Here is a 54,891-nt window from a genome sequence, read left to right as displayed (position 1 = left end):
CCAATCTCACATCCTCCAATAGCTTGGCAGCTTGGCGGCCAGCCACTTGGCCAACGCCGCGTTCACGGTGACGGGCTGCTCCTGCGCCATCCAGTGGCCGGAGTTCACCACGACCTCGGTGAGATCCGCGCAATCGCGGCGCATCGGTTCGGCGAGCTTCGAGGTCATGGTCTCGCAGGTCGTATCGTAGGCGCCGTGCAGGAAGAGGACCGGCATCGCGAGCCTGCCGCCATTGACCGCGCGCTTGGCGTAGGCGCCGTTAGCCTTGTGGTTCATGTACCAGGAGTCGGGGCCGAAGAAGCCGTTCTTCGTCAGCGCCGCGGCGTAGGCTTCCATGTCCTGCTCGGTCAGCACGTCGGGATCGCGCGGCACGTCGGGACAGGCGTTGCCACCGAACCAGCCGCCGACCTTGCGCACCATCGAGGTCGGTGCCGGCTTGCCCACCCTTGACGGGTCACCCTTGCGGAACAGTGCCTTCACGAGATTGCGCGGATTGGCGTCGAAGCTCGCGCAGGCCTTGTCGAAGCTCTCCTCGTAGAAGAACTGGTAGTCCCACTGGCCGGCCGGGAACTGCGCCTCGGGATAGAGCGCGCGGTCGACCAGCGGCACGACCGTGTCGAGCGTGAAGCCGCTCGAGAGATAGGGCACGCACAGGCTCGCCACGCCCACCGTCTTCTCGGGGTGATGCGCCGCCATGTTCCACACGACCGGGCTGCCCCAGTCGTGGCCGATCCACACAGCCTTGTCGCGACCGAGTGCCGCGAGCAGCTCGACCATGTCGGCCACGATCTCTTCCTGCGCGAAATCCTCGTGCCGCGCATAGGTGCTGGAGCGGCCGTAGCCGCGCATGTCCGGCGCGATGCAGCGGAAGCCGAGCGCCGCGAGGGCCGGAAGCTGGTGCCGCCACGACAGCGACAGCTCGGGCCAGCCGTGGACGAAGATCAGCAGCGGGGCGTCTTTCGCTCCGCAGGCGAGATAGCCCGTCGTGTGGCGGGCGGTCTTGACGGTGTGTTCGGTGACCGGGAATGTCATGGCAAGGAGAAGGTCACATGGAAATCGATACCGGCACAACCGAACTCTTGTGCAGCGTCCGCGACGGCGTCGCGCTGATCACGCTGAACCGCCCCGAGGCGCGCAACGCGATGTCGCCCGACCTCACGGAGGCGCTGCGCAACCAGATCAAGGCGCGCGGCGACGACGATACCGTGGGCGCCCTGCTGATCACCGGCGCCGGTACCGCTTTCTGCAGCGGCGGCGACGTGAAGGGCATGGGCGGCCGCGGTCCGCGCGGCCAGATGACCTACGAGGAGCGGCTGGCCGACCTGCGCTGGCGGCAGACGCACCTCACCGGCGCCTTGGTCGCGGTGCGCAAGCCGACCATCGCCGCCCTCCCCGGCGCTGCCGCCGGCGCGGGCCTCGCCATCGCACTGGCCTGCGACATCCGCATCGCCGCAAAGTCCGCTTTCTGCACCACCGGCTACGCCAAGATCGGACTGTCCGGCGACTACGGCATCTCCTGGCTGCTGACGCGCACCGTGGGCTCGATGCGGGCGCGCGAGCTGATGTTCACCTCTGAGAAGGTCGATTCCGAGCGCTGCGAGCGCATCGGGCTCGTCAATCGCGTGGTCGAGGATGCGAAGCTGCAGGACGAGGCCTTCGCCTTCGCCAAGTCGATCGCCGAAGGCCCGCGGGTCGCGCTGCGTCACATGAAGGACAATCTCGACGAGGCCCTGCATATCAACTACTCGGACGCCCACTATCGCGAGGCCGAGCGCCTGGTGCAGTCCTCACGCACCGCCGATCACAAGGAAGCGGTGGCGTCCTTCGTCGAAAAGCGCAAGCCGGTGTTCAAGGGTCGCTGACGGTCCGGCGGCTGGTGGTCCAGAGCGAAGCGAGGCCGAGCGCGATCAGCATCGCGCCATAGCCGTAGGCCGCCGCCTGCAGGCCAACGACGGGCACCGCGAAACCCAGCAGCACGGCCGGAACGGTGAAGGCGAGATAGCTTTCGACATAGAAGGCCGAAAGCAATCCCGCTCGCTCGCCCGGCGCAGCCAGCGGCATCACGAGACGCATCGACGCCGAGATGGTCGCGCCGAAGCCCAGGCCGGAGACGGCGGTGCCGAGGATCATCGGGCCGATCGCCTGCAAGTGTACGCCCGCAAGCGTGATCGTGAGCCCGGCCAGCAATGCGCAGATGCCAACGCCCAGCAGGCGGTTGGCGGCGAGGCCGCGCAGCGACAGCACCGAGATCGCGCCGCTCAGCATGAAGACCGACACAACCGCGCCGCCCATGATCGGCTGCATCAGGCCGGTCGCCACGCGTACCAGGCCCGGCATCAGCGAAAAGTAGAAGCCGCCCAGCGCCCAGAATGCCGTGTTGACGGGCGTCACCTGCAGCAGCGCGCGACGCGCCGGCACGGGCACGCGGACATGCGGGCGCAACGAGGCAAGCGCACCGGCGCGCGGTGCGGCCGTCTCCGGCAGCCAGAACAGCAGCGCAAGCTCCCCGGCCGACAGAACCAGGAGCGCGAGATAGACGAGCCGTTCCGGCGCGGGCGCCCAGGTCGCGAGCACACCCGCGAACAGGCTGCCGGCGCTGAGGCCGATGAAGGCCGTGATGCTGTTCAGGAGCGGCCCCCGCGTGCGCGCCGTGTCGAGAATGGTCGCGCCCAGCGTCGCCGTCGCGACACCGGTGGCGAAGCCCTGGACCGCGCGCGCGGCGATCAGCGCCACGGCCGACTGGGCCTCGGCGAACATGACCATGGCCACGATGTTGAGGGCGAGGGCGCCGGCGATGACCGGCCGCCGCCCGACATGATCCGACAGCGAGCCCCCTGTCAGGAGCGCCGCCAGCAGGCTGATCGTGTAGGCGGCGAAGATTACCGTCAGCATCGGCGCCGACAGCGACAGGACCTGCTGATAGTGCTGGTAGAGCGGCGTCGGCGCGGCGCCGCTCGCGGCGAAGGTCATGGCCGTAAAGGTGGCGAAGGCGGGCGCGAAGAGCGTCGCCTGCCGCGCCGGTGGAGAGGACCGGCACGGCAGGTCGGGGCAGAGGACGGCGGTCACGGCATTCTCCGATCGCTTCAGAGCTTCGAGCCGCCGTCGACATGCAGCGTGTCGCCGGTGATCCAGCGCGCCTCGTCGGAGGCGAGGAAGCTCACCACCGAGCCCACGTCGGCCGGCTGGCCGATCCGCTTCAGCGCCTGCATGCCGAACACGAAGGTGCGGCCCTGCTCGGTCCTTGCGAAGTTCGACATGTCGGTGTCGATCACGCCCGGCGCCACCGCGTTGACGCGGATGCCGCGCTCGCCCAGCGCCGAGGCGAAATGCTTCACCAGCGTGTCGACCGCGCCCTTGGTCGACGCATAGGCCGACAGCGTGCCGACCGAGGCATGTGCGGCCAGCGACGACACCATCACGATGCTGCTGCCTTCGTGCAGCACCGGCAGGAGCTGCTGCACCAGGAAGTACGGCGCACGCACGTTGACGGCGAACAGCCGGTCGAACTCGGCCACGGTCAGCGCCTCGATCGGCGCAGCACTGGAGATGCCGGCATTCGCGACGAGGATGTCCAGCCGGTCGCCCACGACGTTGCGGACCTTGGCGGCGAGCAGATGGGCGCCATCGGCCGCCTCGAGGTCGACGCCGACCGCATCGGCCTTGCCGCCCGCCGCGCGGATCTCCGCCACCAAGGAGTCCGCTTCGGCGGCGTTCCGGCCGTAATGAGCCACGACATGCGCACCCGCCTTGGCGAGCGCCAGCGCGGAGGCCCGGCCGATGCCGCGCGAGGCGCCGGTAACGAGAGCGGTCTTGTTCCTGAGGTCGGTCATCGAAATCTCCAGCGGAGGATGTTTGCTGGCGGAGATATCGGCCGGCCTTGGCGTCACGACCAAGACTTTGTATGCTCTACCTATACCTTAAAGGCATATCTCTATGGAACTGCGCCACCTCCGCTACCTGATCGCCGTGGCCGAGGAAGGCAGCCTGAGCCAGGCGGCCGAACGCCGGCTGCATACGGCGCAGCCCTCTCTCAGCCGGCAAATCCGCGACCTCGAACGGGAAGTCGGCGCCGAGCTCCTGAGCCGCGGCGCCCGCGGAGTCGTTCTGACCGAGGCAGGCCGCGTCTTCGTCGACCATGCCCGCATGGCATTGCTCCAGGTCGAGGCCGCGGGCGAGGCGGCGCGCCGGGCGGCGCGGCCGGCGAAATCCTCCTTCGTGATGGGCTTCCTCACCGGCCACGAGGTGACCTGGTTGCCCAAGGCGCTGCAGATCCTCCGTGACGAACAGCCCGCGCCCGAGATCACGCTGTCGAGCCAGACTTCGCCCGAGCTCGTGGGCGCCCTGCTGCGCGGTCAGGTCGATGTCGCCTTCCTGCGGCGCGACCAGACGCCCGGCCTTGCCTTCAGGCCGCTGACCCGCGAGCCGCTGGTTGCCGTGCTGCGCGCCGATCATCGCCTGGCGGCGCACGGGACGGTGCGACCGAAGGATCTCGCGGTCGAGACGTTCATCGATCCCACCAAGACCGCGCCGGTGCTGGGCCAGGTGATCGCGGCCTATCTGAAGAAGCTCCGGCTCGTTCTCACGCCGCAATACGTGGCCGACAATCTCGCGATGGCGACCTCCCTGGTCGCCTCGACCGGCGGAGTGACCCTGCTGCCGCTCTACGCCCAGAACCTGCTGCCGCCCGGCGTCGTGATCCGTCCGCTGCAGGGCGAAGTCCCGACGATCGAGCTGGTGATCGGCTACAGCAAGGCCAATACCTCGCCCCTGCTCAAGCGCTTCCTCGCCAGGACGGATGCGCTGGCGGATCAGTCTTTGTAGTTGGCCGCGCGCTTCTGCAGGTTGGACATGATGGCTTCGAGTTGGTTGGGCGAGCCGATCAGCTTCTGCTGCTCGACCGACTCCATCATCAGGCCCGAGGCGGCATCGGTCGCGACGGCGGCATTCAACAGCCGCTTGTTGGCGCGGATGGCGTCGGGGCTCTTGGACGCGATCTCGCGCGCCGTCTCCAGCGCCGCGGTGCGCGGATCGTCGACCACGTAGGTCACGAAGCCCAGCTCGCGGGCCTCGGTGCCGTCGAAGATGCGGCCGGTGTAGGTGAGCTCGCGCACGACATCCTCGCGCGCGAGATGGCGCATGAGCTGCGTGCCGGCGAGGTCCGGCACGAGGCCCCACTTGATCTCCATCACCGAGAAGCGCGTGTCGGCGGTGGCGTAGCGAATGTCCGGCCCCAGCGCGATCTGGAAGCCGCCGCCGAACGCCACGCCGTGGACGGCCGCGATCACCGGCACCGGCAGCTCGCGCCACAGCCAGGCGCATTGCTGCGGCCGGTTGGCGATGCCGTGGGTGCGCCTGGTGAGGTCGCGGACGCCGGGCACCGCATCGCCCTCCGCCTTCATCGCGGCGAAGCTGCCCATGTCGAGGCCGGCGCAGAAGGCCTTGCCCTCGCCCGACAGCACGACGCAGCGCAGGCCCGGCATGGCGGCGAGCCTGGCGCCCGCCTCGATGATGCCCTCGAACATCGCCGGATCGAGCGCGTTCATCTTGTCGGCGCGGATCAGGCGGACATCGGCCACACCGTCCTTGAGGTCGATCGAGACGCGATCCTTCATTTTTCACTCTCCGATTTCATCCATTCGCGCAGGCGGCGCTTCACTTCCTCGGGGTCCACGCGCTTGGGCGGCTCGAGGCTGCCGTCCGCGCTCTTGGGCCACATCAGCACCGCGATGCCGCGTTGCACGTCAGCAAAGGTGCAATCGTCCGGCAGGCGGTCGAGCAGCGCCCGGACCTGGTCCTTCACATCGCTCATCGCGTCACCATCAGCCAGAGTCCCTGCCCTATGTAGACTGCGCCCAGCGCCAGGATCACGCGGCGCGTCCAGTGATAGAACTGCTTGTCCGACATGCGGTCGAGGAAGCTGCGCGACAGGGTCGTGCCGACCACCGCGAAGGCCGCAGCGTAGCCCATGACGAGCCACTGTTCGAGGTCGCGGCCGGCCTGGCCTTCGATCACCAGGCCGAAATAGAGAACCTTCGTCAGGTGGCCCATCACCTGCGCGGCGGCCTTGGTGGCGACATTAACCTGCCGCGTCATGCCGGTGCGGACATAGAAGATGTCGAGCAGCGGACCGGTCACACCCGAGACGAGCTGGATGGCGCCGCCGATCGCACCGGCCAGGAACGCCTGCCCGCCGCGCTCGATGTTGGGCGCGATGCGCTGCGGCACGGCCAATGCAATGAACGGCGTCGCGCCGACGGCGATCAGCACCAGCGCCTTGTCGGGCACGAAATCGAAGAAGGAGAAGACGACCAGCGACGAGGCAGCGCCGGCGCCGAACTGCAGCACGACATTCCAGTTCACATGGTGGCGCCACAGCCAGGCCCGCCAGCCGTTGGCCGCGATCTGGATGACGCCGTGGAACACCATGGCGACCGGCACCGGCAGCAGGATCAGCAGGAAGCCGATCAGCAGCATTCCGCCCGCCATGCCGAAAATGCCGGAGACGAACGAGGTCACGACGGCAACGACCGCGAGCGCCGCCATTACGGGAAGCGAAAACATCGGCAGCGGGCGTAGCGCAGCGTGCAGACCGTGTCGAGGATGGGCTAGTGTGCGCGCCATGACCGATACAGATTTGCTTTTCACCCCCGCCGTCCAGGCTGCCGCCCTGATCCGCAACAAGAAGCTTTCGCCCGTCGAATATCTCGACGCGGTCCTGAAGGCGGCCGAACAGGCCAACCCCAAAATCAACTGCTTCCGCGAGGTCATGGTCGACCAGGCAAGGCGAGACGCGAAGAAGGCCGAGGAAGCCGTCACACGGGGTGAAAAACTGGGACCGCTGCACGGCGTGCCGATCAGCGTGAAGGACCTGGTCGATGTCGAGGGCGTCCCGACGCGGCACGGCTCGGCGATCTTCGAAGGCAACGGGCCGGCCGCCGCCGACGATCTTCTGGTGCAGCGCCTGCGCGACGCCGGCGCGGTCATCTTCGCCAAGGCGACGACGCCGGAATTCGGCGTGAAGGGCCTGACCGACGGGCCGTTTGGCGTGACGCGCAATCCCTGGAACCTCGAGCGCACGCCGGGCGGCTCGAGCGGCGGTGGCGCGGCCGCGGTGGCGGCGGGCGTCGGCCCCCTGTCGCTCGGCACCGACGGCGCGGGCTCCGTGCGCGGTCCGGCCTCGTGCTCGGGCCTGGTCGGCCTCAAGCCGACCCTGGGCGCCGTGCCCTACGACACGACGCGCGATGCCTACGGCAACAATATCTATGCCGGACCGCTGGCGCGCTCCGTCACCGATGCCGCGATCATGCACTCGGTGCTGGTCGGCCCCAGCGACAAGGACCCGTGGACCCTGTCCGGCAGCGCGCAGAAGCCGCTGTCGCCCAAGCTCTCGGGCAGCGACCTCGCGGCCGTACGCATCGGCTACATCGAGCTCACCGCCAATCCGCGGGTCGCCGCCGACGTGCGCGCCAACACCCGCGCCTCGCTCGCGGCGTGGGAGGCGATGGGCGCCCAGGTCGAGGAGGTCACCGACAAGATCGACTGGATCGAATACGAGGGCCGTGTCCTCTACCAGGCGAACTTCGCCGTCTTCTGCGCGCAGTATGTCCCGCAGTGGCAGAACCAGATGGACCCGGTGACGCTCGCCTTCATGGAGCGCGGCGCCAAGTTCACCCTGGCCGATTTCCGCAACGCGCAGTTTGCGCGCACGACCCTGTTCCGCAAGATCCAGTCGCTGTTCGAGCGCTACGACTTCCTGGTGATGCCGACCAATGCGCGCACCGCGCTCAACGTGACGCATGATGCGGCCAACGACGAGGTCGTGATCGACGGCGTGAAGTGCGGCATCACCCGCCAGGGCTGGACCTCCTACCAGTACCCGTTCAACCTCACCGGCCATCCCGCCTGCGCCTACCCGTCGGGCTTCGGTACCGACGGCCTGCCGACCTCGGTGCAGGTCGTGGGCAAGTGGGGCGCCGAGACCGACGTGCTGCGGATGGGCGCTCTCCTCGAAGGCGCGCGTCCCTGGGCACAGCATCGCCCGCCTTCGCTCTGATCAATCGAAGGCGAGCCGCGGCAGCCACAGCGCCATGTCCTGCCAGTAGATCAGCAGGACGGTCATCAGCAGCATGGTGATGAAGAACGGCACGGTGCCGCGGAACACCTCGGCGATCGAGCCTTCACCCCGCACCGCCTGGATGACGTAGAGCGTCATCCCGACGGGCGGGCTGATCAGGCTGATCTCGCACATCAGCACCAGGAACACGCCGAACCAGACGGGATCGATGCCGGCCGCCTTGATCAGCGGGAAGACCAGCGGCAGCGTGCCGACCATCATCGGCAGCGTCTCGAAGAAGGTGCCGAGGATCACGTAGAAGGCGAACAGCACCCAGATCAGCGTGATGGCGTCGAGCTTCATCCCGGCCACGTAAGTGGTGAGCGCCCCCGTCGCGCCGAGCAGGCCCAGCACGAAGTTCATAGCGAAGGCGCCGGCCAGGATCAGCATCGAGAGCGCCGTCAGGTTCACCGTCGACAGGAACGCCTCGTGCAGCATCCTGATCGTGAGCCGGCGATAGAACGCCGCGATCGGCAACGCCGCCACGACGGCGAGCGCGGCCGCCTCGGTGGGCGTTGCCCAGCCGAGATAGATCGAGCCCATGATGACGATGAAGATCAGCGACGGCGCCACCAGGCCGCTCAGCCGGGCGATGCGGACCGACAGCGGGTCGACGACCGGTTCGCGCGGGGCGATCGCCGGATTGCGCATCGCCAGCACGACGATGCAGAGCATGAACATCACGGTGAGGATCGCGCCGGGCAGCACGCCCGCGGCATAGAGCCGGGCGACCGAGGTGTTGGTCAGCACGCCGTAGATGATGAAGCCGATGCCGGGCGGGATCAGGTTGCCCAGCGACCCGCCGGCGGCGATCGAGCCCAGCACCATCGGTGTACTGTACTTGCGCGTCTTGAAGGAGGGCAGCGCCACCGTGGCGATGGTCGCCGCCGTCGCGACCGAGGAGCCTGACACGGCCGAGAACAGTGCCGAGGAAGCGACGTTGGTGTGCAGCAGGCCGCCCGGCAGCGGATTGAGCCAGTCCGACAGCGAGCGGTACATCTGGTCGGTCGAGCCGCAGCGCACCAGGATCTCGCCCAGCAGGATGAACAGCGGCAGCGCCAGCAGCAGCGAATCGTTCATCGATTCGAAGTAGACGACGCCCAGCGCATTGATCGCGGGCATACCGAAATAAATCCCCGCCCCGATCGCGCCCACGGCGAACATCACCGTGGCGATGTGCAGCCCGAGCGCCATCAGGCCCAGCATCAGGACGAAGCCCAGGGCGACGCCGCTAGCGTCCATCATGGCCGCGCCTCCGTGCCTTCCTCGGAGAGACGAGTCTCGAGCTGGCTCACCTCGGTACGCACCTCCTCCTCGAGCGAGGCCGGTCCGTAGAGCTGGTCGAGCAGGCCGCGATCACGGAACAGCAGCCCGACCGCGTGCGCGGCCGCGATCCCCGTCGTCAGCGCGAACAGCGCGAGGCCCGCGAACCAGAAGGCCTGCGGAATCCAGAGCGGCGTCTGCAGCGGCGTGTTGGCGGGCTTGCCGCTTTCGAAGCTGGCCGCGAGTTCGTTCCAGCCGCGCCAGGCGCAGAACAGGGCCATGCCGGCGAGTGTCAACATGGCGAGCAGGTTGAGGACCGTCCGTGCCAATGGCGGCACATAGGGAAAGAGCAGCGTAATGCGCATGTGCGAGCGCGTCACGAAGGCCCAGCAGAAGCCGCCGGCGCTGGTGATGGCCAGGACATAGCCGCTGATCTCGTCGACGCCGCGCAGCGAGAAGCCAAACCAGCGCCGCGAGACGATCTCGAACACGGTGAGGAACGAGATCCCCATCAGGATCCAGCCGCAGGCGATGGCGGCTGAACGTGCAAGCGGCGTGACGGCCGCGACCGGATTGAACACGAGGTCGCGGTCTACTGTGCCGCGACCAGGCCGGTCATCTTGCCGACCGTGTCCGTCCAGGTCTTGGCACATTCCGCGCCGCAGCGCTTGGCCCAGCGCTTCAGCACGACGTCGTTCAGCGCCGTCTCGCGCGCCTTGAGGTCGGCTTCGCTCGGCTTCACGCGCACGACCTTGCCAGGCTTGCCCTCGCTGCAGGTACCGCCCTCGCCCGTGACGCAGATCAGGCCCATGTCGACCTCGTCGCCGATGGTCTTCCAGGCGCCATCCTCGAAGGTCTTCATCTCCTTGGTGAAAAACTCCTTGGTGGGAGCGCCCATCTTGTTCCACGAGGCGTCGCTCACCGCCGTGTACATGAGGGTGAAGCCGACCGGCATGTCGAGCACGGTGCTCACCACCTCATGCCAGCCCGCCCTGTAGGCCGGCATGGCGCCGGTGATACCGCAATCGACGGTGCCACGCTGCAGGGCCGGAACGACTTCGCCGAACGGGATGGTGACGGCCGTGGCGCCCAGGCCCTCGACCAGGTCGCCCTGGCTGACGCCCTGGACGCGGATCTTCTTGCCCTTGAGGTCGGCCACGCCCTTGATCGGCGCGTTGCAGAAGATCATCTGCGTCGGGAAGGTGTACCAGTTCAGGATCTTGGCGCCGTACTTGGCGCTCATGGTCTTGTCGAGCTGCGGGCCCCAGATCTCGGTGATCTTGCGGGCCGTGGCCATGTCCTTGGCGACGCCCGCGATGTCGACGCCTTCGAGGGCGGCGTCCTCGGCCACATAGATCGGCAGGGCATGGGCGAAGTCGAACAGGCCGAGCTTCAAGAGCCGCATCACCTCGGTGCCCTTGAGGTTCAGCTCCGTCGTGGACTGCGCGTTCGCCGTGATCTGGCCCTTCGAATCCTTGACGACCTGCTCGGTCCAGAAGGGCTTCTCGACCTTGAGCCAGTTGCTTAGGTTGCCGAAGCTGCCGACGACCTTGAAGCTCTGCTTGGGCAGGTCCTGCGCCTGCGCACCGAACCCGACGCCTGCAATCAATGCAGCGGCCAAGGCAGCCGCAATTCCCATCTTTAGCATTGGTTATTCCTCCCTTTCATAATTTGCACGCATCGTATGCAGCGAGTCTTTGCGCCGCAATGGCCGTTCTTCTAGGCTCCCCGACAACGATAAACAGGAGGAAGCTCATGCGTCTGATAGCGGTTGCCGGGGCACTTTTGGGCCTCGCCCTCGGGTCGGGAACGGCCCTGGCCCAGACTTTCGACAAGCCCATCAAGATCATGGCGCCCTATGCGCCGGGCGGGAACATCGACGTCACCGCCCGCATCATCGCCGACAAATTGCGCGAGGTGACGGGCACCACCGTCCTGGTCGAGAACAAGGCCGGCGCCAGCGGCATGATCGGCAGCGACGTCGTCGCCCGTTCCGCGCCCGACGGGACCAGCCTGCTGGTCTCGGCCAACTCGCTGGTCGCGGTGCCCGCCATCTACGGCAACGCCCCCTACGACTGGCGCACGGCGTTCACGCCGATCACCCATATCCAGCGCGTGCCGGCCGTCCTGGTCGTGCCGCCCAATTCGCCGATCAAGACCCTGGCCGACTTCATCGCCCTGGGTAAGGACGGCAAGTTCACGGTCGCCGATTCCGGTGTCGGCACCACCAATCACATCGCCATCGAGCTGATCGGCGAGGCCACCAACACCAAGTACACGCTGGTCCACTACAAGGGATCGGGCGCCGCCATGATCGACGTGATGGCGGGCCAGGTACCGGCCCAGGTCGACCAGCTCAACGCCGCCATCGGCAACATCAAGTCGGGCAAGCTGCGCGCCATCGCGGTGTCGTCCGACAAGCGCGTACCGCAGCTTCCCGATGTGCCGACCTTCAAGGAAAGCGGCGTGAAGGGTCTCGAAAACTTCACCTTCTCGACCTTCACCGGCCTGTTCGGTCCCGCCAAGATGCCGCCTGAAGTGGTCGCGAAGATCAACGAGGCGATGGTCAAGGTCCTTAAGGATCCGGCGGTCGTCGCGCGCTTCGCCGATCTCACGGCCGAGGCCTATCCGACCACGCCGCAGGAGACCGCGGCGATGTTCGATGCGGAGGACAAGATGGTCGTGCCGCTCATCAAGAAGCTTCAGATCAAAGCGGAGTAACCAGCTCGATGTCCTTTTTGCCCGCCACCATCACGCCCATCGTCCTTCTGTTGATTTCGAACGTCTTCATGACGTTCGCCTGGTACGGGCACCTGAAGTTCACCGACAAGCCGCTGTGGCTGGTGGTGGTGGCAAGCTGGGGCATCGCCTTCGTCGAATACTGCTTCGCCGTTCCGGCCAACCGGTATGGCCATGCGATCTATTCCGCGGCCGAACTCAAGACCATGCAGGAGGTGATCACGCTCACCGTGTTCGCTGCCTTCTCGGTGCTCTATCTTGGCGAACGCATCACCTCGAACCACCTCGTGGGCTTCGCCCTGATCTGCGGCGGCGCCTTCTTCATCTTCAAGGGGCCGCTCCCGTCCTGGTGAATCGCAATCCCGGCACGGGATGGAGTGGCCCGTCGTTTCGTAGTCTCTCCAGGGAGGACGACGGCTGACGCAACTCCGACCCGGACGACGACTGGAATATGGGCTGCTCGCCGCGGTCCTCGTCCTCGCGTCCGGTCTGCGCCTGTGGGACCTCTCGGCCAACGGCTTCGGCAACGAATACTACGCCGCCGGCGTCCGCAGCATGCTGCAGGGCTTCGGCCTCTTCTTCTACAATGCCTTCGATCCGGCGGGCCTGGTATCGCTCGACAAGCCGCCGCTCGCCTTCTGGATCCAGACGATCTTCGCCGCCGTCCCTGGATACAGCGGCTGGGCGATCCACTTGCCGCAGGCCTTGGCCGGCACCGCCTCGGTGGCGATGCTCTACTTCCTCCTGAGGAAGCCCTTTGGCCGCACAGTGGCGATCCTTGCGGCCTTCCTGCTGGCCCTGTCGCCGATCACCGTCGCAGCCGACCGGTCGAACAACACCGATTCCTGGCTCGTCCTCTTCCTGCTGGTGGCGGCATGGCTTGCCTTGCGCGGACGCGGCCTGTCCTTCGTCTTCGCGATGGCGGCGCTCGGCCTCGCCTTCAATGTGAAGATGCTGGCGGCACTGATCTGCGGTCCCGCCCTGCTGGCCGGCTGGTGGCTTTCCGGCACGCTCGACTGGCAGAGGCGGCTGGGATGGATGGTCGCCGGCGGGCTCATGCTGGCGATCGTCTCGCTCTCCTGGGCCGTGGTCTTCGATCTCACGCCCGAGCGGCTTCGCCCGCAGGCCGGCAGCAGCAAGAGCGGCTCGATGCTCGAGCTGATCGTCATGCACAACGGGATCGAGCGCTTCGTGCGCGAACGGCCACCGGCACCGACCTCTTCCAGGACGACACAAGCCGCCCCGCCGCAAACACCGCGCGCCGACGCCTATGACGCCGTACCGGTCGGACCACTGCGCCTCGCCACGCCGATGCTGGCCGGCCAGTTCGCCTGGATGCTGCCGTTCGCGGTACTCGGCGCCGTGCTGGCCTGGTGGCGGCGACGCGCCGCCGTGGCGCTGTGGGCGGGTTGGGCGCTGACCTACGGCATCGTCTACAGCGCCGCCGGCGGCATCTTCCATATCTACTATCTCGCGACCCTGGCGCCGCCCCTGGCGGCCCTTGCCGGCATCGGCGGCGTGGAACTCTGGCGGCGCGGCGCGGTGTCTCTTGCCCTCGGCGTTGCGGCGACGGCGCTCTGGCAGGCCTATCTCACGGGCGAAACGCTTGGCTGGACCGCCCCCTGGATCGGCTTTCCCGCGGTGGCCCTGCTCGCGGCTGCCGCGGCCGCATGGCGCGACCGGCGGCTCACCGCGCTGATCGGTGTCGTCGGGCTGCTGGTGCTGCCGACGGCCTGGGCGCTCAGCCCGATCTTCGCGCCAGGCAACCTCACTTTGCCGTCGGCCAGCCTGCCGCGCTGGCTGGGAATGGACGATGGGCGCGGCCCCGTCCTGTCACGCAAGCATACGACACAGACCGACGATCCCAAGCTGCTGGCGTTCCTGGAGGCGCAACGCGGCAGTGCGAAGTTCCTCGCCGCCGCGCCCAATGCGCTGCTGGCCGCACCGCTCATCATCCGCAGCGGCGAGCCGGTGCTGGCCTTCGGCGGCTATCTCGGCAGCGACCCGATCATGAGCCTCGATGCCTTCGCCGAACGGGTGAAGCGCGGCGAGGTACGCTACGTGCTGCTGTCATTGGCGCAGCGCCCGGCCGATTTCGATGCCTGGGTGCGCGCCCACGGCAGGCCGGTCAATCCGGCTCTCTGGCATTCGCAGCCACCGGAGATGCGCCGCACGATTGCTCTTTATGACGTCGGGCCGCAGGCGACCGGGCGCTGACTATTCGGCCGCCTGGCCGGCGCCGCTCAGGATGGCCTGTTTCGCCTGTTCGCCGGCGCGGCGGTTGCGCCGCTTGATCCACCACATCAGGAAGCCGGTGACAGCGAAGATCGGGATGATGACGCCCGAGACGAACACCAGGAACTTGTAGACGCCGCCGAGGCCGATTCCGTAGTGCAGTGCGCGCTGCCAGGCGATGATCTTCTCCCCGGCCGTCATCGCCTGCGGATCGAACACGTCGACCACGGTCTTGCGATAGGGATCGATGATCACCGTGATGATCGGCGCGCCTTCCTCGTGTCCGGGCCGGATGAGACCGACGCGCAGCGCCTGGTCGGGCCGGAGCGACAGGAAGGCGTTCAGGAAACGCGTGCCGGGAACGCGCGCCTTGGCGAGTTCGACGGCCTCGTCGACATCCATCGCCGGTGTGCCGCGCATCGGCTCGACCCTGGCCTGGAACATCGCCGCGCGCATGTCGCGACCGGGCGACACGAAATTGACCGCCGCCGAGATCTGCTGCGGGAAGGCGAGATAGACGCCGGTGAAGTTCACCAGCATGAAGATCACCAGCGACCAGATGCCGACCGCGCCATGCAGCTCGCGGTTCAGGCGCAGCCCCTTGGCCTTGCGGCGCACCATGAAGGCCTGCTTCCACTGGCCGGGCCTGGGCCACCAGAGATAGAGGCCGGAGCAGCCCAGCACGAGCATCGCCACGCCGAGCCAGCCCACGATCTCGCGACCCAGTCCGCCGGGAATGAAAATGTGGCCGTGCAGGTCGTGGAAGAAGCGCACCCAGCCGGTCATCGCCTGCTGCGTCTCGAGAACCTGCAGCGACACCGGATCGATCAGGATCTGCAGGCTGCCGGCAAATGGACTTTGCGTCGGCACCCGGCCCTGCGCTGGCGCGCCGGGCTGCTGGGGAGCAGCGCCTTGCTGGCCACCCTGCTGTCCGCCGCGGAACTGCGGACGCTCACTGGCCATGCCGGGACGCGACAGGCGCACGGCCGCCGGTTCACCGACTTCGATGGGCCAGCGCACGGCCATCGGGACCCGGCCGGGCTCGCTGTTGGCAGCCTTGGCCGCCTCGATCAGCTTCGCCGCCGACTGCCATTCGCCGGCCGTCTTTACGTCGGGCTCGCCCTGCCCCAACAGGTGCTCGATATCGTGGGCATAGACCAGCACCGCGCCGGTGATGCCCATCATCACCAGCGGCAGCAGCAGGATGAGCCCGATCCAGAGATGGATCTGCTGCAGCCAGTAACGGACCGTGCGCCGCTGCGGCTTGGCCATGGTTATCCTCCGCCGAAGGCGACCGCGATTCGATAGGTCAGGAAGGCGGCCACGTAGGCCAGCGCCAGCATGTAGAAGAACGTCACCCACAGCCAACGCCAGCCGCCGGTCTCGCGGCGGATGACCGCCAGGGTCGAGGCGCATTGTGGCGCGAAGACATACCAGGCGAGGAAGGCCAGCGCCGTGGCGAGGCTCCACTGGGAACTCAGCGCCGAGGCGATCTTGTCGGTCGCCTCCTCGCCGCCACTGATCGCGTAGATCGTGCCCAGCGAGCCGACCGCGACCTCGCGCGCCGCCATGCCGGGGATCAGCGCCACGTTGATCTGCCAGTTGAAGCCCAGCGGCTCGGTCAGGGGCTGGATCGCCGTGCCGATCTTGGCGGCCAGGCTGTAGTTGATCGCCGGCTCCGTCGCGCCTTCGGGCGGCTGCGGGAAGGAGGCCAGCACCCAGATCAGGATCATCATCGACAGGATCGTGGTGCCCGCGCGCTTCAGGAAGATCGTGGCGCGCGTCCACAGGCCGATGGCGATGCTCTTGGCCTGCGGGATCTTGTAGTCCGGCAGTTCGAGCATGAAGGGCTCGCCGGGCTTGCCGCGCCAGATCAGGCGCTTCACGACGAACGACACGGCGAGCGCGCTCGCGATGCCCACCGTGTAGAGGCCGAACATCACCAGCCCCTGCAGGCCGACGAAACCCCAGACCTCGCGGTCGGGAATGAAGGCACCGATGATCAGGGTGTAGACCGGGATGCGCGCCGAGCAGGTCATCAGCGGCGCCACCAGGATGGTGGTGAGCCGGTCGCGCCGGTCGTCGATCACGCGCGTCGACATGATGCCCGGGATGGCACAGGCGAAGGACGACAGCAGTGGGATGAAGGCGCGTCCGTGCAGGCCGGCGCCGCCCATGATGCGATCCATCAGGAACGCGGCGCGCGCCATGTAGCCCAGGTCCTCGAGCATGAGGATGAAGAAGAACAGGATCACGATCTGCGGCAGGAATACGATGACGCTTCCGACACCGCCGATCAGCCCGTCCTTCAGGAAGCTTTTAAGCAGGTCGGGCAGCGGCAGTTCCTCGACGAAGTCGCCGAGAAAATGGAAACCCGCCTCGATCGCATCCATGCCGGGTTGCGCCCAGGCGAAGACCGCCTGGAACATCACGAACAGGATGGCGAGCAGCACAACCAGTCCCAGCACCGGATGCAGCAGGATGGCGTCGGCGCGCGTCGTCAGGCTGTCGGGCTTGCCTTGGCCCTTCACCACCGCGGCCAGGATACGATCGGCCTCGCGCTGGGCGCCGCGCAGGGCGGCGGCATCAGGAGCCTTCCAAAGCGGGCCGGTCGCGGCCTGTGCCGCTTCGAGCCGGCGGTCGACTTCGGCCAGCAGCGCATCGGTGCCGCCGCGACGCACAGCGACCGAAGTCACCACCGGCAGGCCGAGTTCGCGGCCGAGCTTCTCGGTGTCGATCTCGATGCCGCGCTTGCGCGCGATGTCCATCATGTTGAGCGACAGCATGACCGGCCGCCCGACCTGCTTCAGCTCGAGCACGAGCCGCAGCGCCAGCCGCAGGTTGGAGGCGTCGGCGACGCAGACGATCAGGTCGGGGATGACGTCTTTCTGGGTGCGGCCCAGCACGACGTCACGCGTCACTTCCTCGTCGGGGGAGCGCGCGCGCAGCGAATAGGTGCCGGGGAGGTCGACGATGCGCACCGCGCGCCCGGCCGGCGTGGTCAGCGGGCCGACCTTCTTCTCGACGGTGACGCCGGGATAGTTGGCGACCCTCTGGCGGCTGCCGGTCAGCGCATTGAACAGCGCCGTCTTGCCGCAATTGGGATTGCCGACCAGCGCGACGACGGGCGTGGCGGCGGCAGGTGCGGTGACGCTCACGGCTAGGCTCCGGCGCTCACGAGGATGGCCATCGCCTCGCGACGGCGCAGCCCGATGGTGGTGTGGGCGACGCGCACGGCAATCGGATCGCCGCCGAACAGGCCCTGATGCAGGATCTCGACATCGGCGCCCTCGACGAAGCCCAGCTCGATCAGCCGGCGCTCGAGTTCAGGCGCGGGCATGCCTGCGGCGACTCGCCCTGCCGCGATGGCATGTATGCGGCCACGAAAGCCCACGCGGGCGGTGCCAAGTGCTATGGTTGGTTCTGCGCTCATTGAGACTAAGTCGTAGTAGCATTGAAGATGTTGGCTCGCCAGCGGGAGGGGTAGAAGAATGGCAAATATCGTTCTGGCGCATGGCGCCTGGTCGGCGGCCTGGGCCTGGAAGAAGATGCGGCCGCTGCTGCGCGACGCCGGCCACCAGTTCTTCGCCCCGACCTATACCGGCCTCGGCGCCCGCGCCCACCTCGCCACGCCCAGCGTCGACCTCTCCACCCATGTGCAGGACATCGTTTCAGAGATCGAATTCGAGGACCTGAACGACGTGATCCTGCTGGGCCATTCCTATGGCGGCATGGTCGCCACCGGCGTCGCCGACAAGGTCGGCAGCCGTCTCGCACGCATCGTGTATATCGACGCCTTCGCGCCCAAGGATGGCCAGAGCCTGTTCGACCTGGTCGGGCCCAAGGCCGAGGGCAACATGCGCAAGGGTGCGGAGAAGGACGGCGAGGGCTGGAAGCTGCCGATCAACCCGATTCCGTCCGACACGGCGCCCGAGGATGTCGCCTGGGCCAGCCCCCGTCGCCGGCCGCAGCCGATCAAGACCTTCGAGCAGCGGATCAAGCTGGAGTCCAGCCAGCCGCTGCCGCCGCGCGATTACATCTATGCGACACGCAACGGCCCCGGCGACGTGTTCCGCCAGTTCGCCGACCGGGCGCGCAGCGAGTCCGGCTGGACTTGTCATGAGCTGGACAGCAGCCACAATCCGCACATCACCTGCCCGAACGAGTTCATGGCGCTGCTGACCAAGATCATGGCGGGCGGCAAGTGAACAGCGACCTCGCCTTCTCGATCCTGGGCCAGCTGGGGCGTGCCAAACGCGCCGATGACCAGCTCACGATCACCGGCGACAGCGATCCGGTGTTCCAGACGCCGTGGCGCGTCGGCGCGGCCGGCAGCGCGGCGCTGGGCGCCGTCGGCCTCGCGGTCTCGGACCTGTGGCGGCTCAGGACCGGCAAGCCGCAGTCGGTCGCGGTCGACCTCGGCGCGGCCACCGCGTCGCTGCGCTCCAACACCTATGTCCTGCGCAACGGCGAGCGGCCGGTCTCCTGGGATCCGCTGTCGGGCCACTACCCGACGCGCGACGGCCGGCACATGTTCATCCACACCAACCATCCGCATCACCGCGCGGGCGCGCTGCGCATTGCCGGCGCCGAAGGCGACACGCGTGAGGCACTGGCTGCCGCCGTCGCCAAGTGGGACGGGCTCGCGATCGAGCAGGCGATTGCCGACGGCGGCTGTGTCGGCGGCCTGACGCGCAGCCGCGACGAATGGAACGCCCATCCGCACGGCGTCGCCATCGCGAAGCTACCTCTGATCGACATCGTGAAGATCGGCGACGCGCCGGCCGAGCCCTTGCCCAAGGGCGACCGTCCGCTGTCCGGCGTGCGCGCCTTCGACCTCACGCGCGTGTTGGCCGGCCCGACGAGCGGCCGCGTGCTGGCGGAGAACGGCGCCGACGTGCTGCATGTCGCCGCGCCTCACCTGCCCTATCAGGCCGAGCTGCTGATGGACACCGGCCACGGCAAGCGTTGCACCTGGATCGACCTGCGCGAACCGGCCGGCGTCGAGACGATGAAGACGTTGCTGAAGGACGCCGACATCTTCACCCAGGGCTATCGCCCCGGCACGCTGGCGGCCCGCGGCTTCTCGCCCGAGCAGGTGGCGGCGCTGCGGCCCGGTATCGTCTGCGTCACCCTCTGCGCCTACGGCCATGAAGGCCCGTGGTCGCAGCGGCGCGGTTTCGACTCGATCGTGCAGAACGTGACCGGCCTTGCCGCCACGCAGGGCTCGCTGGAGAAGCCGCGCAACCTGCCCGTTCAGGCGCTCGACTACATCGCCGGTTATCTCGGCGCGCTGGGCGCCCTCGTCGCGCTCGCTCGCAGGGTCGAGCAGGGCGGCTCCTGGCAGGTGCGCGTGTCGCTGGTCCAGGTCGCGCACTGGCTCGCCAGCCTCGGCACCGTCGACGCCGCCAAGGGCGCCGCCGAACTGCCCGAGGCGGCGCTGCTGCCGCTGCTCACCGAAAGCGTCGGCCCGCTCGGCCGCCTGCGTCACCTGAAGCCGGTGGTGCAGCTCGGCGAGACGCCGGCCTATTATGCCAAGCCCGCCGAGCCACTCGGCACGTCTCCTGCGCAATGGGCCTAGCATGTCCGACATCCTGAGAACGGAAGCCGATCTCGAGGCGCTCTACGGCCGGCCGGTGGAAGCGTCGACGGTCAAGGAAGTGAACTGGATCACGCCGCACTACCGCGCCTATATCGAGGCATCGCCTTACGCAGCGCTGGCGACCTCCGGTCCCGAAGGGCTGGACTGTTCGCCGCGCGGTGACAAGCCCGGCTTCGTGCGAATACACGACGAGAAAACGCTGATGCTGCCCGACCGGCGCGGCAACAACCGGATCGACTCGCTGCGCAACATCGTGCGCGATCCGAGGGTCGCGCTGCTGTTCATGATCCCGGGTGTCGGCAACACGTTGCGGGTCAACGGTCGCGCCCATCTCAGCGTCGCGCCCGCGCTTCTGGAGTCGTTCGCGGTCGAGGAGAAGGCGCCGCGCTCGGTGACAGTCATCGAAGTCGATGCGGTCTATTTCCAGTGCGCCCGCGCTCTGGTGCGCTCCGAGCTGTGGAATCCCGCACGACATGTCGATCCGAAGTCCCTGCCCAGCGCCGGCCAGATCCTGGCGGCGTTGAGCAACGAACGGGTCGGCGGCGAAACCTACGATCGAGAATGGCCGGGCCGGGCAGCGGCCACGATGTGGTGATCCGCGAGGTGGTGATCCGCGAGCGCGAACCCGCGGATGACGTGGCGATCCGCGACCTGAACGATCTCGTCTTCGGCGGCCCGTTCGAGGGCAAGCTGGTCGAAGAACTGCGCGAGGCCTTCATCGATGCGGTCGAGCTGGTCGCGGTCGAGGAAGACGCCATCGTGGGCCACATCCTGTTCAGCGCGATCACGACCATGGTCGACGACGATGCCGTGCCGACGCTTTCGCTGGCGCCGATGTGCGTCCACCCGGACCGTCAGCTTGCGGGCATCGGCAGCGCCCTCGTCGAAGCCGGACTCGATCTCGCGCAGCGGCGTGAATGGCAGGCCGTCGTCGTGCTGGGCCATCCCGACTACTATCCGCGCTTCGGCTTCTCGGCCGAGCTGGCGAGCGGCCTCGACGCACCCTTCGAGGGCGATTCCTTCATGGCGCTGGAGCTGGTGCCGGGCGCGCTCGACGGCGAAGACGGGCTGATCGTCTACCCGGCAGCCTTCGGCCTGGTGTCCTAAGCCGCGAACGCGATCGCCGGCGCTTCGAGAGCCTCGATGAAGCGCCGGCAGTAGGCTTCTGCCGTCGTGCGCAGGACCTTTTCCTTCAGCACGCCATGCCGCTCCTGCCGTTCCGACAGGGGCATGGTGAGCGCCACATGCATGGCGTCGGCGATGGCGTCGGGATCGAACGGGTTCACGATCAGCGCCTCGGTGAGGTCCTGGGCCGCGCCCGCGAACTGCGACAACACCAACACACCCGGATCGTCGTCAGGCTGGGCGGCCACGAACTCCTTGGCCACTAGGTTCATGCCATCGCGCAACGGCGTCACGACCCCGATGCGGCCGAGCCGGTAGAGGCCCGCCAAGGTCGAGCGAGGGGCTGCGCGGGTGGAATAGCGCAACGGTGTCCAGTCGAACTCGGAGAAGCGGCCGTTGATGCGCCCCGCCAGCCGGTCCAACTCGGTGCGGAGCTTGCGATACTCGTCGACCTCCTCGCGCGAGCGCGGGCAGATCTGCATCAAGTGGATCTTGCGCTTGTGCTCGGGGTGCTTCTCGAGCAGGCGGCCGAACGCCTCGAAGCGGTGCGGCAGGCCCTTGGAATAGTCCAGGCGGTCGACACCGATGGCGAGCGCGCGGTTCAACAGGCTCCCGGCGACACGCTGGACCAGCTGATCGCTCTCGGCCCGTTCGGCTTCCTGGGCGAAGCCCCGGGCGTCGATGCCGATCGGATCGGCGAAAGCGCGTACCCGTCGCCCGGCGATCCGGATCCACTCGCCATCGACCGCGGCGCCCAGCATGCGTTGCGCGCAGTCGCGGAAGTCGCGTGCATGTTCCTCGGTCTGGAAGCCCACCAGATCGTAGGCGCAGAGATCGGCGATCAGCTCGCGCGCCACCGGCATGGCCTCGAGCATCGAGGGCGGCACGAAGGGCACGTGCAGGAAGAAACCGAGTCGGCCCTCGAAGCCCTCCTTGCGCAACAGGCGGGCGAACGGGATCAGGTGATAGTCGTGCGCCCACACCGTGTCGTCGCCCTGCAGCAGCGGCGCCAGCGACCGCGCGAAGGAACGGTTGACCGAGAGGTAGCCCTCGTAATCCTCGCGGCGGAAATGCATCAGGCCCAGCCGGAAATGCAGCAGCGGCCACAGGGCGCCATTGGCGAAGCCGACATAGAAGCCGCGATAGGCCTCGGGCGTGAGATCGACCGTCGCATAGGTGACGCCGCGGGCCTCGACGATGGCGGGCTGCGTCGACGGCTCCGAGGCGAGGCGGCCGCTCCAGCCGAACCACATCGCGCCTGGAGTCATCAGATCGCGCAACGCCACGGCAAGGCCACCGGCCGAAGTGCCGCGCGCCTTCGGCACCGGAACCCGGTTGGAGACGATCACGAGGCGTGCCACAGCCCCTCCTCCCAGCTCCGCGAGAGCCGCATCGCCGACAGGATCAGACCGACCTGGCTGTAGGTCTGCGGAAAATTGCCCCACAGCTCGCCGGTGCGCGGATCCAGGTCCTCCGAGAGCAGCCCGACATGATTGCGCCGGGCCAGCACGTTGTTGAAGAGCTCGAGCGCCTCCTCACGGCGGCCGACGCTGGCCAGCGCATCAATGTACCAGAAGGTGCAGAGCAGGAAGGCATTGGACGGGGCGCCGAAATCGTCGGCCTCGACGTAGCGCATGAGGAAGCCGTTCTTCATCAGCTTCTTCGAGACCATGTCGAGCGTGGCATGGAAGCGCGGATCGTCGGAGCGCAGCAGACCGATCTCGGGAAATACGAGACTGGACGCGTCGGCCATGTCGCGGTCGAGCACGCCCGACAGCCATCCTTCCGACGTGGTGCCGCGCTGCAGGATTTCCTGGCGCAGCACGCCCGCCTTGGCGAGCCATTCGCGCGATTCGCCATCGAGGCCGACCCGGCGTGCGATCAGACCGAGCCGGTGCTGGGCGGCCCAGCACATGGCGGCGGAGAAAGTGTGGACCTCTTCACGTTCGCGATATTCCCAGAGGCCGGCATCGGGCGTCAGGGCGGCGCGATGCGCCTCGTTGCCGACGGCGCAGAGCTGGCGGTAGAGCTCGATGTCGCCCTGGCGGGGCAGTCGCTCGTCCCAGAACATCTGCGCCGCCGTCAGCACCATCGAGCCATAGACATCGTTCTGGCGCTGACCGACCGCCGCGTTGCCGATGCGCACCGGCCCGTAGCCGCGATAGCCGGGCAAGGTGTCGATCAGGCGCTCGATCGTGTCGGTGCCTGGCGCGATCGGGAACAGCGGAGCGACGTTATGGACCTCGCCGCGCGTGCTGCCGGCCTCGACCACGTCGATGATGAAGCGCACATAGCTTTCCATCGTGCGGGTCGCCGACAGGCGATTGAGCGCCGTCACGGTAAAGAAGGCGTCGCGCAACCAGGTGAAGCGGTAATCCCAGTTGCGCACCGTGCCCGCCGCTTCCGGCACCGAGGTCGTCAGCGCCGCCAGCACCGCGCCCGTGTCTTCGTAGCTGCAGAGCTTGAGCGTGATGGCGGCACGAATGACCGCGACCTGCCAGTCGAACGGGATGTTGAGGTCGCGCACCCAGCCCTGCCAGTAAATCTCGGTCTCGCTCAGGAACGACCGCGAGAGCTGGTCGACATTGTCGGTGATGCTTTCGTCGGCGCCGACGATCAGGGTGAGCGGCCGGTCGAGCGAGAACTCGGTCTCGTGCAGGATATAATTCAGCGAGGCGTCCGTGGTGAGACGCAGCACCGATGAATCGCCGTAGTAGCGCACATGGTTGCTGCCGACCGTGACCTGCGACTTGTGGGCGTTGTAGTCGAAGGTCGGCCGCAGGCGGATGGTGATGCGTGGCCGGCCGGCAACGGGTTCGAGCCGGCGCACCAGCATGGGCGGGCGGAACATGCGGCCGAAGCGCCTGAAGCGCGGCGCGAAATCCCAGATGCGCGCCGTGCCGCCCGCACTCTCGAGGGTGGTTTCCAGGATCGCCGTGTTCGGCACGTAGCGCTGACGGCTCTCCTTCAGGCCGTCGACCACGACATCCATGAAGCCCGCCTGCGGGTCGTTGCCGCCCAACAAGGCATTGAAGACGGGATCGCCGTCGAGCCGGCCCAGCCCGTGCCAGACATGGCGGCCGTTGCGATCGATAAGGCTCGCGATCGAGCAGTTGCCGACAACCCCGAGATCGAGGCTGCTCACGCCGATGCCTCCGCTGCCGCCGTCTCCGATGCCGGCGGCCCGGCCAGGCGTTCGGCGTTGCGCGCGAGCCAGGCCCGAACCTGTGCGGGATCGCCCTCGAAGACCTCCTGCACCCGCAGCCCTTCGCCGCCGTGCCGGCGTGCCGCACTCATGCCGGCCTCGTCGGTGAAATCGTCGCCGACGAAGATCGGTCGGCGGCCCTTGAAGGCACTGTCCTTCATGAAGCGTTCGACGGCATGCCCTTTGGACGTGGATCGCGGTCCGATCTCCACGCACTCGCGCGCCGGGATCAGGCGAAACCACGGATGATCGTCGGGCACGAGGGCGCGCACGACCCGCCAGACATCGTCATGGCGCTCCGGCGCCAAGCGATAGTGAATCGCGCAGCCATGCGGCTTGGGTTCGATCAGCACGCCCGGCCAGCGTTCGGTCGCCGCGACGAGCGAATCGCGCCAGGCTTCCGTGACGGCCAGACCGGCCGGCATCTCCTCGACCGTCCCGTCGCTGAACCGCAACGTCACCCCGTGTTCGCCACCCGCAGCCGACGTGAAGGGCTTCAGGAGTTGATCGATGGTCTTGAGCGAGCGTCCGCTCACGATCGCGAGAGCGCCGCCGAGAATCGTATGAAGGTGAGTCAGCAGGTCCGGCAGGGCCGGCGGCACGACGACGAGCTCGGGAGTCGCCGCGATCTCCAGCAGCGTTCCGTCAAGATCGAGGAAGAGTGCCGAGCCCTGGTCGAAGTCTGGTGCTGCCATCTCGTCCCCTCTGCGCCTGGATGCCTAGGGCGCGAAGGGCCGTCGACCACTACACGCCGCGATTCGGAGGTCGCCCGAGCGGACGGCCGCGCCGAGCGCGTGGTCGTTCAACGCCGCGAGACGACATGGGTTCCCACTGACTGCCGCAAATGGGTCAACGAAGTGGACCCATCTTTTTCCAGAACGGTTTGCCGCACTCATAGGCTGCGGCAGCGGGTGAAATTCCAGCTTCGCGCAGACTGCGCAAATCCAGCTCCGCAAGATAGCGTCGTGCTTCGATACGGCCGCGCCATATCTTGAGCAAAGAAGAAAGGCGCTCGTTGAATGTGCTCATCCAACCCTCCTTGGGCCTGATGAGTTGAAGGTGCGACCGCGTAACGGCGCGCTCAATTACACGACAGGTAATGACGCGAACGCAGCAACTCCTCCGGGCGCGAGGCGTTGAGAAGGCTCGAAGCCATTTTCAACAGAGGAGACTGTCATGAGCAGCACCACCGACAAGGTCAAGGGCGTCACCAACGAGGCGGTCGGCAAGGCCAAACAGGGCATCGGCAATGTGGTCGATAGCGACAAGATGAAGGTCGAAGGCGCCCTGCAGGAAGCCAAGGGCGAGGCCCAGCAGGCTGTCGGCAAGACCAAGGATGCGCTGAAGAAGGCGATCGACGGCTAACGCCGCGATCCTTCGAAGTATTGGAAAGGGGCGCCCGTCGCAGGACGGGCGTCCTTTTTCTTTGCGCGCGATTGGCCTAGGCTTCTCGCCATCTTCATCGATGGCGGTATCATGCTCTCCTCCCAACGCGACCTTTTCGACATTCCGCGCGACGTCTGCTTCCTCAATGCGGCCGCCTGGAGCCCGCTGCCGCTCGCGGTGCAGGAAGCTGGTCGTATCGGTGTCGGCCGCAAGGGCCAGCCGTGGAAGCTCGATGCGGACTTCATGTCGAAGCAGTACGAGCGCGCCCGCAAGGCCGCGGCGGCGCTGATCGGCGCCGATCCCGTCGACATCGCGCTAATTCCTTCCGTCGGCTACGGCGTGTCGACCGCGGGCAAGGTGATGAGCCTCGCGCGCGGCAGCCGCGTGCTGGTCCTGCAAGACGATCACACCTCCCCCGTTCTGGAATGGATGAGCCGCGCCGAGCAGGGTGGCTACACGGTCGAGCAGGTGAAGCAGCCGGCCGACGGCGACTGGACCTCGGCGGTGCTCGATGCGATCGCGCGCAAGGATGCGGCGCCGCTCTCGCTGGTTTCGATCTCCTCCGTCCATTGGTCGGACGGCGGCGCCATCGACCTGACGCGGGTTGCCGAAGCGGCGAAACAGACGGGCGCAGCCTTCCTGGTCGATGCCACGCACGATGCCGGCGTCCGCCGCATCGACGTGAAGACGCTCGATCCCGACTTTCTGATCTTCCCGACCTACAAGTGGGTGCTGGGTCCCTATGGCCGCGCCTTCCTGTATGTCGCCAAGCGTCACCAGAACGGCGTGCCGCTGGAACAGACCGCGCCGGCGCGCAAGGGCGTCGCGGCCGAACAGAAGGTCTATTTCCGCGACCTTTCCTATGCCGACGGCGCGCGCCGCTACGACATGGGCGAGCGCGACCATTTCATCACCCTCGAGATGGCCGCGGTCGGCATGGAGATGATGGCCGGCTGGGGCAACGATCCGATCGTCGCCCGCCTCGCCATGCTGACCGACCGCCTGGCCGACGGGCTCGCTAACACGGGTGTGCGCGTGCTCGACCGCAAGCTGCGGGCGCCGCAACTCCTCTGCCTGCAGTTTCCCAAGGGCATGGAAGACGACCTGCCGCAGAAGCTCGCGGCGGAGAATGTCTATGCCGCGCCGCGCCTCGGCCGCCTGCGCATCAGCCCGCACGTCTACAACGACGAGCAGGACGTCGATCGTTTCGTCGAGGTTTTCAAGAAGGTCGCGCTATAACGCGCACTACAGGTGCCGCGTCTCCGTGGGCGCCTTCGACCAATCGTCGTGCCGGCCGTCCTCATAGGAGATCGCACCGGCGGCGAAGGCTTCTGGCGCCGGCTCGTCGAGGCAGGCGAGATTGACGCCATAGAAGACGCCGCCCATCGCCTCCATGTCGCCGCGACCGAAGGGCTTGATGCCGCAGGTCCGGCAGAAGTGATGCTGGATCGCGCCGCGGCCGAAGCTGTAGACGGTCAGCCTGTCGGCACCCTGCAGGACGCGGAAGGCATCGGCCTTGGCAATTGCTTTCCAGAAACGGCCCTTGGCGCAGACAGAGCAGTTGCAGCGGCTCGAGCCGGCAGCAGGATCCAGTTCGCACTCGAAGCGCACGGCACCGCAATGGCAACCGCCCTGATAGGTCTTCTTCATCGTCCTTCACCTCGGGATTGTTAACTTAACTTATTAGTTAAGTGTTGAAGCCTCGATGCTCGCCTGTCAAGGTCCGGCGGGAAGCAAAGGGGTTGGTTTTGCGTAACACACGTCGGCATCTTCTCATCGCAGCGCTCGCGTCGCCCTTCGTCACCCGTGCGGCATTCGCGCAGGGCAAATATCCCGAGCGGCCGATCAAGATCATCGTGCCCTTCCCGCCGGGCGGCGGCGTCGACCTGACGGCGCGGCTGATGATGGAGCCGCTGTCGAAGGAACTGGGACAGACCATCGTCATCGAGAACAAGGGTGGCGCCGGCGGCATCATCGGCGTCGAGGCGATGTCGCATGCCCCGCCCGACGGCTACACGCTGTCGCTGACCGGCGCCGGCACGCTGACGGCCGGGCCGCATCTGCGGAAGATGCCCTACGATCCGATGGCGCTGACGCAGATCACGCGCCTGGTGCGCATGCCCTTCATCGTCGCAGTGCGCAACGACCTGCCGGCCAAGACGCTGCCCGAATTCATGGAACTGGCGAAGAAGCAGGAGCTGCGCTGGGCGTCGGGCGGCATCGGCACCAGCCAGCATCTCGCGGGCGAGCTCTTCACCCAGATGTCCGGCCTCAAGATGGTCCACGTGCCCTATCGCGGCACCGGTCCGGCGCTGAACGATCTCGCCGCCGGCATCGTCGACGCCTATTTCGGCGATCCCGCGACGCTGAGCCTGATCCGCGGCGGCAAGGCGCGCGCCATGGCCGTCACCTCGCCCGAGCGCTGGCCCGTCCTGCCCGATACGCCGGCGCTTGCCGAAGCCGTGAAGGGCTACGAGGCGGAGAACTGGTACGGGCTCGCGGCCCCGCCCAAGACCCCAACGGCGATCGTCGACCGGCTGAACGCCGCCATTGCCAAGGTGCTGGCCGAGCCCGACGTGAAGAAGAAGTACGACGAGAACGGCCTCACCCCAGCCCTTCTCTCCCCGGCCGACTACGTGGCCTTCCTCAAGCGCGATTCCGTCACCTGGGGCGACGTGGTGCGCAAGGGCAACATCAAGATCGACGAGTAGAAATGTCCTCCCGCTTGGCCGTCGACATCGGCGGCACGTTCACCGATGTCGTGCTCGAAACCGGCACGACCGCCCATGCCATCAAGGTCCTGACCACGCCCGACGCGCCCGAGCGCGCCGTGCTGGAGGGCGTGCGCTCCATCCTGGCCGAGGCGAAATGCCGGCCGCAGGATGTGAGCCTGGTTGTCCACGGCACAACCTTGGCCACCAACGCGCTCATCGAGCGCAAGGGCGCGCGCACCGCGCTGATCACCACGGAAGGCTTCCGCGATTCCGTCGAGATGGCCTGGGAGCACCGCTTCGAGCAGTACGACATCTACATGGAACGGCCGCAGCCGCTGGTGTCGCGCGACCTGCGCTTCGGCGTGCCGGAGCGTGTAGCCTCCGACGGCGCCGTACTGCTGGCGCTCGACGAAGCGGCCGTGCGCCGTGTCGCGAAGCAATTGAAAGCCGAGAAGATCGAGGCGGTCGCCGTCTGCTTCCTGCACAGCTTCACCAACGAGGCGCATGAGCGTCGCGCCGGCGCGATCCTGGCCGAGGCGCTGCCGGGCATTGCCATCTCGCTGTCCTGCGAGGTCTGCCCCGAGATCCGCGAGTACGAGCGCACCTCGACGACCATCGCCAATGCCTACGTCCTGCCGCGCATGGCGGGCTATCTCGGCCAGCTCGAAGCCGACCTGAAGAAGGAAGGCATCGCCGGCCCGCTCCTGCTGATGATGTCGTCGGGCGGCATCACCACCGTCGACACGGCGCGGCGTTACCCCGTGCGCCTGGTCGAATCGGGCCCGGCCGGCGGCGCGATCCTCGCGCGCACGGTCGCCGCCGAGAACGACGCCCGCAAGGCCGTCGCCTTCGACATGGGCGGCACCACCGCCAAGCTCACCTTGCTCGATGACCTGGAACTGCAGCGCTCGCGCCAGTTCGAGGTCGCGCGCGCCTATCGCTTCGTGCAGGGCTCCGGCCTGCCGGTGCGCATCCCCGTGATCGAGCTGGTCGAGATCGGCGCCGGCGGCGGCTCGATCGCGCGCATCGACGCGCTGGGCCGTATCCAGGTCGGTCCCGATTCGGCAGGCAGCGTGCCTGGTCCCGCCAGCTACGGCCGCGGCGGCACCGAGCCCACGGTGACCGATGCCGACACCGCCCTCGGTCGCCTCGATCCCACGCGCTTCGCCGGCGGCGCCATTCCGCTCCATCGCGACAAGGCCGAGGCGGCGCTGCAATCGCTGACCGGGCCGCTCAACACGGATGCCCAAGGCGCGGCGGCGGGCGTCGCCGAGATCGTCGACGAGACAATGGCGAGTGCCGCCCGCGTGCACGCGGTCGAGAACGGCAAGGATACGGCCGACCGTGCGCTGATCGCCTTCGGCGGTGCGGCGCCGCTGCACGCGGCGCGTCTCGCCCGCAAGCTCGGCATGAAGCAGGTGATCGTGCCGGTCGGCGCGGGTGTCGGCTCCGCCTTCGGGTTCCTGCGCGCCTCCATCGCCTACGAGGTCGTGCGCACGCGCCATATGCGGCTCGACATGTTCGACGCCAAGATGCTGAACGAGCTGTTTGCCGCCATGCGCGCCGAGGCCGAAGCGGTCGTGCGGCCGGCGGCGCCCGGCGAGACGCTGGTCGAATCGCGGCAGGCGTTCATGCGCTATCGCGGCCAGGGCCACGAGATCGCGGTGCCGCTGCCGAACGAACCCTTCGCGCCCGATGCCGCCGGCGAACTGCGCCGACGCTTCGAGGCGACCTACGAGCAGGTGTTCGGCCGCGCCATTCCCAAGCTCGAGGTCGAGGCGCTGACCTGGACCCTGTCGATCGCCACCGACCGGCCGCTGCCGCCGCCGGCAAAAGCCATCGCCGAGACCGCCGCGCCGGCACCGTCGAGCCATCGCGAGGTCTTCGATCCCGTGAGCGGCCTGCGCGAACAGAATGCCCTGCATGAGCGCGACTCGCTCACGCCCGGGATGTCGCTCGACGGGCCGGCACTCATCGTCGAGGACGGCACCACCACCGTCGTTCCCAACGGCTTCACCGCCCGCATCAACGAAGTGGGCCAGATCGTCCTGGAGGACCGCGCATGAGCACGTCTCCCAAATCTCCACTCGGCGAAATCCGCCTGCAGGTCATGTGGAACCGCCTGCTCTCCGTCGTCGAGGAGCAGGCCCGCGCCCTGGTGCGCACCGCCTTCTCGACCAGCGCGCGCGAGGCCGGCGACATCTCGGCCGGCGTGTTCGATCTCGAGGGCCGCATGCTGGCGCAGGCCGTGACCGGCACGCCGGGCCACGTGAATTCGATGGCGCGCAGCGTCATCCACTTCATCCGCGAGTTCCCGGTCGAGACGATGAAGGAGGGCGACGCCTACGTCACCAACGATCCGTGGAAAGGCACCGGCCATCTCTACGACATCGTCGTCACCTCGCCCGCCTTCCACAACGGCAAGCTGGTGGCGCTGTTCTCCTGCACCACGCACGTGGTCGACATCGGCGGCCTCGGCCAGTCGCCCGACGGCCGGCAGGTCTTCCATGAGGGCCTGTTCCTGCCGCTGCTGCCGCTGATGCGCGAGGGCGTGATCGACGAGAGCGTGATGCGCATCGTGCGGGCCAACGTGCGCGAGCCGGTGCAGGTCGAGGGCGACATCCATGCGCTGGTCGGCTGCAACGGCATCGGCGAGAAGCGCCTCTCCGACATGATGGCCGAGCACGGCATCGACAACCTCGACGAGCTAGGCACGCACATCATCGAGAAGAGCGGCGCCGGCATGATCGCCGCCATCTCCAAGCTGCCGCGCGGCACCTGGAAGGGCCATATGCGCATCGACGGCTACGACGCGCCGATCGACCTGCATGCCGCCGTCACCATCCACGCCGACCACATCGCCGTCGACTATGCCGGCACCTCGGGCTCGTCGATCTACGGCATAAATTCGCCCATGTGCTACACTGAGGCCTACACCGCCTTCGGCATCAAGTGCGTCGTGGCGCCGACCATCCCGAACAATGCCGGCACGCTCGATTCGATCCTGGTGACGGCGCCGGACAACACCATCGTCAACGCGCTGTTCCCCGCCGCGGTGAACGCGCGCAGCACGATCGGCCACATGCTGCCCGACGTCTGCTTCGACGCCCTGCACCAGGTGATCCCGGGCCAGGTGCCGGCCGAGGGCACGTCCAACCTCTGGAACCTGAAGCTTGGCGCCGGCCACGGCATGACCGGCACGATCGGAAACAGCCGCCCCTTCATGGTGACGACTTTCCATTCCGGCGGCACCGGCGCGCGGCCGACGCTCGACGGCCTATCGGCGACGCCTTTTCCCTCGGGCGTTCGCAACGTTCCGGTCGAGATCACCGAGACCATCGCGCCCGTGGTCGTCTGGAAGAAGGAATACCGCCAGGATTCCGGCGGTGCCGGCGAGCAGCGCGGCGGCCTGGGTCAGGTGATGGAAGTCGAGCACCGGGAAGGCGCGCCCTTCGGCATCTTTGCGACCTTCGAGCGCGTGAAGCATCCGGCGCGTGGTCGCGACGGCGGACAGTCCGGCGCCAACGGCCGCCTGTCGCTGGCGTCAGGCCAGGAGCTGAAGGCCAAGGGCTTCCACACCATCCCGGCCGGCGAGCGGCTGGTCGTCGAGATGCCGGGCGGCGGCGGCTACGGCGATCCGTCGAAGCGCGATCCGGAAGCCGTCAAACGCGACATCAAGCTCGGCCTCGTCAGCAAGGAAGCCGCCAAGGCGGCGTACGGCGTCGAGGACGATTAGTCATATCATTGGAGCGCGCCACTCCAGTGGCGCTCGGATTCGGAAGAGCGCCACTGGAGTGGCGCGCTCCAATGAACCCCGTCAGAAGCTCTTGTCGAACTCCGGGCGGTGCTTGTTGCGCAGCTTGAAGTTCTGGCGCTCGGCCTTGCGCGGCGCGCGGACCCAGACCTCGCGGTTGGGATGGAGGCCGCCGCCGCGCGTCGCCGGCACCGCGCTGGTGCGGGCGCGATGGAGCAGGCGCGTATCGGCGATGCCGCAGTTGGGATGGATGCCGCCATTGTCGGCGACGACCTTGTCCCACGCCGCCTTGCGCTTGGCATGGATGGCGGGGTCGGCGAGCTGGGTGCAGTTCAGCTCGTTGATGTTGAGGTCGGCCACGATCTCGTCGCCCTCCTCGACCAGCCCGATCGGGCCGCCGATCGCCGCTTCGGGGCCGACATGGCCGATCACGAGGCCGACCGAGCCACCCGAGAAGCGCGCGTCGGTCATCAGGGCCACGACGATGTTGCGCTCGCGGCAGAGCGTGGTGATGCGCGAGGTCGGATCGAGCATCTCCGGCATGCCCGGCGCGCCGTTCGGCCCTTCGTAGCGCACGATGACGATGTCGTTGTTCTGGAAGGTGTCCGGCGTCTCGTCGAGCGCCTTGAGCAGGCCCTGCTCGCCCTCGAACACACGCGCACGGCCACGGAACAGGTTGTTCTCGAGGCCGCCCTCGACACCCGCGAGCTTCAGGATCGCCGAGAAGTCCGGCGACAGGTTGCCGCCCAGCATGCGCAGGCCGCCGGTCGGCTTGTAGGGCTTCTCGACCGGATAGACGACCTTGCCGTCGGCCTTCCTCGCACCCAGCCGCTCGACCTGCTTGGCCAACGTCTCGCCGGTGCAGGTCAGCACATCGCCGTTCAGCAGGCCGGCATCGAGCAGCTCGCGCACGATCACCTGCACGCCGCCCACCTTGTCGATGTCGACCATCGAGTATTTGCCGTAGGGCCGCGCGTCGGTCAGCACCGGGACGATGTTCTGCGACAGGTAGTTGAACTCCTCCGGCGTCACGACGTCCTTCCAGAAGTCGGCGAAGCCGGCGGCGCGCGCGATTTCCGGTGCGTGCAGCACGACGTTGGTCGAGCCGCCGACCGCCATCGCCACGATCACCGCGTTGCGGATCGAATCGCGCACCACGATGTCGCGCGGCTTCAGGTCGTTCTTCATCAGGTTGGCCAGATGATCGACCAGCTCGGCGGCGAATTCGCCGGTGCGGCGCGGATCGTCGGACGGCGGCGCCACCATCTGCAGCGGCTGCATGCCGACCACGCCGATGAAGGTCTGCATGGTGTTGTAGGTGAACATGCCGCCGCAGCTGCCGATGCCGGGGCAGGCGTGGCAGGCGATGAGGTGCCGGTAGTCCGCGTCGGGATGGCCGGCGACCTGGTAGGCGCTCACGATGTCGAGCGGCTCGCCGGTGTTGGGCTCCTTGCCGGGATGGATCGCGCCGTCCGACATGATGATCGACGGCAGATTATGCTCGAGCAGCGCCGAGAGCGTGCCGACCGGCGGCTTGTCGCAGGCCACGACCGCGATCGTGCCGGCGAGGCCGGTGGCGCTCAGATGCTCGCACAGCGCGTCCTGGGTCACCTCGCGGCCGATCAGCGAGTAGCGCATCTCGCGCGTGCCGTTGCGGATGCCGTCCGACGTGGCGATCGTATACTCGGGTTGGACCAGGCGCATCTTGAGCTGGTTCGGGCCGGTGCCGATGCGGGCCTTGAGCTGGGCGTGGATCGCCTCGACCTTCGACATGACGCCGAGATAGCACTGGCTGTCGCCCTTGGTGCCGACGACGCCGACCGACGGCTCGTGAATGAGAGCCTCATCGGTCCCAAGCGCGCGGGCAACACCGATCGTCTGGGCCGAGCGGCCCGGGTGCCGGTCAATGGTCACAAACTTCGGCTTCATCACAACCATCCCATAGGACATGCAGTCTGGCCCGCTGCGGCTGCGAACGGGCTTGGCGGTATATCACAGGCCCGCCGGGCCATTCCCGCGATTTCTTCAATCCCGTGACAGGCCGCCAGCCGCTCCCCGAAACCCCGGGAGAACGGCCCTTACGAGGCCTTCAGCACGGCCAACACCTTCGCCGCCCAGGTCCCCGGATGCTCGGAAATGTAGCGCTTCACCGTGACATCGACGAAGCCATGCTGGCGGGCGTTGGAGGTGAGTGCCCAGGCGGCCGTCCCGGCATAGGCGATTTCGATCAGAAGCCTCTGATCGTACTTGTCCTTGAGCTTGCCCAGCTCGCCAAAGTCCTTGCGTGCGGCCCCCGCGGCGACCCGAACGACATCGAGTGCGATGGGTTCGGACCGATTGGCCGTCCGGGCCATGAAGTCGATGATCATGAGGACGTAGCGGCCGTCACCGCTGGCGAAAGATGCACCCCACAGAATGTCGAGATGGGTCGGGATCGCGATCCTGAGGTCGGTCAAGCGGTTTGGCAGGCCGGCGAACTGGGCCGCAAGCGTCGGATCCGTCCCGGCTTGGGCCAGACGGGCCTGCAGATCCTTCGAGGCGGGCTGGCCGGACAGTTGAAGGGCCGCGGCAATCGTCGTGGCCAACCGGGCGTCGAGTTGAGCCGGAACGAGCTTCCCGATCCATCCCGGCTGCGTCGCGAACACCACGGCGAGAAGGCCGGCAACGGGTGGATAAGCGATCCAGTCCAATGGCTTCTTGCCAAGGGCATCGAGAGCGCCAACCAGACGCTCGGGCCGGGGATCGCGATAGTAGTAGGTGAACGGGTCATCTGCCTTGACCGACGGCGACGTTGCAGGCTGCGCCATCGCCGCCCCGAGCGTGCCCAGGTCGATCGCGACCAGCAACGTCAGCAGTTTGATAAAGCCGAATACTTTCATTACGTGCCCCCGATTGACCGGAGCGAAGTTGCAGAGCCAGCTCGCGAATTGCAACTGCAAGCTGAAGCAGCAGGTCCTCCATGCCTGCACGGTGGCCCTGCAATTCCAAGGAGGCGCTCACGGCCACTTGGCGCTAGTCTCGGCGCCGGAAAATGAAACGAGGAAACCAAGAGATGTGGCAGCCCAACGAGCGCTATCCCGATCCTGCGGTGCGCGTGCTCGATCCGTCGTTCAACCAGTACCGGCTGATGCTGGCCTCGGTCGAGCGGCTCTACACGGGTTGCCGCTGGTCCGAGGGGCCCGTCTGGTTCGGTGACGGCCGCTATCTGCTGTGGAGCGACATTCCCAACAACCGCGTGCTGCGCTGGGACGAGGAGACGGGCAACGTCTCGATCTTCCGCAAGCCCTCGAACAACGCCAACGGTCATACGCGCGACCGTCGCGGCCGGCTGATCGCCTGCGAGCACGATGCCCGCCGCGTCGTGCGCTTCGAATATGACGGCGCCATCACGGTGCTGGCCGATTCCTACAACGGCAAGCCGCTCAACTCGCCCAACGACGTGGTGGTGAAGTCCGACGGCTCGATCTGGTTCACCGATCCGACCTTCGGCATCCTGGGCTACTACGAGGGCCACAAGGAAGAGAGCCAGAACAAGCCCGCCGTCTATCGCCTCGATCCGACGACCGGCAAGCTCGCGATGATGGCCGACGACATTCCCGGCCCCAACGGGCTGGCCTTCTCGCCTGACGAGAAGAAGCTCTATGTCGTGGCCTCGCGCGCCGAGCCGCATCGCACGATCCTGTCCTACGACGTGTCGGCCGACGGCACGACGCTGGGCAAGGGCTCTGTCCTGATCGATGCCGGCCCGGGCGGCTCGCCCGACGGCTTCCGCGTCGATGTCGACGGCAACCTGTGGTGCGGCTGGGGCATGGGTTCGGCCGATCTCGACGGCGTGCGTGTCTTCAACTCGTCGGGCAAGCCGATCGGCCATATCGACCTGCCCGAGCGCTGCGCCAACCTCTGCTTCGGCGGCCGCTACCGCAACCGCTTGTTCATGGCGGCCAGCCATTCGCTCTACGCCCTCTACGTCAACACGCAGGGCGCGATCGGCGGCTGATCATGTCCGGAGTCGAGTCGAGTTATGCCTGGTGGCGCCTGGCCGCCAGCGTGACCTTGAGCACGGTCGGCGGCATCGGCATGTGGTGCCTGGTCGTGGCGCTGCCGTCGATCCAGCAGGATCTCGGCATCACACGCGCCGACATTTCCTTCGCCTACACGATGAACACGCTGGGCTTCTTCGCCGGCGGCGTCACCTGGGGCAAGCTGGTCGACCAGCGCGGCATCGTGCTCACCGCGATCCTGAGCGCCACGGGCCTCGCCATCGGCTTCGCGACGGCGCCGTTCACGCCCTCGCTGCCGCTGTTTGCCGCGGTCCAGGTGCTGATCGGGTTCAGCGCGGCCGCGACCTTCGCGCCGCTGGTCGCCGACATCTCGCACTGGTTCGACCGGCGCCGCGGCATTGCCGTCGCCATCGCCGCGTCCGGCAACTATCTCGCCGGCGCGATCTGGCCCACGATCATCCAGACCATGATCGCCGACCATGGCTGGCGGGTCACCTACTGGGCGGCCGGCGCGCTGTGCTTCGTGGCGATGATCCCGCTGGCGCTGACCTTGCGCCGCAAGCCGCCGCTGCACGCGACGGGAACCGAAGGTGCTGCCGCCGGTGGCGCTATCCATTCACCGCGCTCGCTCGGCCTGTCGCCCAACGGCCTGCAGGCCGTGTTGATCGTGGCCGGCATCGGCTGCTGCGTCGCCATGTCGATGCCCCAGGTCCATATCGTCGCCTACTGCGCCGACCTGGGCTACGGCGTGGCGCGCGGCGCGGAGATGCTGTCGCTGATGCTGGGCTTCGGCATCGTGAGCCGCATCGCCTCGGGCTGGATCGCCGACCGGGTCGGCGGCATCAAGACCCTGCTGCTGGGTTCGACGCTGCAGTGCGTGGCGCTGGTCTTCTATCTCGTCGACGATTCGATCAACTCGCTCTACCTCGCCTCGGCCCTGTTCGGCCTGTTCCAGGGCGGCATCGTGCCGTCCTACGCCATCATCGTGCGCGAATACTTTCCGCCGAAAGAAGCGGGCTTCCGGGTCGGCCTCGCCATCTCCTCGACCCTGGTCGGCATGGCGCTGGGCGGCTGGATGGGCGGCGTGCTGTTCGACATGACGGGCTCCTACCGCGCCGCCTTCATCAACGGCATCGCCTGGAACCTGCTGAACGGCGCAGTGGCCTGGTGGCTCCTGTTGCGCCAGAATCGTCGCAACGTCTACGCCTGAAGGACACGACCATGCGCATCGTCGCCATTCGCGACATCATCTCGCCCATCCGCTCCAATATCGCCAACGCCTATATCGACTTCAGCCAGATGACCGCTTCGGTCGTGGCCGTCGTCACCGACGTGATGGTCGACGGCAAGCCGGTGGTGGGCTTCGGCTTCAACTCGAACGGCCGCTACGCACAGCACGGCCTGCTGGGCGAGCGCTTCATCCCGCGCCTCAGCCAGGCCAAGCCGGAGTCGCTGCTCGATGCCGAAGGGCTGATCGACCCGGCGAAATGCTGGGCCGCCATGATGGCCAACGAGAAGCCGGGCGGGCACGGCGAGCGCTCCGTCGCCGTCGGCGTGCTCGACATGGCGATCTGGGATGCAGTGGCCAAGGCCAAGCGCGTGCCGCTCTGGAAGCTGCTGGCCGACCGCTACAACGGCGGCCGGGCCGACGAGAAGGCCTGGGTCTATGCCGCCGGCGGTTACTACTACCCCGGCAAGGGGCTGGAAGGGCTGCAGGACGAGATGAAGCACTATCTCGGCCTGGGCTATTCCTGCGTGAAGATGAAGGTCGGTGGCGTACCGCTGGTCGAGGATTTGAAGCGCATCGAGGCGGTGCTGAAGATCGTCGGTGCCGGCGAGCGGCTGGCCGTGGACGTGAACGGCAAGTTCGACCTCACCACGGCCATCGAGTTCGGCCGCGCCATCAAGGACTTCGGCCTGCGCTGGTACGAGGAGCCGCTCGACCCGCTCGACTATCTGGCGCACGCAGCACTCGCCACAGAGTACGCGCCGCCGCTCGCGACCGGCGAGAACCTGTTCTCGATGCAGGACGCGCGGAACCTGATCCGCCACGGCGGACTTCGGCCCGACCGCGACATCCTTCAATACGATCCCGCCCTCTCCTACGGGCTGGTCGAATACCTGCGCACGATCGAGATGCTGAAGGCGCACGGCTGGTCGCCGCGGCGCTGCGTGCCGCACGGCGGCCACCAGTTTGCACTGAACATCGCCGTCGGCCTGCAATGCGGCGGCAACGAATCCTACCCGCAGGTCTTCGCACCGTTCGGCGGCTTCGCCGACGACTGCGCCGTGGTCGACGGCCGCGTGACGATGCCCGACTCGCCGGGCATCGGCTTCGAACGCAAGGCCGACCTGTGGTCGGTGATGAAGGAAATCGCCTGACGCCTATTCGGGCTTCAGCAGGCCGAGCTTCAGCAGTTCCGAGACGTTCGCCTCATCTGCCTTCAGCGCCGCCGTGAATTCCTCCGGCGTCGAGGGGCGCACGATGGCGCCCAGCTCGCGCAGCTTCTTGTTGGCGGCTTCGTCCCTGAGGCCCGCGACCACGCCTTCGTTCAGGCGGGCGATGATGGGCTTGGGCGTATCGGGATTGGTGAACACGCCGGCCGTCGTGTTGCCGTCGAAGGGCTTCAGGCCCAACTCGCCGATGGTCGGCACGTTGGGCAGGTCCGGCACCTTTTCGAGGCTGAAGGTCGCGAGCGGGCGCAGCTTGCCGGACTGGATGTGCGGCATCGAGCTGGTGAGCTGGTCGACGAACAGGTCGAGATTGCCCGCCAGCAGGTCCGCAATGCCGGGACCGGCGCCGCGATAGGGAATGATATTGAGCTTGATGTCCTCGTTCAGCTGCAGGCGCAGGATGCCGACATGGTTGGTCGTGCCGTTGCCGGAATGGCCGACCGAAATGGCGCCAGGCTTGGCCTTGGCCTCCGCCATCACGCTCTTCATGTCCTTGAAGCGGCTGTCGGCCCGCGTGACCACCAGGGTCGGCACGGTGGTCAGGATGCTGACCGGCGCCATCTGCGGCAGCAGCGGCTGCTTGCCGGCGAAGATCGGTGCCACGTAGGCGACGGTGAAGCTCGCCATCGAAATCGTATAGCCGTCGGGCGGCGTGTTCAGCGCGGCCTCGAGGCCGACGACGCCGCCGGCGCCCGGCTTGTTGTCGATCAGGATGCCCTGGCCGAGATGGCGGCCCATCGGATCGGAGACGATGCGGGCGGTGACGTCGTAGTTGCCGCCCGGCGCGAAGGGGATGACCCAGCGGATCTGCTTGTTGGGAAAAGACTGCGCCGTGGCGTGTCGTGCCATACCGGCCATTGCCAGGCCGGCGACGCCGGCCCCCAGAAAGCCGCGCCTGTCTATTTTCATGATCCTCCCCCTTTGTTTTTATCAGCCTCGCCAGTTGTCCCAGCCGGTCCCATGAGTCTGGTAGCGGCCATCCTGCGGGATGCCCGAGCATCCTGCCAAAGTACCGGCGATGGCAAACGCCATAACCAGCGCGATCGTCTTGCAGAGAGAGGTCATATCGCCGACATGGCGCCCGCTCATTCGGGTTTCAACAAACCCGACTTCACAAGTGCGCTAACGCTGACCTCTTGATCCTTCATGTAAGCTGCGAACTCCTCCATCGTCGAGGGCCGCACCACGGCGCCGAGCTCGGCGAACTTCGTGGCGATGGCGGGCTCCTTCAGCGCCGTGACGACGCTGTTGTTCAGCGTGGTGAGGATCGGCTTGGGCGTCTCGACGCGGGCCAGCACGCCGGCGGTCGTGCCGCCGTCGAACGGCTTGCTGCCGATGTCGGTGAGCGACGGTGTGTCGGGAAGCTGGGCGATGCGATCGGGGCTCATCGCCAGCAGGCCCTTCAGCTTGCCCGACTTGATGTGCGGCAGCGAGGTCGTGAGCTGGTCCATGTAGAGATCGATCTGGCCCGCCATCAGGTCGGCGAGGCCGGGGGCCGAGCCCTTGTAGGGAATGATGTTGAACTTCACGCCCTCGTTCACCTCGAGACGCAGGATGGCGATGTGGTTGGTCGTGCCGTTGCCGGCATGGCCGATGCTGACCGTACCGGGCTTGGCCTTGGCTTCGGCAATCACCGCGCGCGCATCGGCGAAGCGGCCATCGGCCCGGCCGACCATGACCATCGGCACGGTGGAGAGCAGGCTGATCGGCGCGAACATCGGTACCAGCGACGGCTTGCCGGCGAGATACGGCGACACGTACAGCACGCTGAAGCTGCCCATGACGACGGTGTAGCCATCGGCCGGCGCATTGGCCGCAGCCTCGGCGCCCACGAGACCGCCGGCGCCGGGGCGATTGTCGATGATGACCTGCTGGCCGAGATTGCGAGACATGCCCTCGCCGACCAGGCGTGACGTGACGTCGTAGTTGCCGCCGGCCGCGAAGGGCGCGATCCAGCGGATGGGCTTGCTCGGGAAGTTCTGCGCCCACACCGGCCCGCCGGTCGCGCCCGCGGCCGTCAGTGCGAGACTCGTCCCAAGAAATCTGCGTCGCGATATTGTCATTTCAAATTCCTCCCAATCCCCGCGAACAGATTGCAATTTCCGCCTGCGAGCGCCACATCGGAGTGGGCCCAATCACTCGCGGAGAGAAACACCGGATGCCGGAGCAGCACACCCCGCTCATCGCCACCATTGCTGCGGGTCTGATGCTCGCTTTCGTTTTCGGATTGATTGCCCAGAGGCTGCGTATCCAGCCCCTGGTCGGGTACCTCCTCGCCGGCGTCATGGTCGGCCCCTACACGCCGGGCTTCACCGCCGACCCCGCCCTCGCCACGGAACTCGCGGAGATCGGTGTCATCCTCCTGATGTTCGGCGTGGGCCTGCACTTCTCACTGAAAGACCTGCTCTCGGTGGCGCGCATTGCCATCCCCGGCGCGATCGGCCAGATCAGCGTCGCGACCCTGATGGGCGCCGGCCTTTCCTGGGCGCTCGGCTGGCCGCCCCTGGCCGGCTTCGTCTTCGGCCTCGCCCTCTCGGTGGCCAGTACCGTCGTCCTCATCCGCGCCCTGCAGGACCGTCACATCCTCGAGACCAATCGCGGCCGCATCGCCGTCGGCTGGCTGGTCGTCGAGGATCTCGCCATGGTCCTGGCCCTCGTCCTCCTGCCGGCGCTGGCCCTGGCGACAGCGGATAACGGCGTTCCCGCCACCCGCATCCTGTTCTCGCTCCTCGTCGTGCTGGCCAAGGTCTCGATCTTCGTGGCGATCATGCTGATCGTCGGGCGACGGGTGATCCCGTGGCTGATGCACCACACCGCGCATACCGGATCGCGCGAGCTGTTCCGGCTTGCCGTCTACGCCGTCGCGCTCGGCGTCGCCTATGGCGCGCACTACTTCTTCGACGTCTCCTTCGCGCTGGGCGCCTTCTTCGCCGGCATGGTCCTGGGCGAGAGCGATCTCAGCCAGCGCGCGGCGGAGGAAGCCATCCCGCTGCGCGATGCCTTCGCGGTGCTGTTCTTCGTCTCGGTCGGCATGCTGCTCAATCCGGCGGTGTTCGTCGATGCGCCGGTGGCGGTGATCGCCACCATCGCCATCATCATCGTCGGCAAGTCGGCCGCCGCCTACCTGATCGTCCGCGCCTTCGGCCACAGCCGGTCGACCGCCTTCACCGTCTCGGCGAGTCTTGCGCAGATCGGCGAGTTCTCGTTCATCCTGATCGGCATCGGCATCAGCCTGAACATGGTGCCCAAGGAGTCGCGCGACCTCATCCTGGCCGGGGCCATCGTATCGATCATGGTGAACCCCTTCGTCTTCACCCTGCTCGAGCGCATGGACGGCAAGAAGGGCACCGCGCCGACACAGGACACGCCCGACGAATCCACCACGGCCCTCGTGCCGACGACCCTAAGCGGCCACGATATCGTGATCGGCTACGGCCGCGTCGGTGCCCTGGTCGGTGCGGGGCTGGCGCGCGACGGCGGCAAGATGATCGTCGTCGAGGCCAGCGACGCGGGCGTCGAGCGGGCACGGCGGGATGGGGCGGAAGTGTTTTCCGGCAACGCCGCCGAACCCGCGCTCATCGCCGCGATCAACCTCGCCGGTGCCCGCCGGCTCTACGTCACCATTCCCGAAGCCTTCGAGGCCGGCCAGATCATCGAGCAGGCCCGCGCGGCCAATCCCAAGCTCGACATCCTGGCACGGGCTCATTCGAGCGCGACGGTGGAACATTTCGAGAAGCTGGGCGCCAATCTCATCGTCCTCGGCGAAACCGAAATCGCCCATCGCATGCTGGAGCGCGGCCGGGCCGACGATCCGGCCGTGCCGATCTGATCTGCCCCTCTGGTCTGCTCGTCCGGGCTGCATTGAACGACCGTTTACAGGACGCCCCCATCCCGCCCTAATTGAGGCCCACGTCGCGATCTGCCGCCGTGAGTTGCGGCATGTCCGGGAGAGTGAGCCATGTCTACGCGTCGTGCGTTCCTGTGCGGGGCAACCGCTGTCGCCATCGTCGGCAGCGCCGCGGGAGCGTTTCCGGCTTTTGCGCAATCGGGCCAATCCACCGCGCGGCTCGGCCTCAAGGGATACGATCCCGTTGCCTATTTCACGTTGGGCGCTCCGACGCCGGGAGTCGCGACCTACGAGCTCGTGTGGGATGGCGTGCGCTACCGCTTCGCCAATGCCCAGCACCGCGAGATGTTCAGGTCCAATCCCGACAAGTATGCGCCGCAGTTCGGCGGCCAGTGCGCCATGAACATGGCCAACGGCAATCGCCGCGAGTCCGATCCGACGATCTGGACCATCTCCAACGGCCGTCTCTACATCTTCGCCAGCGCCGCCGGCTCGGAGCGCTTCCGCCAGGATGCCGAGACGAACGCGACGCGCGCCGCCGCCAACTGGCAGACCCTGAAGAACGCGCCGAGCCAGTAGGCCCGGCGCCCTTCCCCGTCAGTTCAGCCCCGCCTTGCGCAGGCTCGCTTCGACCCGGCGCTGCAACGCCGGGTCCTGGAAGCGCGTGCCGAAGCTCGCGGCATCGAGATGCGGGTTCTTGCGCCGGCCCTCTTCCAGCGCTTCCTTCGCTTCGGCCGGGCGGCCCATCTCGGCGTAGGCGCCGGCCAGCGGCAGGTCGAGCAAGGGATAGGCCGGGAAGCGCGCGCGGACGGACTCGAGCAGTCGCACCGCGTCGGCATGGCGGCCGCTCAACAGGTAGGCGATGCCGAGATTGAGCGCGGCCTCGGGACCGATATTCGGATTGAGCCGCGCGGCGATTTCCGCGGTCGCGATCGATTCCTCGATACGGCCCGTCCACAGCAGGACCGCGGCCCGCGCCAGCAGGACCTCGGCATCGCTCGGATTGATGTCGAGCGCGCGCTCCGATTCGGCCATCGCCAGCTCGTATTTCTGGGTGGCGGCATAGGCGCGGGCGAGCACGCCGCGCGCCGGCACGTTCTCCTCGTCGAGCTCGATCGCCTTCTGCGCGTAGCGGATCGCCGTGTCGATGTCCTGCTGGGCGAACTCGGACCAGCCGAAGGTGGCCCGCTCGAAATAGACACCGGCCAGCTCAGCATAGGCGTCGGCGTAGGTCGGCGACATCAGCATCGCCTTCTCCACCATCTCGCGCGCCATCCGGTTGCCTGAGCGCGTCACCTCGCCCGCCATCGCGCGGCCGCGCAGCAGCATGTCATAGGCATCGAGATTGTCGGTCGGCTTGCGCAAGGATTGGTGCAGGGCGATCTGCTGCAGGTTGCTCGCCAGCGTGCCGGCGACCCGGCGGGCGATGCGCTCCTGCACGGCGAAGATGTCGCCGAGATCGTCGTCGTACTGCTCGGACCAGAGCTGCGTGCCGCTCATCGCATCGCTGAGCTGGACGGTGACGCGCACGCGCGAGCCCATGCGGCGCACCGTGCCGCCCACGATGTAGCGGGCCTTGAGCGCGCGCCCGATCTCCTCCAGCGGTATGTTCTTGCCCTTGAAGGGCAGCACCGCACCATAGGACAGGACGGTCAGCTGCTTGAAGCGGCCCAGCGCGCGCGTGATGTCCTCGCTGAGGCCATCGGAGAAGTAATCCTGGCCGGGATCGCCGCTCTGGTTGGCGAAGACCAGCACCGCCACCGAAAGGCCCGTCTCGGCCGGCACATGCGCGGTCGCCACGGTCTCCTCCGGCACGACGCGACTCGAATAGTAGAAGGCGCCGGCGCCCGCGAGCGCTATAGCTGCAACGGTCACGATGGCGGCCACCATCCGATGGCGTCGCGGCGCCGTGGACAAGGCCGAAGCACCATCGGCGAGCGCCGCAGGATCGAGCGTGTAGACGCGGACCGGCCGGTCGATGTTCTTCACCGAGCGGTTGCCGAGGTCGCGGAACGGCAGAGCGAGCTTGTCGCGCACCTGCTCGTAGACGCCGACCGACAGCACGATGGCGCCCGGCTCCGCCACGCCCTGCAGACGGGCAGCGACGTTGACCGTATCGCCGAAGACATCGTCGCCGGACGCGATGACGTCGCCGAGGTTCAGGCCGATGCGGAAGGCCTGCCGCCGCTCGACCGGCACGCCGGCATTGCGTTCCGCCATGCCCCGCTGCAGCTCGACGGCCGACCGCACCGCCTCGACGGCGCTGCCGAACTCGACCATCACGCCGTCGCCCACCGTCTTCACGATGCGGCCGTGGAACTGTTCGACCACCGGCGCCACCAGCTCGGCCAGATGCGCGCGCAGGTCGACGAGGGTGCGTTCCTCGTCGGCGCGCATCATGCGGCTGTAGCCGTAGACGTCGGCGAACAGGATCGTCGCCAGTCTGCGGTTGTTGGGGGTAGCCGGCATCGGGTCTCGTGTCAGCGCGGCTTGTGATAAAAGACGACTTCTTCGGTCATGCTGTGGCTTCCCTGCGGTGGTCCCAATATGGCGTCCGGGCGGTACCTACCGCCAGAACGGTTCGAGAGCGAGATGTCCCTGTCCCTGCGCCTTGCATCCCTACTTTGCGTCATGACTGTGGCGCCCGCCCTCGCCCAGGACCAGATGCCGACGGTGCTCGACTGCACGGGGCCCTTCTCCCGCAACGCCGACGAACGCACGCTGGCTCGGATCTTCGGCGCCGCCAATGTCGAACGGGCCGACATCTACGTCGGCGAAGGCAATACGGAGCCGGGGACCGCCATCTTCGCAAAGGATCCCGGGAAGCGCATCGACATCCTCTGGCACGGTGCCTATGCCCGCCCCAACGTCGTGATCATCCGCAACGGCTCGACCTGGCCGGTCGCCGTCACGGGTCTCGACAAGCCGGTCGTGAACGGTGCGACGCTGGTCGAGATCGAGGCGATGAACGGCAAGCCCTTCACCCTGTCGGGATTCGGCTGGGATCAAGGGGGTTATTCGAACGGCTGGGACGGCGGCCGGCTCGACAAGCCGGTCGGCGGCTGCAATCTCTCGGTGCGCTTCGATCCGGCAAGCGATGCGCCCGGCGATGCGCTCGACAAGGTGAACGGCGACGTCGAGTTCCTGTCGACCGACAGCGCCATGCGGCAGACGAAGCCGGTCGTGGTCGAGATCGAACTCGGCTGGCCGCAGTAGCGGCTCATGGGAGCGCGCAACTCCAGTTGCGCGCTCCATTGACGCGTTCAGACGTACACGGCTTTCATCTGCGTTTCGGGGTAGCGCGTGCCGGCGGGACCGCCCGGCGGCAGGGCCGATGACAGGCGCGCCACCTCTTCTGCGGACAGCGTCACCGCGACCGCGCCGACATTCTCGTCGACGCGCGCGGCCTGCTTGGTGCCGGGGATCGGCACAATGTCCGGGCCCTGCGCCAACAGCCAGGCCAAAGCGACTTGCCCGGGCGTGCAGTTCTTCACCCTGGCCACCGCCTCGATCTCCGACACGAGTTCGAGATTGCGCGCGAGGTTGTCCGCCGCGAAGCGCGGATGGCGGCCGCGATTGTCGCCTTCGGGAATGTCGGAAGGCTGGCGCACCGCGCCGGTCAGCAGGCTACGGCCGAGCGGCGAGTAGGCCACGAAGGAGATGCCGAGCGCGCGCGTCGTCTCCAGCGTCTCCTCGGCATCGCGGCGATAGAGCAGCGAGTATTCGCTCTGCACGGCCGCGATGGCATGCACCTTGTGCGCCCGCCGGATCGTCTCGGGACCGGCTTCGCTGAGGCCGAGCGCGCGCACCTTGCCGGCTTTCACCAGCTCGCCCATGGCGCCGACCGTGTCCTCGATCGGCACCGCAGGATCGACCCGGTGCTGGTAGTAGAGATCGATCACCTCGACGCCCAGCCGCTTCAGGCTCGCGTCGCAGGCCGCTTTCACATAGGCGGGGCTGCCATCGACGCCATTCAGGCCGCCCGGCCGCTGGATCTGGCCGAACTTGGTGGCCAGCACGACCTTGTCGCGTTTGCCGCCGGCCAGTGCCTGGCCGAGCAGCGTCTCGTTGTGGCCCCAGCCATACATGTCGGAGCTGTCGAGGAAGGTGACGCCGCGCTCGATCGCATGATGGATCAGGCGGATCGCGGCGGCATCGTCGCTCTTCCCATAGGCGCCGGACAGCGACATGCAGCCGAGTCCGATCGGGAAGACGTCGATGCCGCTCTTGCCGAGCGAGCGGACGAAGGTGTTGGTCGTGGTCATGCTGTGCCTTCTCTAGGAAATGTCGCTCGACTGGATGCGCTTCACGCCGGCCTCGGTCATCTGCTTCCAGGCGGCGGCCAGGGAGCCGTTGAGGTCGATGGCGCGCGTCGCATCCTCGATCACGTAGGTGGTGAAGCCGAGCTTACGGGCATCCAGCGCCGTCCAGGCGACGCAGAAATCGGTGGCGAGTCCGGTCAGGAAGACCGTGTCGATGCCGCGCGCCTTGAGATAGGCCGCAAGGCCCGTCGTCGTCTTGCGATCGGCCTCCTCGAAGGCGGAGTAGCTGTCGACGTCCTTGTTGAAGCCCTTGCGGATGATGAGCTGCGCCGTCGGCAGCTTGAGATCCTTGTGAAGGGCCGCATCGTCGGAGCCCTGCACGCAATGGTCAGGCCAGAGGACCTGCGTGCCGTAGGAGAGGCCGATCGTCTCGAACGGCTTCTTGGCGGCGTGCGCAGTGGCGAACGAGGCATGGCCCGGCGTGTGCCAGTCCTGGGTCACGACGACGTTGCGGAACGAGCCGGCGAGCTTGTTGATGATCGGCACGACCTCGGCACCGCCCTTCACCGGCAGGGTGCCGCCGTCAACGAAGCAGTTCTGGACGTCGATGACGATGAGGGCGCTGTTGGCGCCGGGCTTGACCGGATCGGCGGCGAGGACCGGCGACACTGCGCCGCCGGCGAAGCCGAGCGCCGTTGCCGACCAGATGAAGCCACGGCGAGACAGACGAAGTGTATTCGATGTCATGAGCCATCCTCCGACGTTGGATGATGCCCCAGTCTAGCGCCTCCGGAACGAAACTGCGAAGCTCGATGCCGATCGCGGCATCGGGAAACTGTCGTGCCGACGAAGGCATGGAGGTTGCATGGCATTGCTCATCGTCAATCTGGACAAGGTCATCGGCAGTGCCGAGGCCTTCCGCGATGCCTTCAAGGAGCAGCTTCCCGACCTGCCCATTCGCTTCTGGCCCGACGCCGGCGACGTGAAGGACATCGAATATCTCGCCTTCATGCATCCGGATTTCGACCAGCTTCCCGCCTTCCCCAACCTGAAGGCCATGTTCAGCCGTTCCGCCGGCGTCGAAAGCTTCGTCCGGCATCCGAAGCTGCCCAAGGTCCCGCTCGGCAAGGTCGAACCTTCGGGCGGCGATCCGATGATGACGGAGTACACCGTCATGCATGTCCTGCGCCTGCATCGCGACGTGCCGGGCTACCAGGCAGCCCAGGCCCGCAAGGAATGGCTTCGGGTGCCGATCGTGCGGCCCGAGCAGAGGCGCGTCGGCTTCCTGGGCTTCGGCATGATGGCCACGGCGCCGGCGCTGGTCCTGAAGTCGCTGGGCTTCCCGGTCTCCGCCTGGGTACGCTCGCCTCGGCCGGCCGCCGAGGTCCCGCTCTTCCACGGCCGCGACCAGCTCGAAGCCTTTCTCGGCCAGACCGACATCGCCGTGTGCCTGCTGCCGCTGACGGCCGAAACCGAGGGCATCTTCAACGCGCACACCTTCGCCATGATGCCGAAGGGATCGATGCTGGTGAACATCGGGCGCGGCAAGCACGTGGTGGAGAAGGACCTCATCGCCGCCCTCGATTCGGGCCAGCTCGCCTACGCCGCCCTGGACGCCCTCCACCCCGAGCCGCTGCCGCCGGACAACCCGCTGTGGCTGCATCCCAGGGTCACGATCATGCCGCACGTGGCGCGGCGGCCGACCGTCGGGCAACTGGTCGCCGAGGTCGCCGCGAACCTGCGCAGCCTCGAGGCCGGTGGACGGCTGCTGCAGGAAATCGACGTCGCGCAGGGCTACTGACCGTGGCGGCGTATCGCAGCTTCCTGTTCGCGCCCGGCAACCATGCGCGGAAGGTCGAGAAGGTCTTCGACTGTGGCGCCGACCACGTGATCCTCGACCTCGAGGACGCGGTGGCCAAAGCCGAGAAGGTCGCGACCCGCGCGCTCGTCGTCGAGGCGCTGAAACGGCCACGCAAGATCGGTGCGTACATCCGGGTCAACGGCTTCAACACGGAATTCTGTTACGGCGACGCCGTGGCGATCGTCGGTCCGGGCCTCGACGGCATCATCCTGCCGATGGTCGAGAGACGCGAGCAGATCGCGGCCTTCGACTGGCTTGTCGGGGCACTCGAACGCGAGCGCGGCCTGCCGCCGGGCGGCATCGACATCATCCCCATCGTCGAAACGGCAAAGGGCATCGCCAACGCGCGGGCCATCGCCGCCGCGGGCACGCGGGTGAAGCGCATGGCCTTCGGCGCCGGCGACTACACGCTCGACGTGAACATGGAATGGACACTGGGCGAGAGCGAGCTGGAGCATGCGCGGGCCGAGATGGCCGTGGCCTCCCGCGCCGCCGGCCTCGAAGCGCCGATCGACACCGTCTGGGTCCATATCAAGGACCTCGACGGAGTCGCGAACTCTGCCAAGCGGGCCAAGCAGCTCGGCTTTCAGGGCAAGATGTGCATCTACCCGCCCCAGGTCGAACGGGTGAACGCGGTGTTCACCCCAACCGAAGCGGAGATCGCCTTCGCGAAACGCGTCGTCGCGGCGTTCGACCAGGCGGAACGCGAGGGCTCCTCGTCGATCCAGCTCGACGGTTACTTCATCGACTACCCAATCGTCTACAAGGCGCGACGCACGCTCGACCTGGCGCGTGCCGCCGGAGAGATGACTTAGCTCACTGGCCCTTGAAGACCGGCGGGCGCTTCTCAGCGAAGGCCTTCCGCGCTTCCTTGGCGTCCTCGGAGCCGTTCAGGATGCCGCCGGCATTCGAGGTGAGGACCATCGTGGTCTCGAGCGTGCTGTCGAGGGCCGCGCGCATGATGCGCTTGCCGACCCACTGCACCAGCGGCGGCACCTTGATGATGCGATCGCACAATGCGCGCGTGGTCTCCTCCAGTTTCTCCGAGGCGACGAGATGGTTGAGCATGCCCCAGTCGTAGGCGCGCTGGGCGTCGAGCTCGCCGGTGTAGGCGAATTCCAGCGCGCGGCCGAGGCCGACCATCTTGGGCAGGTAGTAGGATCCGCCATTCTCGATGATCTGGCCGGCATTGTGGTAGCCGATGAAACGCGTCTTATCGCAGCCGATGCGGATGTCGCAATGAAGCGCCATGTCCATGCCCGATCCGACCGCCGGACCGTTGATCATGGCGATTGTCGGCTTGCGGATCAGCGAGATGTCGCGGTGGAGCTTGGTGAAGCCGTGATAGAAATGCTGGCGCGCGGCGTCGGGCCCCTCGTGGGAGCCGCGGTTGCCGGGGAACTCCTCGCCCGTCACCTCCGCCGGCATCTTCGAGCGCAGATCGGCACCGGCACAGAAGACACGGCCGACGCCGGTGAGCACGATCACGCGGATCTTCGGATCGTCGTCGCCGGCGCGCATGTATTCGCCGACCTTGGCGACCGTGCCGTTCTCCTCCGCCGTCCCGACCAGCGCGTTGAGCCGGTCCGGGCGGTTGAACTTGATCCAGAGGATTCCGTTCTCCTCGGGTTCGTACGACAGGTAGTCGACGAGCTTCGGTGCCATGCGCGTTTCCTCGGTACTGATTGGGGACGCGGAGTATCGACCGGCGCAAAGCAGCCGTCATGGGTACAGTTTCGCAGCGCCTCTCAGATCACGCCTTCGGCCTCCAGGCCGCGCAGATCGCCGGCGCTCATGCCCAGCAGCGTGCCGTAGACCTCTTCATTGTGCTGCCCCAGCGCGGGGCCGAGCGTGTCGATGCCGCCCGGCGTGCCGGTGAGGCGCGGCACGACGTTGGGAACCGCGAGCTCGCCGCTGCGCGGGTCGTTCACGCGGGCGATGTTGCCGCGCGCCGCGTAGTGCGGATCGAGGAAGATCTCGTCGACCGACGCCACGATCCCGCACGGCACTTCCGCGCCCTCGCAAAGGCGGACGGCCTCCTGTTGCGTGTGCCGCTTCGCCCAGTCGGCGACCAGGCCGTCAACCGCGGGGCGCTGCTTCTCGCGCTGGGCGATCGTGCCGTAGATGCCGTCGCCCGCCACCTCGGGCCGTCCCATCAGCCCGGCCATGCGGGCGAAGATCTTGTCATTGGTGCAGGCGATGGCGATCCAGCGTCCATCGCCGGTCTGGTAGTGGCTGTGCGGACAGACATTGGGTGCCGCGGCCCCCATGCGCTGGCGGATGAAACCCACTTTGTCGTAGGCCGGTGCCATCTCGTCGAGGATGCGGAAGATCGGCTCGTAGAGCCCGATGTCGATCTGCTGGCCGCGGCCAGTGGCGTCGCGCGAGCGCAGCGCCATCATCACGCCGAGCGCGCCGTAGAGTCCCGCCATGTAGTCGGCGAGCGTCGCCGAGCCCGGCGTTACCGGCGGCCCCTCGGGGTCGCCCGCCAGGAAGGAGATGCCGCCGAAGGCATTACCGATCCGTCCGAAGCCCGGCTTGTGGCTGTAAGGCCCCGTCTGGCCATAGCCCGAGACCCGCAGCATCACGAGGCGCGGGTTGACGCCGCTCAGCACGTCCCAGCCGAGGCCCCAGCCTTCCAGGGTGCCCGGCTGGAAGTTCTCGGTCAGGGCATCGGCCTTGGCGGCGAGTTGCTTCAGGATCGCCGCGCCCTTGGGCGACTTCAGGTTCAGCGTCACCGACTTCTTGTTGCGCGCCTCCGACAGCCAGACCAGCGTGTCGCCGCACTCGGCCACCGTGCCCAGCCGGCGGCAGGGATCGCCCACCTTGGGCTGCTCGACCTTGATCACCTCGGCGCCGAACTCGGCCATGAGGGTCGCGCAATAGGGCGCGGCGATGTAGGTGGCGATGTCGATCACACGCAGGCCGGCGAGCGGCCGGCCGTTCAGAGCCTCGTCGGACACGGTCAGGCCGCCTCCTCGAGCGTCGAGCATTTTCCGCTGACCCGGGTCTGGCGCATGTAGCGGCGGTGACGGTCGGCGTCGTAGCCGCTGCCGGCATGGAGCAGGCAGCGATTGTCCCAGAGCACGACGTCGCCCGGCTGCCAGGCGTGATGGTAGACGTGCTCGGGCTGGACCGCCTCGTCGGTCAGCGCGTCGATCAGGGCGCGGCCCGCGGCCGGGTCCATGCCCTCGATCTCGCGGACGTGAGAGCCGAGGAACAGGTTACGCGCGCCGGTCGCCGGATTGGCCCGCACGAGCCGCTGGCGCACCGGCGGCAGCGAGGCCGCCAGCTCGGGCGACACCGCATCGGGCGCGACCTTGGAGCGCGAATAGACATAGTCGTGGATCGCGATCAGCGGATCGAGCTCTGCCTTGCGCTCGGGCGAAAGGCGGTCGTAGGCCGCGCGCAGCGAGACGAACATCGTGATGCCGCCCTCGGACGGCGTCTCGTAGGCGCACATGACCGAGAGGAAGGCCGGCACCGGTTTGAACGAGGCATCGGAGTGCCACATGTTGTTGCCGGTCAGGAAGATCGTCTTCTTGTGCGTGCTGCCCAGCACCGTGCCGTCCTTCTGGACGTTCCCGATCGTGCCGAAATATTCGAGCTTGCCGACGCTGGTGTGACTGGGCTCCGGGTTGCCCAGCTGCCGCGTGAGGGCAAGCTGGCGATCGTCGTCCATCGCCTGGTCGGGGAAGCAGACGAAGGAGTAGCGATCGACCGCCGCGTTGATCTCCGCGACCAGGTCGGGCGTGAGCGGCTTGCCGACGTCGACGCCGCGGATGCGGGCACCGAACTCGGGATGCAGCTTTTCGTATTGAAGTTGGGGCATGTCGAACGGACCTCCAGCAATGAACTCTTCAGCGACGCCGCGGGGCTCGGCGCGGCGCCGCACATCCGAATGTATCGCGCCTTAGATACGGTAGGCCTGGCGCGCCAGCAGTTTCCAGTCGCCACCCTGCTTCTGCCACACCATCAGGATGCCGATCTTGATGGGCGTCGTCTTGCCCTCGCTCAGCGTTTCGCCGGTGAGGATGTGGCGCGCGATGGCATTGTCGCCCACGACCTTCACCGTGGGCTCCGACAAGGTGATGAAGTTCCAGGTGCTCTTGCCGCTGGTCGAGGCGGCGATGAACTCCGCCTTGGTCTCGAGACGGCCGGCGGAGTGACCGTAGCTCATCTGCTCGGCGCACAGCGCGTCGAACTTCGCCTTGTCGGCCTTGAGCATGGCGGTGCGGAAGTTCTCGACCGCGTTGGTGACCGCCGCCTCGTCACCGGACTCCGCCCGCGCGACGCGCACCGATCCCGTTCCAAGCAGGGCCAGCGCACCCGCGCCGGCGAAAGACAGAAAACGCCGATTGATCTTCATGAGCGATTCCTTCCCTAGGCTAGGCCGGTCGTTGCCGGCAGCCGAGCCTAATCCCGTTTCGCCTCCTCCGCACACCCAGGAGTGGAGGTTGTTCCGGGAAAGCGCCCTACTTCGGCAGGTGCGATTTCAGGAAGGTACGCACCCGCTCGATCGTGCGCGCCTTGAGCTCGGGCGGGTCGCGCCACGGGAAGACCGTGATCTCGGCATTGGGTGCGAGCGACGCGACGTCGATCGACGTCTGCAGCGGATGCGAGGACGTCTCGTCCGGCAGGACCAGGATCGGCTTGGGACAGCCGGCGATGAAGTCGCGCGGCACGCTGTAGAGGAAATCGGGCTGCACGTCCCACAGGCTGTGCTGGTACTTCTCGATCGTCTCCGCCGACACGTCGGGCCGGCGCTCCCGGAACCCCGGGATCCAGTTGTCGGCGCTGTGCCGGACCATGACGCCGGGATCCTCGGGCCGATGGCCAACGGTCTGGCAGAACACGGCGGCGACGACCCGCTCGGGCGCCCGCTGCAGCAGCTTGCCGGCGAAACAGCCGCCGATGCAGTAACCCATGTAGAAGAACTCGCGAATGCCGAGATGATCCATCAGCCCGAGCTGGTCGTCGGCGAAGGCGTCCCACGCATTCTCCACCGGCACCGGACCGGTGCTCTCGCCGCCATTGGCGTTGCGCTGGTCCATGGTGATGCAGCGGAAGTCGGTCTTGAATTCTTCCATCGCGTTGATGACGGCGGTCTGCCAGTTGCTGACCCGCGAATTCAGTCCGCCGCCCGGCGTGACCAGCAGCGGAAAGCCGGAGCCGGCCTCTTCATAACGAATGCGTACGTCGCCCTGTTGATAGAACGGCATTTACTCTCCCTAAACTATTGGGAGCAGTTTACCCGAGCGGGAGAGCCCGTCACGGAGAGCTTACTCGGACAGGTCGAGCTTTCCCTGAAGCTGGAGGAGCTGGACGGCCTGCAGTGACAGCACGCTCAACGCGTCCCGGATCTCTCCGGCCGCGACCATCCGGAACGCTTCGGCCAGCGGAACACGCTTCACGGCCAACTCTTCGGTCGCTTCCGGCTCCGATTCTCCCGGCGTCAGGCCCCAGGCGATGTAGGCGACGGCGCGCTCGTCCGAGACGGAGTTCGAGAGATCGGCCTCCAGGATCTTCCGCCAGCGGCGCGCGGTGAGCCCCGTCTCCTCCCGCAGCTCTCGCGCCGCCGAGTCGACCGGATCGATACCGTGCGCCCCGCCGCCCTCGGGGATTTCCCAGCTGTAGGCGTCGAGCGGGAAACGATACTGGCCGACCAGGTAGGTATGGAACTCGGCATCGACCGGCACGACGCCGATGGCGAGGTTCTTGTAGTGGACGAGACCATAGATGCCGGGGGTCTGCGCCGGCGTCAGCACCTCGTGATGGGTCAACCGGATCCACGGATTCTCGTAGACGTCTTTTTGGGACAGTATGGTCCAGGGACCCTTCTTCTCGTTCGTCATTCAGCCCCCGGTCCGTTTCGCTGGACTGGATACTAACAGCCTCGCCCGTTGGATCGGACATGTTGAAAGAATTTGGCCCCGAGATCTGGATTGCAGAGGGCACGGAGGTCGTAGCAGCCCTGGGGTTTCACTATCCCACCCGAATGGCTGTCATACGATTGACCGACGGCGACCTCTTCATCTGGTCGGCGACGGCGCTGACGGACGGTCTTCGCGCACAAATGGATGCCCTCGGGAAAGTCCGTCATCTGGTCGCGCCCAATTCACTGCATCATGTCTTCCTTGCGGACTGGAAGCGTGCCTATCCCGATGCGTCTCTCCATGCGCCGCCGGGATTGCGGGAGAAACGAAAGGACCTCGCCTTCGATGGCGACCTCACGAATGTGCCACCTGTGTATTGTGTTTGGGCCGGGGAGATGGTGAACACCTGTTCGGAGACATGGTGAACACATTTCAGATTAGCCTGGCTTATCGA

General features: G+C 67.2%; 54 protein-coding genes. 24 read left to right on the top strand and 30 right to left on the bottom strand.

Translation table 11 applies throughout. The features are described from left to right. Positions 1 to 6: 6 nt before the first annotated feature. Entirely contained in the window at positions 7 to 1,032 is a 1,026-nt protein-coding gene (locus AC1ROX_RS28030) for an alpha/beta hydrolase (RefSeq protein WP_493131533.1), read from the bottom strand. A 17-nt stretch (positions 1,033 to 1,049) separates the two neighbouring features. On the opposite strand from AC1ROX_RS28030, the gene AC1ROX_RS28025 reads away from it, so the two are divergent. After that, positions 1,050 to 1,862: an enoyl-CoA hydratase-related protein gene (locus AC1ROX_RS28025; protein WP_493131531.1), complete on the top strand. Its 813-nt coding sequence runs from the start codon at positions 1,050 to 1,052 to the stop codon at positions 1,860 to 1,862. Here the strand turns inward: AC1ROX_RS28025 and AC1ROX_RS28020 are convergent. Together AC1ROX_RS28020 and AC1ROX_RS28015 are read right to left on the bottom strand one after the other, a co-directional pair. Further along, positions 1,849 to 3,066, bottom strand: coding sequence for an MFS transporter (locus AC1ROX_RS28020; protein ID WP_493131529.1), 1,218 nt, complete (start codon positions 3,064 to 3,066; stop codon positions 1,849 to 1,851). The two genes, AC1ROX_RS28025 and AC1ROX_RS28020, sit on opposite strands and share 14 nt — an antisense overlap. Before the next feature lie 17 nt (positions 3,067 to 3,083). Then, positions 3,084 to 3,830, bottom strand: a complete 747-nt coding sequence (locus AC1ROX_RS28015; RefSeq protein ID WP_493131527.1) for an SDR family NAD(P)-dependent oxidoreductase — start codon at positions 3,828 to 3,830, stop codon at positions 3,084 to 3,086. A gap of 103 nt (positions 3,831 to 3,933) precedes the next feature. Here AC1ROX_RS28015 and AC1ROX_RS28010 point away from each other — a divergent pair, with 103 nt between their 5' ends. Beyond that, complete coding sequence (locus tag AC1ROX_RS28010) at positions 3,934 to 4,821, top strand: LysR family transcriptional regulator (RefSeq protein ID WP_493131525.1); 888 nt, start codon at positions 3,934 to 3,936, stop codon at positions 4,819 to 4,821. On the opposite strand, the gene AC1ROX_RS28005 is transcribed toward AC1ROX_RS28010, so the two are convergent. Genes AC1ROX_RS28005 through AC1ROX_RS27995 form a run of 3 tightly spaced genes read right to left on the bottom strand, consistent with a single transcriptional unit; the run spans position 4,809 to position 6,543 of the window. Beyond that, the gene (locus AC1ROX_RS28005; protein WP_493131523.1) at positions 4,809 to 5,612 is read right to left on the bottom strand and encodes a crotonase/enoyl-CoA hydratase family protein; all 804 of its coding nucleotides are present in this window, start codon (positions 5,610 to 5,612) and stop codon (positions 4,809 to 4,811) included. The two genes, AC1ROX_RS28010 and AC1ROX_RS28005, sit on opposite strands and share 13 nt — an antisense overlap. Next, the gene (locus tag AC1ROX_RS28000; RefSeq protein WP_493131521.1) at positions 5,609 to 5,809 is read right to left on the bottom strand and encodes a hypothetical protein; all 201 of its coding nucleotides are present in this window, start codon (positions 5,807 to 5,809) and stop codon (positions 5,609 to 5,611) included. The genes AC1ROX_RS28005 and AC1ROX_RS28000 overlap by 4 nt, the downstream gene beginning before the upstream one ends. Continuing rightward, positions 5,806 to 6,543 (bottom strand): TSUP family transporter, encoded by a 738-nt coding sequence (locus AC1ROX_RS27995; RefSeq protein ID WP_493131519.1) that lies wholly within the window; start codon positions 6,541 to 6,543, stop codon positions 5,806 to 5,808. The genes AC1ROX_RS28000 and AC1ROX_RS27995 overlap by 4 nt, the downstream gene beginning before the upstream one ends. 76 nt (positions 6,544 to 6,619) lie before the next feature. On the opposite strand from AC1ROX_RS27995, the gene AC1ROX_RS27990 reads away from it, so the two are divergent. After that, complete coding sequence (locus AC1ROX_RS27990; RefSeq protein ID WP_493131517.1) at positions 6,620 to 8,053, top strand: amidase; 1,434 nt, start codon at positions 6,620 to 6,622, stop codon at positions 8,051 to 8,053. Here the strand turns inward: AC1ROX_RS27990 and AC1ROX_RS27985 are convergent, their stop codons facing one another. Genes AC1ROX_RS27985 through AC1ROX_RS27975 form a run of 3 tightly spaced genes read right to left on the bottom strand, consistent with a single transcriptional unit; the run spans position 8,054 to position 11,024 of the window. Further along, positions 8,054 to 9,358, bottom strand: coding sequence for a TRAP transporter large permease (locus AC1ROX_RS27985; RefSeq protein WP_493131515.1), 1,305 nt, complete (start codon positions 9,356 to 9,358; stop codon positions 8,054 to 8,056). Continuing rightward, positions 9,355 to 9,957 (bottom strand): TRAP transporter small permease subunit, encoded by a 603-nt coding sequence (locus AC1ROX_RS27980; protein WP_493131513.1) that lies wholly within the window; start codon positions 9,955 to 9,957, stop codon positions 9,355 to 9,357. The genes AC1ROX_RS27985 and AC1ROX_RS27980 overlap by 4 nt, the downstream gene beginning before the upstream one ends. An 11-nt stretch (positions 9,958 to 9,968) precedes the next feature. Then, entirely contained in the window at positions 9,969 to 11,024 is a 1,056-nt protein-coding gene (locus tag AC1ROX_RS27975; protein ID WP_493131511.1) for a TRAP transporter substrate-binding protein, read from the bottom strand. A gap of 107 nt (positions 11,025 to 11,131) precedes the next feature. Here AC1ROX_RS27975 and AC1ROX_RS27970 point away from each other — a divergent pair, with 107 nt between their 5' ends. From AC1ROX_RS27970 to AC1ROX_RS27960, 3 genes are all read left to right on the top strand, one after another. Then, positions 11,132 to 12,097: a Bug family tripartite tricarboxylate transporter substrate binding protein gene (locus AC1ROX_RS27970; protein ID WP_493131509.1), complete on the top strand. Its 966-nt coding sequence runs from the start codon at positions 11,132 to 11,134 to the stop codon at positions 12,095 to 12,097. A gap of 8 nt (positions 12,098 to 12,105) precedes the next feature. Next, the gene (locus AC1ROX_RS27965) at positions 12,106 to 12,468 is read left to right on the top strand and encodes a DMT family protein (protein ID WP_493131507.1); all 363 of its coding nucleotides are present in this window, start codon (positions 12,106 to 12,108) and stop codon (positions 12,466 to 12,468) included. Between the two features lie 202 nt (positions 12,469 to 12,670). After that, positions 12,671 to 14,332, top strand: coding sequence for a glycosyltransferase family 39 protein (locus AC1ROX_RS27960; RefSeq protein ID WP_493131505.1), 1,662 nt, complete (start codon positions 12,671 to 12,673; stop codon positions 14,330 to 14,332). Here the strand turns inward: AC1ROX_RS27960 and AC1ROX_RS27955 are convergent, their stop codons facing one another. From AC1ROX_RS27955 to AC1ROX_RS27945, 3 genes are read right to left on the bottom strand one after another with little or no spacing between them, the layout of a single operon-like run. Further along, a complete protein-coding gene (locus AC1ROX_RS27955) occupies positions 14,333 to 15,622 on the bottom strand; it encodes a PepSY-associated TM helix domain-containing protein (RefSeq protein WP_493131503.1) in 1,290 nt (429 codons plus the stop codon). A 2-nt stretch (positions 15,623 to 15,624) separates the two neighbouring features. Next, positions 15,625 to 17,508, bottom strand: a complete 1,884-nt coding sequence (feoB, locus tag AC1ROX_RS27950; RefSeq protein WP_493131501.1) for a ferrous iron transport protein B — start codon at positions 17,506 to 17,508, stop codon at positions 15,625 to 15,627. 2 nt (positions 17,509 to 17,510) lie between these two features. Beyond that, complete coding sequence (locus tag AC1ROX_RS27945; RefSeq protein WP_493131499.1) at positions 17,511 to 17,783, bottom strand: FeoA family protein; 273 nt, start codon at positions 17,781 to 17,783, stop codon at positions 17,511 to 17,513. Positions 17,784 to 17,841: 58 nt separating this feature from the next. Between AC1ROX_RS27945 and AC1ROX_RS27940 the strand changes: the two genes are divergently transcribed. From AC1ROX_RS27940 to AC1ROX_RS27925, 4 genes are read left to right on the top strand one after another with little or no spacing between them, the layout of a single operon-like run. Next, on the top strand, positions 17,842 to 18,558 hold the full coding sequence (locus tag AC1ROX_RS27940; protein ID WP_493131497.1) for an alpha/beta hydrolase: 717 nt from the start codon (positions 17,842 to 17,844) through the stop codon (positions 18,556 to 18,558). Next, entirely contained in the window at positions 18,555 to 19,931 is a 1,377-nt protein-coding gene (locus AC1ROX_RS27935; protein WP_493131495.1) for a CoA transferase, read from the top strand. Before AC1ROX_RS27940 ends, AC1ROX_RS27935 begins: the two co-directional genes overlap by 4 nt. 1 nt (position 19,932) lies before the next feature. Continuing rightward, the gene (locus tag AC1ROX_RS27930; protein ID WP_493131492.1) at positions 19,933 to 20,547 is read left to right on the top strand and encodes a pyridoxamine 5'-phosphate oxidase family protein; all 615 of its coding nucleotides are present in this window, start codon (positions 19,933 to 19,935) and stop codon (positions 20,545 to 20,547) included. Then, on the top strand, positions 20,514 to 21,059 hold the full coding sequence (locus tag AC1ROX_RS27925; protein WP_493131490.1) for a GNAT family N-acetyltransferase: 546 nt from the start codon (positions 20,514 to 20,516) through the stop codon (positions 21,057 to 21,059). Before AC1ROX_RS27930 ends, AC1ROX_RS27925 begins: the two co-directional genes overlap by 34 nt. Here AC1ROX_RS27925 and AC1ROX_RS27920 read toward each other — a convergent pair. From AC1ROX_RS27920 to AC1ROX_RS27905, 4 genes are all read right to left on the bottom strand, one after another. Further along, entirely contained in the window at positions 21,056 to 22,438 is a 1,383-nt protein-coding gene (locus AC1ROX_RS27920; RefSeq protein WP_493131488.1) for an alpha,alpha-trehalose-phosphate synthase (UDP-forming), read from the bottom strand. The genes AC1ROX_RS27925 and AC1ROX_RS27920 overlap by 4 nt on opposite strands. Further along, entirely contained in the window at positions 22,423 to 24,222 is a 1,800-nt protein-coding gene (locus AC1ROX_RS27915) for a glycoside hydrolase family 15 protein (protein ID WP_493131486.1), read from the bottom strand. Before AC1ROX_RS27915 ends, AC1ROX_RS27920 begins: the two co-directional genes overlap by 16 nt. Next, complete coding sequence (otsB, locus tag AC1ROX_RS27910) at positions 24,219 to 24,977, bottom strand: trehalose-phosphatase (RefSeq protein ID WP_493131484.1); 759 nt, start codon at positions 24,975 to 24,977, stop codon at positions 24,219 to 24,221. The genes AC1ROX_RS27915 and otsB overlap by 4 nt, the downstream gene beginning before the upstream one ends. Positions 24,978 to 25,131: 154 nt before the next feature. Beyond that, entirely contained in the window at positions 25,132 to 25,311 is a 180-nt protein-coding gene (locus tag AC1ROX_RS27905) for a DUF1127 domain-containing protein (protein WP_493131482.1), read from the bottom strand. A gap of 147 nt (positions 25,312 to 25,458) precedes the next feature. Between AC1ROX_RS27905 and AC1ROX_RS27900 the strand changes: the two genes are divergently transcribed. Beyond that, positions 25,459 to 25,647 carry a CsbD family protein gene (locus tag AC1ROX_RS27900; protein WP_493131480.1) on the top strand — a complete coding sequence of 63 codons (189 nt, stop codon included), beginning with the start codon at positions 25,459 to 25,461 and terminating at the stop codon, positions 25,645 to 25,647. A gap of 111 nt (positions 25,648 to 25,758) precedes the next feature. After that, positions 25,759 to 26,907, top strand: coding sequence for an aminotransferase class V-fold PLP-dependent enzyme (locus AC1ROX_RS27895; protein ID WP_493131479.1), 1,149 nt, complete (start codon positions 25,759 to 25,761; stop codon positions 26,905 to 26,907). 6 nt (positions 26,908 to 26,913) lie between these two features. Here the strand turns inward: AC1ROX_RS27895 and AC1ROX_RS27890 are convergent, their stop codons facing one another. Then, on the bottom strand, positions 26,914 to 27,318 hold the full coding sequence (locus AC1ROX_RS27890) for a GFA family protein (RefSeq protein ID WP_493131477.1): 405 nt from the start codon (positions 27,316 to 27,318) through the stop codon (positions 26,914 to 26,916). 98 nt (positions 27,319 to 27,416) lie between these two features. Here AC1ROX_RS27890 and AC1ROX_RS27885 point away from each other — a divergent pair, with 98 nt between their 5' ends. Genes AC1ROX_RS27885 through AC1ROX_RS27875 form a run of 3 tightly spaced genes read left to right on the top strand, consistent with a single transcriptional unit; the run spans position 27,417 to position 32,118 of the window. Further along, on the top strand, positions 27,417 to 28,379 hold the full coding sequence (locus tag AC1ROX_RS27885) for a Bug family tripartite tricarboxylate transporter substrate binding protein (protein ID WP_493131475.1): 963 nt from the start codon (positions 27,417 to 27,419) through the stop codon (positions 28,377 to 28,379). A gap of 2 nt (positions 28,380 to 28,381) precedes the next feature. Continuing rightward, complete coding sequence (locus AC1ROX_RS27880) at positions 28,382 to 30,448, top strand: hydantoinase/oxoprolinase family protein (RefSeq protein ID WP_493131473.1); 2,067 nt, start codon at positions 28,382 to 28,384, stop codon at positions 30,446 to 30,448. Beyond that, positions 30,445 to 32,118, top strand: a complete 1,674-nt coding sequence (locus AC1ROX_RS27875) for a hydantoinase B/oxoprolinase family protein (RefSeq protein ID WP_493131471.1) — start codon at positions 30,445 to 30,447, stop codon at positions 32,116 to 32,118. The genes AC1ROX_RS27880 and AC1ROX_RS27875 overlap by 4 nt, the downstream gene beginning before the upstream one ends. 81 nt (positions 32,119 to 32,199) lie before the next feature. Here the strand turns inward: AC1ROX_RS27875 and AC1ROX_RS27870 are convergent, their stop codons facing one another. Both AC1ROX_RS27870 and AC1ROX_RS27865 read right to left on the bottom strand, forming a co-directional pair. Further along, the gene (locus tag AC1ROX_RS27870; protein ID WP_493131469.1) at positions 32,200 to 34,065 is read right to left on the bottom strand and encodes a dihydroxy-acid dehydratase domain-containing protein; all 1,866 of its coding nucleotides are present in this window, start codon (positions 34,063 to 34,065) and stop codon (positions 32,200 to 32,202) included. Between the two features lie 149 nt (positions 34,066 to 34,214). Next, complete coding sequence (locus AC1ROX_RS27865) at positions 34,215 to 35,075, bottom strand: hypothetical protein (RefSeq protein ID WP_493131467.1); 861 nt, start codon at positions 35,073 to 35,075, stop codon at positions 34,215 to 34,217. Positions 35,076 to 35,188: 113 nt separating this feature from the next. Between AC1ROX_RS27865 and AC1ROX_RS27860 the strand changes: the two genes are divergently transcribed. Genes AC1ROX_RS27860 through AC1ROX_RS27850 form a run of 3 tightly spaced genes read left to right on the top strand, consistent with a single transcriptional unit; the run spans position 35,189 to position 38,519 of the window. Then, positions 35,189 to 36,133, top strand: a complete 945-nt coding sequence (locus AC1ROX_RS27860; RefSeq protein WP_493131464.1) for an SMP-30/gluconolactonase/LRE family protein — start codon at positions 35,189 to 35,191, stop codon at positions 36,131 to 36,133. Positions 36,134 to 36,135: 2 nt separating this feature from the next. Further along, the gene (locus AC1ROX_RS27855; RefSeq protein WP_493131462.1) at positions 36,136 to 37,347 is read left to right on the top strand and encodes an MFS transporter; all 1,212 of its coding nucleotides are present in this window, start codon (positions 36,136 to 36,138) and stop codon (positions 37,345 to 37,347) included. An 11-nt stretch (positions 37,348 to 37,358) separates the two neighbouring features. After that, positions 37,359 to 38,519 (top strand): mandelate racemase/muconate lactonizing enzyme family protein, encoded by a 1,161-nt coding sequence (locus AC1ROX_RS27850; RefSeq protein WP_493131460.1) that lies wholly within the window; start codon positions 37,359 to 37,361, stop codon positions 38,517 to 38,519. A gap of 3 nt (positions 38,520 to 38,522) precedes the next feature. Here AC1ROX_RS27850 and AC1ROX_RS27845 read toward each other — a convergent pair whose 3' ends face one another. Both AC1ROX_RS27845 and AC1ROX_RS27840 read right to left on the bottom strand, forming a co-directional pair. Beyond that, the gene (locus AC1ROX_RS27845) at positions 38,523 to 39,500 is read right to left on the bottom strand and encodes a Bug family tripartite tricarboxylate transporter substrate binding protein (protein WP_493131458.1); all 978 of its coding nucleotides are present in this window, start codon (positions 39,498 to 39,500) and stop codon (positions 38,523 to 38,525) included. A gap of 176 nt (positions 39,501 to 39,676) precedes the next feature. Further along, positions 39,677 to 40,654 carry a Bug family tripartite tricarboxylate transporter substrate binding protein gene (locus AC1ROX_RS27840; RefSeq protein ID WP_493131456.1) on the bottom strand — a complete coding sequence of 326 codons (978 nt, stop codon included), beginning with the start codon at positions 40,652 to 40,654 and terminating at the stop codon, positions 39,677 to 39,679. 95 nt (positions 40,655 to 40,749) lie between these two features. Between AC1ROX_RS27840 and ybaL the strand changes: the two genes are divergently transcribed. Next, a complete protein-coding gene (ybaL, locus tag AC1ROX_RS27835) occupies positions 40,750 to 42,420 on the top strand; it encodes a YbaL family putative K(+) efflux transporter (protein WP_493131454.1) in 1,671 nt (556 codons plus the stop codon). A 129-nt stretch (positions 42,421 to 42,549) separates the two neighbouring features. After that, positions 42,550 to 43,017, top strand: coding sequence for a YHS domain-containing (seleno)protein (locus AC1ROX_RS27830; protein WP_493131452.1), 468 nt, complete (start codon positions 42,550 to 42,552; stop codon positions 43,015 to 43,017). Positions 43,018 to 43,035: 18 nt separating this feature from the next. Here the strand turns inward: AC1ROX_RS27830 and AC1ROX_RS27825 are convergent, their stop codons facing one another. After that, positions 43,036 to 44,907 (bottom strand): tetratricopeptide repeat protein, encoded by a 1,872-nt coding sequence (locus AC1ROX_RS27825; protein ID WP_493131450.1) that lies wholly within the window; start codon positions 44,905 to 44,907, stop codon positions 43,036 to 43,038. A 162-nt stretch (positions 44,908 to 45,069) separates the two neighbouring features. On the opposite strand from AC1ROX_RS27825, the gene AC1ROX_RS27820 reads away from it, so the two are divergent. Continuing rightward, complete coding sequence (locus AC1ROX_RS27820) at positions 45,070 to 45,654, top strand: hypothetical protein (RefSeq protein ID WP_493131448.1); 585 nt, start codon at positions 45,070 to 45,072, stop codon at positions 45,652 to 45,654. 47 nt (positions 45,655 to 45,701) lie between these two features. On the opposite strand, the gene AC1ROX_RS27815 is transcribed toward AC1ROX_RS27820, so the two are convergent. Continuing rightward, entirely contained in the window at positions 45,702 to 46,703 is a 1,002-nt protein-coding gene (locus AC1ROX_RS27815) for an aldo/keto reductase (RefSeq protein ID WP_493131446.1), read from the bottom strand. A 12-nt stretch (positions 46,704 to 46,715) separates the two neighbouring features. Further along, on the bottom strand, positions 46,716 to 47,447 hold the full coding sequence (gene pncA, locus AC1ROX_RS27810) for a bifunctional nicotinamidase/pyrazinamidase (protein WP_493131444.1): 732 nt from the start codon (positions 47,445 to 47,447) through the stop codon (positions 46,716 to 46,718). 118 nt (positions 47,448 to 47,565) lie between these two features. On the opposite strand from pncA, the gene AC1ROX_RS27805 reads away from it, so the two are divergent. Together AC1ROX_RS27805 and AC1ROX_RS27800 are read left to right on the top strand one after the other, a co-directional pair. Further along, positions 47,566 to 48,501 carry a 2-hydroxyacid dehydrogenase gene (locus AC1ROX_RS27805; protein WP_493131442.1) on the top strand — a complete coding sequence of 312 codons (936 nt, stop codon included), beginning with the start codon at positions 47,566 to 47,568 and terminating at the stop codon, positions 48,499 to 48,501. Between the two features lie 2 nt (positions 48,502 to 48,503). Beyond that, positions 48,504 to 49,376 (top strand): HpcH/HpaI aldolase/citrate lyase family protein, encoded by an 873-nt coding sequence (locus tag AC1ROX_RS27800; protein WP_493131440.1) that lies wholly within the window; start codon positions 48,504 to 48,506, stop codon positions 49,374 to 49,376. Between the two features lies 1 nt (position 49,377). Here AC1ROX_RS27800 and AC1ROX_RS27795 read toward each other — a convergent pair whose 3' ends face one another. The 6 genes from AC1ROX_RS27795 to AC1ROX_RS27770 form a co-directional block, all read right to left on the bottom strand. Continuing rightward, positions 49,378 to 50,226, bottom strand: a complete 849-nt coding sequence (locus AC1ROX_RS27795) for an enoyl-CoA hydratase/isomerase family protein (RefSeq protein ID WP_493131438.1) — start codon at positions 50,224 to 50,226, stop codon at positions 49,378 to 49,380. An 83-nt stretch (positions 50,227 to 50,309) separates the two neighbouring features. Then, positions 50,310 to 51,524 carry a CaiB/BaiF CoA transferase family protein gene (locus AC1ROX_RS27790; protein WP_493131436.1) on the bottom strand — a complete coding sequence of 405 codons (1,215 nt, stop codon included), beginning with the start codon at positions 51,522 to 51,524 and terminating at the stop codon, positions 50,310 to 50,312. 2 nt (positions 51,525 to 51,526) lie between these two features. Beyond that, positions 51,527 to 52,393: a TauD/TfdA dioxygenase family protein gene (locus AC1ROX_RS27785; RefSeq protein ID WP_493131434.1), complete on the bottom strand. Its 867-nt coding sequence runs from the start codon at positions 52,391 to 52,393 to the stop codon at positions 51,527 to 51,529. Positions 52,394 to 52,474: 81 nt separating this feature from the next. After that, positions 52,475 to 52,930, bottom strand: coding sequence for a nuclear transport factor 2 family protein (locus AC1ROX_RS27780; RefSeq protein WP_493131432.1), 456 nt, complete (start codon positions 52,928 to 52,930; stop codon positions 52,475 to 52,477). Positions 52,931 to 53,036: 106 nt separating this feature from the next. Next, the gene (locus tag AC1ROX_RS27775; protein WP_493131430.1) at positions 53,037 to 53,783 is read right to left on the bottom strand and encodes an alpha/beta fold hydrolase; all 747 of its coding nucleotides are present in this window, start codon (positions 53,781 to 53,783) and stop codon (positions 53,037 to 53,039) included. Between the two features lie 60 nt (positions 53,784 to 53,843). Next, positions 53,844 to 54,416: an NUDIX domain-containing protein gene (locus AC1ROX_RS27770; RefSeq protein ID WP_493131428.1), complete on the bottom strand. Its 573-nt coding sequence runs from the start codon at positions 54,414 to 54,416 to the stop codon at positions 53,844 to 53,846. 59 nt (positions 54,417 to 54,475) lie between these two features. Between AC1ROX_RS27770 and AC1ROX_RS27765 the strand changes: the two genes are divergently transcribed. Continuing rightward, the gene (locus AC1ROX_RS27765) at positions 54,476 to 54,862 is read left to right on the top strand and encodes a DUF4336 domain-containing protein (RefSeq protein WP_493131426.1); all 387 of its coding nucleotides are present in this window, start codon (positions 54,476 to 54,478) and stop codon (positions 54,860 to 54,862) included. Positions 54,863 to 54,891 lie beyond the last annotated feature (29 nt).

This window comes from Reyranella sp. GW821-FHT14A01 (genome assembly GCF_058803965.1).
The sequence above is the reverse complement of the archived record's forward strand: the minus strand, read 5'-3'. Positions and strand labels throughout refer to the sequence as shown.

Excerpts from the sequence above, each read along its gene's own strand:
- AC1ROX_RS28030 (WP_493131533.1), bottom strand. The coding sequence starts at position 1,032 with ATGACATTCCCGGTCACCGAACACACCGTCAAGACCGCCCGCCACACG.
- AC1ROX_RS28025 (WP_493131531.1), top strand. The coding sequence starts at position 1,050 with ATGGAAATCGATACCGGCACAACCGAACTCTTGTGCAGCGTCCGCGAC.
- AC1ROX_RS28015 (WP_493131527.1), bottom strand. The coding sequence starts at position 3,830 with ATGACCGACCTCAGGAACAAGACCGCTCTCGTTACCGGCGCCTCGCGC.
- AC1ROX_RS28010 (WP_493131525.1), top strand. The coding sequence starts at position 3,934 with ATGGAACTGCGCCACCTCCGCTACCTGATCGCCGTGGCCGAGGAAGGC.
- AC1ROX_RS28005 (WP_493131523.1), bottom strand. The coding sequence starts at position 5,612 with ATGAAGGATCGCGTCTCGATCGACCTCAAGGACGGTGTGGCCGATGTC.
- AC1ROX_RS28000 (WP_493131521.1), bottom strand. The coding sequence starts at position 5,809 with ATGAGCGATGTGAAGGACCAGGTCCGGGCGCTGCTCGACCGCCTGCCG.
- AC1ROX_RS27995 (WP_493131519.1), bottom strand. The coding sequence starts at position 6,543 with ATGGCGGCGCTCGCGGTCGTTGCCGTCGTGACCTCGTTCGTCTCCGGC.
- AC1ROX_RS27990 (WP_493131517.1), top strand. The coding sequence starts at position 6,620 with ATGACCGATACAGATTTGCTTTTCACCCCCGCCGTCCAGGCTGCCGCC.
- AC1ROX_RS27985 (WP_493131515.1), bottom strand. The coding sequence starts at position 9,358 with ATGATGGACGCTAGCGGCGTCGCCCTGGGCTTCGTCCTGATGCTGGGC.
- AC1ROX_RS27975 (WP_493131511.1), bottom strand. The coding sequence starts at position 11,024 with ATGCTAAAGATGGGAATTGCGGCTGCCTTGGCCGCTGCATTGATTGCA.
- AC1ROX_RS27970 (WP_493131509.1), top strand. The coding sequence starts at position 11,132 with ATGCGTCTGATAGCGGTTGCCGGGGCACTTTTGGGCCTCGCCCTCGGG.
- AC1ROX_RS27965 (WP_493131507.1), top strand. The coding sequence starts at position 12,106 with ATGTCCTTTTTGCCCGCCACCATCACGCCCATCGTCCTTCTGTTGATT.
- AC1ROX_RS27960 (WP_493131505.1), top strand. The coding sequence starts at position 12,671 with ATGCTGCAGGGCTTCGGCCTCTTCTTCTACAATGCCTTCGATCCGGCG.
- AC1ROX_RS27955 (WP_493131503.1), bottom strand. The coding sequence starts at position 15,622 with ATGGCCAAGCCGCAGCGGCGCACGGTCCGTTACTGGCTGCAGCAGATC.
- AC1ROX_RS27945 (WP_493131499.1), bottom strand. The coding sequence starts at position 17,783 with ATGAGCGCAGAACCAACCATAGCACTTGGCACCGCCCGCGTGGGCTTT.
- AC1ROX_RS27940 (WP_493131497.1), top strand. The coding sequence starts at position 17,842 with ATGGCAAATATCGTTCTGGCGCATGGCGCCTGGTCGGCGGCCTGGGCC.
- AC1ROX_RS27930 (WP_493131492.1), top strand. The coding sequence starts at position 19,933 with ATGTCCGACATCCTGAGAACGGAAGCCGATCTCGAGGCGCTCTACGGC.
- AC1ROX_RS27925 (WP_493131490.1), top strand. The coding sequence starts at position 20,514 with ATGGCCGGGCCGGGCAGCGGCCACGATGTGGTGATCCGCGAGGTGGTG.
- otsB (WP_493131484.1), bottom strand. The coding sequence starts at position 24,977 with ATGGCAGCACCAGACTTCGACCAGGGCTCGGCACTCTTCCTCGATCTT.
- AC1ROX_RS27905 (WP_493131482.1), bottom strand. The coding sequence starts at position 25,311 with ATGAGCACATTCAACGAGCGCCTTTCTTCTTTGCTCAAGATATGGCGC.
- AC1ROX_RS27900 (WP_493131480.1), top strand. The coding sequence starts at position 25,459 with ATGAGCAGCACCACCGACAAGGTCAAGGGCGTCACCAACGAGGCGGTC.
- AC1ROX_RS27895 (WP_493131479.1), top strand. The coding sequence starts at position 25,759 with ATGCTCTCCTCCCAACGCGACCTTTTCGACATTCCGCGCGACGTCTGC.
- AC1ROX_RS27890 (WP_493131477.1), bottom strand. The coding sequence starts at position 27,318 with ATGAAGAAGACCTATCAGGGCGGTTGCCATTGCGGTGCCGTGCGCTTC.
- AC1ROX_RS27880 (WP_493131473.1), top strand. The coding sequence starts at position 28,382 with ATGTCCTCCCGCTTGGCCGTCGACATCGGCGGCACGTTCACCGATGTC.
- AC1ROX_RS27875 (WP_493131471.1), top strand. The coding sequence starts at position 30,445 with ATGAGCACGTCTCCCAAATCTCCACTCGGCGAAATCCGCCTGCAGGTC.
- AC1ROX_RS27870 (WP_493131469.1), bottom strand. The coding sequence starts at position 34,065 with ATGAAGCCGAAGTTTGTGACCATTGACCGGCACCCGGGCCGCTCGGCC.
- AC1ROX_RS27860 (WP_493131464.1), top strand. The coding sequence starts at position 35,189 with ATGTGGCAGCCCAACGAGCGCTATCCCGATCCTGCGGTGCGCGTGCTC.
- AC1ROX_RS27855 (WP_493131462.1), top strand. The coding sequence starts at position 36,136 with ATGTCCGGAGTCGAGTCGAGTTATGCCTGGTGGCGCCTGGCCGCCAGC.
- AC1ROX_RS27850 (WP_493131460.1), top strand. The coding sequence starts at position 37,359 with ATGCGCATCGTCGCCATTCGCGACATCATCTCGCCCATCCGCTCCAAT.
- AC1ROX_RS27845 (WP_493131458.1), bottom strand. The coding sequence starts at position 39,500 with ATGAAAATAGACAGGCGCGGCTTTCTGGGGGCCGGCGTCGCCGGCCTG.
- AC1ROX_RS27840 (WP_493131456.1), bottom strand. The coding sequence starts at position 40,654 with ATGACAATATCGCGACGCAGATTTCTTGGGACGAGTCTCGCACTGACG.
- ybaL (WP_493131454.1), top strand. The coding sequence starts at position 40,750 with ATGCCGGAGCAGCACACCCCGCTCATCGCCACCATTGCTGCGGGTCTG.
- AC1ROX_RS27830 (WP_493131452.1), top strand. The coding sequence starts at position 42,550 with ATGTCTACGCGTCGTGCGTTCCTGTGCGGGGCAACCGCTGTCGCCATC.
- AC1ROX_RS27825 (WP_493131450.1), bottom strand. The coding sequence starts at position 44,907 with ATGCCGGCTACCCCCAACAACCGCAGACTGGCGACGATCCTGTTCGCC.
- AC1ROX_RS27820 (WP_493131448.1), top strand. The coding sequence starts at position 45,070 with ATGACTGTGGCGCCCGCCCTCGCCCAGGACCAGATGCCGACGGTGCTC.
- AC1ROX_RS27815 (WP_493131446.1), bottom strand. The coding sequence starts at position 46,703 with ATGACCACGACCAACACCTTCGTCCGCTCGCTCGGCAAGAGCGGCATC.
- pncA (WP_493131444.1), bottom strand. The coding sequence starts at position 47,447 with ATGACATCGAATACACTTCGTCTGTCTCGCCGTGGCTTCATCTGGTCG.
- AC1ROX_RS27805 (WP_493131442.1), top strand. The coding sequence starts at position 47,566 with ATGGCATTGCTCATCGTCAATCTGGACAAGGTCATCGGCAGTGCCGAG.
- AC1ROX_RS27795 (WP_493131438.1), bottom strand. The coding sequence starts at position 50,226 with ATGGCACCGAAGCTCGTCGACTACCTGTCGTACGAACCCGAGGAGAAC.
- AC1ROX_RS27785 (WP_493131434.1), bottom strand. The coding sequence starts at position 52,393 with ATGCCCCAACTTCAATACGAAAAGCTGCATCCCGAGTTCGGTGCCCGC.
- AC1ROX_RS27780 (WP_493131432.1), bottom strand. The coding sequence starts at position 52,930 with ATGAAGATCAATCGGCGTTTTCTGTCTTTCGCCGGCGCGGGTGCGCTG.
- AC1ROX_RS27775 (WP_493131430.1), bottom strand. The coding sequence starts at position 53,783 with ATGCCGTTCTATCAACAGGGCGACGTACGCATTCGTTATGAAGAGGCC.
- AC1ROX_RS27770 (WP_493131428.1), bottom strand. The coding sequence starts at position 54,416 with ATGACGAACGAGAAGAAGGGTCCCTGGACCATACTGTCCCAAAAAGAC.
- AC1ROX_RS27765 (WP_493131426.1), top strand. The coding sequence starts at position 54,476 with ATGTTGAAAGAATTTGGCCCCGAGATCTGGATTGCAGAGGGCACGGAG.